Genomic DNA, 57671 nt, shown 5'->3' on the forward strand with positions numbered 1-57671 from the left:
ACTAAAGGCAAGGAAAAATTTCTTTTTCATCACAATACGAAAGATGCATAAAAACCGATTTCTCATATCAATATCGTTAATTTACGATTATTTAACATAACCAAAGTGTTTAAAATCAAACAATTTGCACACTTTTATGTATACCTTAGGATAGTAAACGCCAGCAGTTAAAATGCGGCCCAAAAAAAGAGTCTTCCCATATTAATTAAATAAGCGAAACAGGAATCAAAAAATAAATGGCTACAGAAAAAGAGTTAAATGCCGACCCGAATGAACTGAAACCTGTTGGACGGCTTGCGGCCTGGTTTATTTCCCTTTACGAGGTTTTTAGGTTCATCGGGAGATTTTTCAGGGAGGCCTTTCTCCCACCCTATGAGCTTAAAGAACTGGTGCGGCAATGTTACGAAATCGGTTATCGCTCTGCTTTACTGATTTCTACAACCGGCTTTATTACCGGGCTGGTATTTACCAAACAGTCGCGGCCATCGCTTTCCGAATTCGGTGCAACTTCATGGCTTCCATCATTGGTGGGGATCGCCCTGCTCAGAACACTTGCCCCCCTGCTTACCGGACTTATTGCCGCGGGGAAAGTGGGTTCGAGCATAGGTGCCGAACTGGGTTCGATGAAGGTAAGCGAACAGATTGATGCGATGGAGGTTTCGGCAACCAACCCCTTTAAATTTCTGGTGAGTACCCGTGTTTTGGCGGCTACGATCACCATGCCCATTCTTACCTTCTACACCGCTATGGTGGGGATGTTGGGTGCACTGCTCAATGTGTCGGTAAATGAAGGTACGAGCGCGACTACGTTTTTCCAAAGTTCACTAGAAAGCATCACGTATTTAGATATTATTGCTTCTACAGTTAAAGCGATACTGTTTGGTTTCACCATTGCCATAGTTGGTTGTTACCAAGGCTACCATTCTTCTAAGGGTACAGAAGGTGTGGGTAAAGCGGCCAATTCTTCTGTGGTTATCGCCATGTTCCTCATTTTTGTGGAGGAAGTAGTATGTGTACAGATATTTAGTTTGTTTAATACTTAAAGCCCGCCAGTGATGAAAGAAAAACCATTTACAGATCAACAAGCGGAAAAAGTGATTGAAATCAAAGGGCTGAACAAATCCTTTGGAAACTATAGCGTACTTGAAAATGCATCGCTTGATTTATATAAAGGCGAAAACCTGGTGGTTTTGGGTAAATCCGGAACAGGTAAGTCCGTATTGATCAAAATTATCATCGGCCTCCTTAAACCCGATTCGGGACTGGTAAGCGTGCTGAACCAGGTGGTGGATGAAATTTCCTATGCCGAACTTCTTGCACTCCGCTTAAGGGTTGGTTTTTCGTTCCAGAACAGTGCGCTATACGATAGTATGACCGTTAGAGAAAACCTCGAGTTTCCTCTGGTGCGTAACCGGAAGGATCTGAGCAAACAGGAAGTAAAAGATTCGGTTGAAGAAATGCTGGATGCTGTGGGCCTGTCGCAAACCATTAACCAAATGCCCTCCGAACTTTCGGGCGGACAACGAAAACGCATCGGTATCGCAAGAACCTTAATTTTAAGACCGGAGATTATGCTGTATGATGAGCCTACCGCCGGATTGGATCCCATTACCTCCCGCGAAATCAACAAACTCATCAATGATGTGCAGGAACGTTACCACACGAGTGCCATTGTTATTACCCACGATTTAACCTGCGCCAAGGAAGTAGGCAACAGGGTAGCCATGCTTATTGAACGGAGTTTTGAGAGACAAGGCTCTTTCGACCAGGTGTTCAATTCGGGCGATCAACAGGCACAACCCTTTTTCGATTACAACTTTATACAATAACCATGAACGAAAACAGAAAAAAAATAACAGTAGGTATTTTCATCGCCATAGGTATCCTGATTTTTGTATTGGGGATATTTACCCTGGGCAGCCAGAAGAAAACTTTTGTAAAGAGTTTTACCCTTAGCGTGGTATTTAACGACATTCAAGGACTGAAAAAAGGAAATAATGTATGGTTTTCGGGGGTAAAGATCGGTACGATCAAGAAAATAGAATTTTTTGGCACTTCCCAGGTAAAGGTATACCTGAGTATAGAGGAAGATGTGCACAAATATATCCATAAAGATGCAGGCGCGAGCATTGGTGCAGACGGACTGATCGGAAACAAAATTGTGGTACTAACGGGTGGCAATCCGAAATTCCCTTTTGTAGAAGATGGCGATCAGCTGAAAGTGAATACTTCGCTTTCTACGGATGACATCATGAAAACCTTGCAGGTAAACAATAAAAACCTGGTAGATGTGACCGGCGACTTTAAGATACTGGCCAGAAATCTGATTGATGGAAAAGGTGCCGCCGGTGCCCTGTTATCTGATCAGGAGCTGGCTACGAATTTTAAATCGATGGTGGCAAACCTGAACCGTACCTCCATTGCCACAGCGCAAAGTGCCGAGCTCCTTGGCCGCTTTGGAAAAACGCTGAATACAAAAGACGGCCTCATGGATAAAATGCTAACCGATACAGCAATATTTAAAAAGCTGGAACGCTCTGCTGCCACTTTACAAAAATCTGTAGAGTCGGCTTCAAGTTTAGCGGCCAACCTGGATGCCGCATCGGCAAAACTAAAAACTTCAGACAATGCCGCCGGATTGTTGTTAAACGATCAGAAAACAGCCGAACAGGTAAAGGCAATTATGTTGAATCTGGAAAAAAGCAGTAAAAAACTGGATGAAGACCTGGAAGCCGTACAGAGCAATTTTCTGCTCCGTGGTTTTTTCAAGAAAAGGGCTAAAGATTCGTTAAAAAGACAGCAGCAATAATTACTAATTGCGGTCTGCCGTCTGTCATCATTTGTAGGATTGTTTCGCAGTAGAAGACTACCCTGATTAGTGGAATTAAGGGTTGAAGAAAATGTTGCTTTTTTCTTTATCAGACTCGATTTAGGTAAAGCTTTCATTACCCATTCTCCTCTTAGTTGATAGCCGATTACGCTACCTGTTTACCGGTGATCCCCGTTAATTCCTTGTTTAATTGTGGCTATAATTTAAATTAATATCGCAACCATTACTTCAAGTTTAACAGGGGCTTGGCACGCCTTTTATCAGGATTGAATTGTCAAAATATCGAAAGCAAGCCCGTTCCAACCTCTTCCAATTGCATTTCAACTCATGGAAAAATACAATAAATTATACTGTTTATTTACTAAGGTTTAATGGCTCTCATTGCAAAAACCCAGGCAAAAAAAACAACAACTTAACAAACAGACAATAAGCGCCTAACCTTAAGGAAACACTGAATGCTTAATTTAGAAATACGTTTGTTTGCCAGAACCACAGATGGGTAACAACGAAGTTTTAAATAAAACAGCAACCTATGAAACAGCAGGCCAGAACGATCCCGGGAAGACTTGTGGATTTTGATTATAACAGGTACAGGCTACCTGCATTTGTGATGCAATTTAAACCTTCCATCTACCAGGATGGCGATTGCTACTATGCCGTACTGTCATTCGAAGAGGAACACGATGTTTCAGGCCTCGGAACTTCACCCGAGGATGCGCTTATTGACTGGAATGATAAAGTATGTGAAATGCTTTCCCTATCCGATCCATTAAAGGAATCGCTAAAAGCCAAAAATAAATAAGCTGGCCTAAAAGCAAACCGTATCTGTCTTCACCTAAACCTATCCCAATGAACCACCATATCGCTACCGGACTGGTATTTTATCAGGACCACTATCATGAGCCGAATTTTCTCGGTAACTGTTATTTTGAGATCAAAAGGCCTGCCGATTGCTCCATTACCCAGCTCCACCACTTTTATATGTTATTAAGAAAAGGAAACAAGGTTTCGCCTGTTGACCTGCCACTCAAGATTTTCAGTGCCGCATTTCTCGCGTTCTGTTACAATGGCAAAAGACTGGTGGGCATTTCAGCCATCAAAAGGCCCAGCCTGGCCTATCTGGAAGATGTACATCAAAAAGCCGGAATTGACGTTGGCATCGATCAACCTTTTATGGAAATCGGTTATTCTTTCACCCGCGAATCTGTCCGCAGAAGGGGGATCAGCAGTACCTTGAAACGGATGTTACTTAAAAAAATCAGCGATCACCAGGGCATCCTGTTTTCCACTACGGCCACCCCCAGCAGTCAGCGTTTTCTGATGTCTAATGGTTTTAGGCCAAAAGGAAATCCTTATCAGGGCAAATTTGATCAAAATATTATCTATTTTGAGCGGGATATGCCATAAATAATCAGCCCAAATGGGCTCAACAGCAGGAAGGATATCGGGCCCGGCACAATATGACTTGAAACAAATAAGCCACAACATCCGTTGCAGCTTATTTTGCCTAACCAAAACCTAATAGATATAACCAATCTATGTTACAAACCTAAAAACTAAACATGAATAAAAAATGAAGTTCAGATCCAGACCAGATCTGTGTGAATATACTGATGGCAAGGATTTAATAGCGTTGTAGAGGAAGGAATCGAACCTTCGGCATGCTACCGGCCAGCGCTCTACATGATCATTTCTTTTTGACCGCCGCAAAAGTAATCAGTCAGCTTGCATTTAAAAGTGTAAAGCAAAAGCTTAACAGTTTAATAACATAACACTACGCCTTCGCCTTTTCTAACGTGTTTAACTTAAACAAACGGTAAATGGCATACATTCCAGGTATCATCGGCAATATAGCCGTCCACATGCCGGGAAAATAATACCTTCCGGTTGTCCCAAGGTAATAGTTACGCATATTAACAATCATTTTTCCATGGATAGAAGCAGTAAGTGGTTCCAAGGTTCTGGCATCCAGTTGTGGCTTGATTAGCGGAAAGATAAAATGTGTAAACTCAGCTACACCTGGGCCTATAAAAATAAACCAGGCAACAAAACCAGCAATAGGGACTTTATAATACAGGCCGAGGGCTGTAAGGGTGTAAATTGTGGGGCCAACCAATGCAAAAACCATCAAAAAACTTTTTTCACTCCAAGGAATGCCAAAGAGCCTGCTCATGGCAGGAGCAAAACCCGTAAGGTATTCTTCTATAATGTGGATCTGCAGACCAGCAACAGTTAACAGAAAAAGCGGCAAAATAATTTTTGGGTCTACCGGGTTTTTAAGATAAGTAATATACCAGCATACCAGGCCAATTAAAGCAGACCCGCCTACAATAATAACAGGCGGCAATCCGATAGCTAAATAACCCGTTATCGGTGCAACCAAGGTAAACACCATTGCAATAACCAGGCTCAGCTTTTGCGGGATAGAGAATTTTGTTTTCATAACCTTTACATTAGTATATCAAACTTAGCCTATCTATGTCAACGAAAATTTATCAAATGATAAAAACTATATTCCGGCCCTGATCCTGCTTAAAGAAACCTGAGTGATGCCGAGATAACTCGCCAGATCGCCGAGACTGATCCGCTGTACGAGATCCGGGTTCTCCTTTAAAAAATTCTCGTAACGCGCCGTGGCTTGCTCTTCTAATATTTCACCAATCCTCGACATCATGTTAACCGAAGCCATAGAAACCAGTTTTCTAAAAAAAGTTTCCATCGCATGAAAACGCGCACAAAGTTTATCCATTTCTGTTCGCGATATACGCGTAACCACTGTATTTTCTAAAGCCTCTACCTTATAAGCTGAGGGCTTCTGAGTAAGGTAACTATCGAGAACAGTAAACATCGTGCCTTCAGCAAAGAAACGCATGATAAAAGTCCTTTCCTTACTTTCAAAACAAGTTTTTACTAGTCCGCTGTTAATAAAGTATACATATCTACATAAATTTCCCTGCGCTAATACGGTTTCTCCTTTTTTAAATTGGACGGTTTCTAATTGTTTAGACAATATGGTGGCGGCATCATTTTCTAACGCACAAAGATTGTTCACAAAGCCAATAAAATCTTGACTGGATTCATATTGTTCTATCTTCATATTAACCTGTTTAACCTGCAACGCATCTTTTTGCGTTTGGGATTAACCTATGAGATAAACTACAGATAATTTGGCCTGAATGTTTTAATTAATAAATTAAGCTCTTCACTACCAATAAGGTTAGGGTCGTCAAATTGTCTTTTTAAAACATTAACAGACACTTTAACCGTTCCGTTAGTGGTGCGGATGATACAGATTTCCTGATCGGCAGTAGAGGATACATAATGACCGATTTCGGATTCAATTTCAGATAAACGGATGAGCAGTTCGTAATAGATGTAGAGCGGAAAATTCACATCGCAAAGTTAACACAATAAAAAGCAAAGATTCGATTATTAAGCCACCGTTAAGCTTATCTGAACAACAGGTTTGTTACGCCTGATGAAGAATAGTGCTCTATGTTACCTCATGTCGTTCTTCCTTAGGGGTATAAAACCTGCTGATCAGACTTGGTAAGGCAATCAATAAAAGTGGTAATGCCACTATAAAACCACCAATAACCGCAATGGCCAGTGGCTGGTGCAGCTGTGCTCCAGCGCCTATACCCAAAGCCAAAGGCAGTAAGGCAATGATTGCCCCTAAAGCCGTCATGAGTTTCGGCCTCAACCTGGTCGAGATGGCAAAAGTGATGGCATCTTCTACATTTTTTTCGATCAGCGATTCTTTAAACTGCAAAAAGGTAAATACAGCGTTCTCTCCGATGATACCCACAATCATGATTAAACCGGTATAACTGCCCACATTTAAAGGTGTACCGATAAGTAACAGGGCAAGATAACTTCCTGAAATGCCCAATACTGAAATCAAAAGAATTAAAAAGGCAATTTTAAAGTCCCTGAAAAGGAAAAGAATGACACTGAATACCAATAAACTGGAAGCAATTAAAATGGTTAACAGCTCAGAAAAAGACTGCTGCTGTTCTTTATACGCCCCACCATATTCGATATGGTAGCCTGATGGCAGGTTTACTTTTGAACCTACCACCGACTGGATATCTTTCATCACACTTCCAAGATCCCGGTTATCGAGCCTTGCCGTGATGGCACCTATGGTTTGCAGGTTTTCGCGTTCCACTTCCGCGTTGCCCGATTGAAGATCAACTTTGGCCAGGCTCTGAATGGGCACTGCTGCTCCGTTAGGGAGAAAGATTTTAAGTGCTGAAATATCTGATACGCCAAAAGTCCGGCTTCCCGGATACACCATCCGGATGGGCGAAAGTTGTTGTTTATCACACAGATCGCCAATAACGTTGCCCTGCATGGCGGTTTGCACTTGTGCCTGAAAAGAAAGCGGGGTAATGCCGTATTGGGCGAGCATCGAGAAGTTAGGCTGAATATTAACCGTTGGACCCGAGAGGATAATCCCATCGAATACATCGGCGGTTCCATTTACTTTTGAAACCAGACCGGCAACCTGTTTCGACAATTGTTGTAGTTTCTGCTGGTCGTTACCAAAAATCTTCACTTCAATGGGCTGTGTTGAGCTCATTAAATCGCCCAGCATATCGCCGATCACCTGGCCAAAATCGACAACCAGTGCGGGCTGCGTGTGTTCAATATGTGCCCTGATCTCCGAAATTACCTCATCAGTACTGTTTTTACGGTTTGGCTTCAGCTGGATCAGATAATCTCCGGTATTGGGTTCGGTGATAAAAAAGCCCATCTGTGTGCCCGTTCTCCTCGAATAGGCCTGTACATCAGGAATTTTAACGATTTCTTTTTCTACTTCTTTCAGCATCCTGTCGGTTTCCTCCAGCGAGGTGCCCGGAGGGGATGCATAATCGAGTACAATACTGCCTTCATCCATTTCGGGTAAAAATCCGGTTTGAAGTCTTGGAAATACCAAAACAATTGATGCGATCAGTACGAGGATAAACATATAGGAAATATATGGCCGTTTGATAAAAAAACGTACCCAGTTCTGTGCTTTAACCTCATGTACAGCAACGTCTCTCCCAGAGGCATTGCTATGCGCGTTTTTGGTTAGCAACAGGTAGATTACGGGCAGTCCGATCCAGGTGACAAAAAATGAACATACCAGCGTAATGATCATGGTATTGGTCATCACCTGAAAATAGGATCCGGCCACCCCTGTCATGAGCACAAAGGGAACAAAAATAACGATGGTACTAATGGATGAGCCGAGCATGGCTGGAAAAAGGTAAGTGATGGCCTTGCTGATTAGGGGGGCTGTCGGTGCGTTAGGATGCTCTTCGTGTGTACGGTGAATCTGCTCTACCACCACAATCGCATCATCTATGATGAGTCCGATGGCTGCTGCAATGGCACCAAGCGTCATGATATTCAAGGAGTAACCAATAAAGTAAAGCACAATCACGGTAAGACAAAGGGTTACCGGAATGGTAATGAGTATGGTGGCGCTGGCCTTTAAAGAGCGTAAAAAAATAATGGCTACAATAATGGCCAGGGCCAGTCCGATCCATAAACTGTCGCGCACACTTTTAACCGATTCGTTCACAAAATCAGCCTGTACATAATAGGGTTTAATGCTTACCCCTGCCGGAAGAATATTTTTAAGCTGCTCAACCTTAGCGGCCATTTCGGCAGAAAGGTCAACCAGGTTTGCATTGGGCTGTTTAATTACCGCGATCAGTATCCCGTCTTTTCCATTGGCATTGATGCGGGTATATTCTACGCTCTGCTGGATATTTACTTTTGCCACGTCTACTATCCGTACCGAACGGTTCCCCTTTCGGGCAAGTACCAGTTCTTCCAGGTCGTTCCTGGTTTTTACCGTGGCATCTGTTACCGAGAGGTAAAGGAAATTATTATCGGACAGATAACCGTTGGATTTGATAAAATTGGTTTGCGAAAGGGCTGCAGAAATCTGGTCTGGAGAAATGCCCAGCGACTGCATTTTCTGCACATCAAGCTCCAGCCAATATTCTTTTGTTTTGCCACCTATCACACGGATTTCGGAAACGCCGTCAACCTGTGATAGAAAAGGTTTTACCGTGTAAGTTGCTATTTTTTTGAGTTCGGCTGGCGAATAATTGTGACTTTCCAAGCTATATCCACTCACAGGGAGTATAGAAGGGTTCATTTTTTCGACCGAGATATTTACCCCTACAGGAAGCGCCGCTGAAATCTTCGCAATCTGCGATTCGATGCGTTGCTGGCTCAGATCGATATCAGCACCAGGGTTCATAAAAGCAGAAAGTTCACAACTCCCCCGGCTCGTGGTGCTCCGTACCAGCTGCAGATCAGGCACCTGTTTTACCGCGTTTTCCAGCGGACGGGTAACGGTAACCACCATTTTATCAACCGGCTGAAGTTCTGCATCGGCAATGATTTTGATCTTTGGAAAGGTAATCTCCGGAAAAAGGCCAGTTTTAAGCTGCTGAAAAGAGTAAATGCCGCCAATGAGGATGATAACCAGTACCGCCAGAATGGGATTTTTGTGGGAAATAAAGAATCTGTTCATGGCTATTTCTGTATGTTAACCCTGGCGGTATCGGCAATGCCATAATTTCCGGTTTTGATGATGCGGTCGGTTTTTGTAAATCTGGGCTCCAATACCTCAATTAACGAGTTGCTTTCGATCCCCTTTTTCACATTTACTTTTACCGCCGTCGAATCATTGATCATTTTCATTACCCAAAATTCATCTTCAGTCTCATTTGATAATACCGCCGATTTAGGCAATACCTGTGCCTTTGCATGGCTCAGTTTGCTTAATCTTACTTTGGCAATAAGCCCCTGTGGAATATCTTTGCTGGTGGGTATCTTGATGATATAACGTTGGGTTTGGGCAAGCGAATCAACCGAGGGCATGATTCCTGAAACTGATCCTGCCAGTTTAGTTCCATCGGGTAAAAGCACATCAATGGTTTTATTCTGGCTAATAATTTTGTTGAGTTCGTAAGGCAGATCAAGTAAAAACACCAAACTGTTGCGGTTACTGATGGTGGCCAGGGCTTCTCCATCCTGCACATAATCGCCATTCTGGTGGTTCACCTGAACAATGGTGCCGGCCTGACCCGAACGGATATTGGAAACGCCCGAAAACTTAAAACCGGGGTCGAGTTTGTTTACCGTATTGCCAATAGAACGGGCTTCTTTGGTAATCAGCGTAAAAAGCAAGGTTCCAGTGCCTACTTGTTGGCCTGTTTTAGCACCCGTTCGCTCCACATAACCATTGATATTGGCCTTTACAAAACTTTTTTCGAGATAAGCCGATACAGCAGAAAGTTCTACATATTCGGAAAGCGAACTGTCTTTAGGGCTGGTTACCTGTACAGGCGTAACCGGAGCCGGCGCATCGGTTTCTGCTACCGGATCTGCGCTGTAGCATGCTGAGAGGCAGGATATTAGTGCGATAACACCGAAGGTTAATTTGAAATATTTTTGCATGATTATCTGTTCCAGTAATTAAATTGGTTGATCAGTTTCAGTCGGTTGATATTGGTCTGCCGCAATAAATTTTGGGCAGAAAGGTAATTGTTGATGGCGATGATAAAATCAGACACCTTTAAATCGCCGGTATGGAGCAATTTACTATCCACATCGATCAATCCTTTGCTAAAACGGATCTGCACGTTAATCTGACCAAAAAGGGCATCGGTCTGCGCAAGCTGTTGTCGAATCAGGTTAATCTGCTGCATCTGCTGTCGGGTGAAAAAATCACGGTAACTCACAACGGTATTTGTCGAAAGCGCCAGTTTATCGTACTGCATCTTCCGTTGATGGCCATCGTATATCGGAATCGAAAAGGTAAAACCTACACTGGCACCAAAATTTTTATAGGGCTGGAACACCAGCGAGGAGCTGTAACCCCCATTGGCATAAACACCCAGTTTTGGTTGATAGTTCAGATCGATTCCGTTCTTGAGGTTGATATTTTTCAGGCTGTCCAATTCGAAACGTTTGATAAAGAAACTTTTGTCGCCTGCAAAGGCCTGGCTTTCCAGTTTGGGCTCTGCAAGGCTGGCCTGAATGGTATCGGCTATGCCCGCCAGATAATTAAGCGTTGCATAATCATTTTTAAACTGTATTTCAGCCTGTTTTAAGCTAAGTTGCTGTTGCTGAAGCGTAACCAGAAAGGCGAGGTATTCTGATTGTTTATAGATATTGCTGCGTGTAAGCGTTTTTAATAGTTTCTCTTCACGATCCAAAAGCGTGACTACTTCACGGTTAAAATCAACCTGTTGCTGACTGGCAAAAGCGGTAATGTATTGGTCAATAATCGACCGGTTCAGGTTGAATAATGAAAGCTGGCTGGCATACTTAACCGAGTCGCTCTGAATTTTGATGCCTTCGAGCTGGTTATTGATCCTTTTTTTATTTAACAGATCATAATTTACATTCAGCAGGGCTTCCAGCGCCTGTCCGTTGGTAATTACTTCATCATAACCATAACCCCGTATAATTGGCGCATATAAACCATTACCCGTGCCTGTTATTTGCGGTTTTGTACTTGCACGGGCAATCAGACTATCAATCCCGGCCGTTTTACGCTGGTTTTCAAAATCCTTAAGCACCGGACTAAAAGACTTCGCCTGCGCGAGATAGTAATCCAGGTTTTTTACCGGCCCTTGTGCCTTAACCAGAGTTACTGAAACAATCAGTAAAACGGTCGCGAGCTGTTTATAGATGAGGTTCATTTTATTGTTTTAATCTTTTCAGATTTGAATTTCAATAGTTGTACAACTAAATTAAGACCTAATTATGAAGGAATTCTGTAGTTAGGTTTTTGGGAAGTTGTATTTGAAGAAATAAGTGGATTTTTTGCTTAGGTTGAAACCCTTAATAGCTCAATCCTTATACTAGACACAGTGTGTTGGATGACTTGTGCTTTTCGAAATACAGCTAAAATAAGTTTTACTTAGTAGAATCTTATTTTAAGTACAGGTTAGGCCATGGCAAAGGCAATAAGCGCTCAAACTTGCGCTTAGTGAGAGCTGTATTTGAGAAATAAGTGCATTAACATAAAACGCGGATATCATAATATAAAAAGTACAGGCAATATTATAAAACCAGAACGCATTAAAATAAAACAGGAATGCATTAAAATAAAACACGAATGCATAAAAATAAAACCAGAAGGCATTAAAATAGAATCAGAACGCGATAATATAAAACCAGAACGCATTAAAATAAAACAAGAATGCATCAAAATAAAACACGAATGCATAAAAATAAAACCAGAAGGCATTAAAATAAAACCAGAAGGCATTAAAATAGAATCGGAACGCGATAATATACCACCCGCTGTCCTTTTTTATCGTTTTAAAGCAATTAGAACCTTCCCGAAAGCATCAATCCGGTGCTGCCGGGCTGGTGGAAAGGCATCAATGTAAAATTGCCTTCTTTCTTTGCGGTGAACAGGCTTTTCATGTAGGGGTAAATCAGGTAGGCGATCTTTGTAGAGGCAATCCCAAAACCGGCACCGGCCACTACATCACTAAACCAATGTTTGTTGTTATACATCCTGAGTGTTCCGGTGGCTGTGGCTACAAAATATCCCGCATAGCCGATCCATGGATTTACATCTTTATATTCCTGGTGCAGAAATTCTGCCGCCATAAAAGCCGAGGCCGTATGCCCGGATGGAAAAGAATTGGTACCTGATGCATCAGGCCGCATCCTGCCTACCCCCTGTTTTACAAAATGGGTAGAAACGCCCATAATGGCTGCAGAGGTTACATATAACATGGAGGCATCAAACAGATTGTGTTTACCCTTAATACCCGAAAGATTTAATGCATACACCGCAGCAGCGGGTGCCAGCTGTAAATAATCGTCGACATGGGCGGCGAATAACGGATGATCTTCCTGCAATTCGGCCTTGGTACTCACATCAAGCTGTTTCAGTGCCCCATGATCGTAAACCGCCGCAAAACCATAACCGATCAATACCGCAGGTGCAATAAAGGTAAGTGGCCTGAATTTCATTTTGGGCACCGGGTTTCCCGCGTACCATCTCCCTGCTGTATCAGCCCGAAGATTTGCCGTAGAATCGATTACCTGTGCCGAACAGATTGTTATCGAATTGATAAAAAGCAGGATAAAAAGGGATATTCGGCGCATGATCTAATTTTTAACGGTATTCCCGTTTGCATCAAACAATAGATCTTTACCTTTTACCTCAGCTTCATACCATATTGTGCCATCGGCTTTTGTAATTTTTGCGGCTTCGGCAATCTTCTTCCCTTTTAGCCTGGCAAGTACCGCTGCAGGCAGTTCTGAAGATTTAATCGAACTTTCTGTTTCGAGTAAAGCACCGCCTGGCGTATATACTTCAGAAGTCTCCTTTCCGTTAAGGGAAAAACCAGCCTCATAATTGGCCTGCTCCATTTCCCATGTTACCTTCACAGCCGGATGCGCTTTTTGAAACGCAGCTTTAACGGGAGCGGGTACTTTGGCTCCATTAATTTTCTGGGCTTGAGACGAGATCGCCAATCCGCCCATCAGCAATAAAATTCCTAATAACCTTTTCATAGTTTTATTTTTAATCAAAACTATCAGTCAATTATGTAGGAATTCTGTAGTTATCAGCCTTAGCCTAAATTAATTGAAAAAAAATGCAGGTTTTCAACAGGACTGTATTCGATATCAAACCCATAGAGGTTACAGATCTGTTTACTGATGGCCAATCCCAGTCCCATGCCTTCAGATGCTGTCGATTTTGAAAAGCGGTCGAACATCCTGTTTTGGATATGTACTGTTTTTCCGGTGTTGGAAATGGTCAGTTTTTCCGGGGTTAATGTTATCAGTATCCTCCCCCCGTTTATATTGTGCCTTACCGCATTACTGAAAAGATTGTTTAACAGGATATCGGCCAGATAACGGCTCATGGTAACTTTCCGCGCCGATAATTTCAGCTCTACATGTAAACCATCGCGTTCAAAAAGTTCCTGAAACTGACGGACTTTTGCTTCGATCATTTCTTTTAAATCTATTTCCTCGGTATCCGAAATCAGGTTATTTTCGATCTTGGCCAACAGTAAAAGCGACTGGTGCAAGCGCGATAGCCTGCCCGTGGCCTGATAGATATCTTCCAGTAAGGCGCCCTGCTGTTCGGTAAAAGACTCTGTTTGCAGGAGCGAATCCAGTTTAGAATTGATCACGGCCAATGGCGTCATCATTTCGTGCGAGGCGTTATCGGTAAAACTTTTCAGTTCTTTATAATCCTGTTTCACCTTCTCGGCCATCGCATTTACCGATTTATTGAGTTCGTTAAATTCATCAATCCGCGTGGGTTCTTCCCTGATGTTATCCATACGGGTTACCTCAAAGGCCTTCATCCGGTTTAGTACGGCATAAAAGGGTTTCCAAAGCCTGTTCAGTACAAAACGGTTGATCAGCAACAGCGAAAAGAGCAATAACATGGTGATGCCCAGGGTGATCAGCAGGATGATCCGCACCAGGTCTTCTGATTCGACACGCGATTTGGTGATGGTCACAATTACCGTTTTGCCATTCAGGTTAACCGTAGTAATGAGACTTCTTCCAGGCTCCTGTTCCTGCTCTTTGGGGTTAAAGTATGTGGTGTAGCTAAATTCGCGTACATCGGTAGTATCGCCCTTAGGCATACGGTAAGCAACCTGCTGATCGAGATAGGTTGCAGGCAATGGAAGTTTATTATAGGTATGGGTGTATTGCCTGATCTCATTTTCTTCAACAGCAAGGTCTTTATCAAGCTTGTTCGTTAAAATGAGGTGGATTACCAGGTAATAGATGATCCCGGTGATAATCAACACGATAATGGAGGTGATGATATTTACCCTATTGTAACGGCTGGAGAGTTTCATTGGCTGCTGAATTTATAGCCGATACCATAAACAGAGCGCAGATAGTCTTTTGCACCAGCCTCGCTAAGTTTCTTTTTTAAGTTTTTAACGTGGGTGTAAATGAAATCAAAATCATCCGACAGGTCCATTTCATCACCCCAGAGATGTTCGGCCATGGCATTTTTGGTAACCACTTTGTTTTTATTGGAAAGGAAATATACCAACAGGTCGAACTCTTTTTTGGTCAGTACAACAGGCTGCTCGTTTACGACGGTTTTCATCGCGGCCACATCCACCTTAATCTCGTTAAAAGTAATCAGGTTGTTGCCGTCGAAGTTCTTTCGTCTTACAATGGCACTTACCCTGGCCTTTAGCTCCGAAAGATGGAATGGTTTTACCAGGTAATCATCGGCGCCGAGATCCAGGCCAGCCAAACGGTCATCTAGCGAGTGCCGTGCCGAAATGATCAGCACCCCATCTTTCTTATTAGTATTTTTCAGCTGGGTTAATAGCTCCAGCCCTTCTCCATCCGGCAGGCCAAGGTCCAGCAAAATGCAATCGTAATGATACAGGGCTATTTTTTCGGATGCCGAAGCAAAGTTGGTGGCAAGTTCACAGATATTGCCCTCACCCGTAAAATAGGCAAGAATACTCTCATAGAGTGCCTGTTCATCTTCAACGACCAAAATTTTCATGGTGTAAATTATTAAATTATGCCCGGATTTAAAAGTAAAGCTTAGCCGATACGGTTGATCAGCTTTTGAATGTTCAGCAGTTTCTTTTCCTGTAATGTCTTTTTGCCATAAGCCGTAAAATATTCGTGCCGGGTGAGCATTTCCAGATTCAGCGCATCCCAGGCCATCTCGGTATAAACCAGTCCCAGGTTTTCTTCCCACTCGGCTTTCAATTTATTGGCATAGCGCTGGTAGTCGTTCAAAGAGAAATGATAGAAATCTGCATCGCAGATGACCATTTGGAGTTCGTTTTTAGGGAATTGCGGAAAACGAGTAGCCATAATGCATTCGCGAACCAACTCTACTCTATCGGGCTCAAAGCCGTTTCCTAAAAGAAATACCGCGGCAATATCCGCACTGGCTTCTTCATGTCCGATATACTTTTCAGTATAACCCAGATCGTGTAAATACGCAGCAAGGATCACCACCAAATGATCTTCCGCCGAAAGTCCCATGTTTCCGCCAATTAACTTTACGCCCTCCACTACAAGTAAGGTATGCTCCAGATTATGAAAATACATTTTTTGCGACAGCCTGTTCTTCAAACGCTCTTCCACAAATGATGCTACCTTAATTAATAACTGATCGACGATGCTATCCATTTAGATTAAATTAATCCAACGCAATGATATAAATGAATTCTGAAGAAAATCTGTAGTCAGGATAATTATACTTTACACAAACAAAAGTTCTCCCGCTTGTGATCAGTATGATCAGAAATTAGCCGATATAGATAAAACTGGCCAATATTTTTATCGCTTTATTTGTCCATAAATGGTTTCGGCTAAATCAAACGCAGATTTGGATAAATCCTGGCGGTTAACGCTGCTGATATTTGTATCAATAAAAGAAAATCAATTATGCGTGTATTTGTTACAGGAGCCACAGGCTTCGTTGGTACTGCCATTGTGCAGGAATTAATCAATAACGGTCATCAGGTATTGGGTTTGGCCCGTTCGGAGACCTCAGCCCAAAAGTTACTTACTGCCGGTGCGGAAGTTCACCGCGGCGACCTGGAGGATCTCGAAAGTTTGAGAAGCGGTGCAGCAGCTGCAGATGGCGTCATCCACGCGGGCTTTATCCACGATTTTACCCGCTTTGCAGAAGTTTGCAAGGTTGATGAAAAAGCCATTGAAACGATTGGCGAGGTACTGGCAGGCACTAACCGCCCTTTTATTGTTACCTCTGGTACAGCTTTGGTAAGTCCTGGAAAGCTGGCTACAGAAGATATTACCCCTCCTGTTAATCCTGCATGGCCAAGGGCTTCAGAACAAGCTGCTGATGCGGTAGCCGAACTGGGTGTACGCACAGCTGCGATCCGCTTATCTCCATCGGTACATGGCCAGGATGATTTACATGGATTTATTCCCATATTGGTCAACATCGCCAGAGAAAAAGGAGTTTCTGCTTATATCGGAGAAGGATTAAACCGCTGGAATGCGGTACACCGTCTGGATGCGGCCCGTTTATTCCGTTTAGCTTTGGAAAACACTATTCCCGGAACCCGCTTTCATGCTGCTGCAGAAGAAGCCATTACCGTTAAAGCAATTGCCGAGGCCATTGGTAAACAACTCAATCTACCAACCGTGTCAATAGATACTGAAACAGCTGCCGAACACTTTGGTTGGTTCGCGCACATGGCCGCAATTGATTGTCCGGCATCCAGCCAATGGACGCAGGATCAGTTAAACTGGCATCCTTCGCAGACCACATTGCTTACCGACATTGAAAACGGCATTTATACACAATCATAACCAGGATGAAAATTGTAGTAACAGGTTCTTTAGGGAACATCAGTAAGCCCTTAACCGAGATGTTAATTGCTCAGGGACATGCTGTAACCGTGGTCAGCAGTGATGCAAAAAAAATGGCGGCTATTGAAAAATTAGGGGCTACGGTCGCGATAGGCTCAATCGCCGACGTGGCCTTTTTAACCCAAACTTTTAATGGAGCAGATGCTGTTTATGCCATGATTCCCCTGAGTTTTACCGAACCCGATTTGGGCGATTATATGCACCGCATGGCACTTAATTATAAGCAGGCGCTCAATGAAGCCAATACCAAACGGATTGTACTGTTGAGTGGCTGGGCGGCAGACCAGGTTAAAGCCGAAAACCTGGAGTATTTGTTTGATGGGCTGCAAGGCGCCATGACAATTATGCGCCCGGCTGTTTTTTATACCAACTTCTACCAGTCGATGGATCTCATCAAAGGCAAAGGTTTCATTGGAAAATTCCTTACCCTGCGCTATTCGGGGCTTTGGGCACTGCTTACAGGCAAAACAGGCCTTTTGATGGGGAACTATGGTGGAGAAGACCGGATTGTTTTTGTATCGCCAAGGGATATTGCTGATGCTGTTGCAGAGGAACTGTTATTACAATCACCTGAGCAAAGAAGCATCCGTTATGTAGGCAGCGAAGAAATGACCTGCAATGAAGCCGCACAGATTATCGGTACTGCCGTGGGCAAACCCTGGTTAAAATGGGTATTGTTATCCGATAAGGAAATGTTGCAGGGCTTGAAGATGGCTAAATTACCCGAAAAGCTGGCAGAAACCCTGGTGGAAATGCAGGCAGCGATGCACAGTGGCAAAACACTGGAAAACTTCCATCAAAACAATCCCAAAATGGGTAGGGTTAAGCTGGCTGATTTTGCAAAGGAGTTTGCCGAAGCATATCATAAAAAATAACGAACTTTAGTAGAGTTATGAACAATCAACAGCTTTTTCGTTTCAGTAGTATCACCGAATATCACCGTGCAGCGGGCCTGCCTAAACCGGCACACCCGCTGATCAGTGTGGTACATATGAACGATCTGACCAGGCCGTTGGCCGAAGGTTCGTTCAGTTTGATCTATGATTTTTATTCGATTTCGATGAAAAGGGTGAAAAACGCAAAGTTTAAATACGGCCAGCAGGCCAGCGATTTCGATGAGGGCGTATTGTTCTTTATGTCTCCAGGCCAGGTGTTTGGGATGGAATTTGAAAAAGGTGTTGAAGTACACCGGCCTGAAGGATGGATGATCCTGATCCACCCTGATTTTTTATGGAATACTCCCCTGGCTAAAAGCATCAAACAATACGAATTCTTTAATTATTCCGTTCATGAAGCACTCTACTTATCGGATAAGGAAGAAACCATACTCAATGCGCTTGCCGCCAATATTGAGCATGAGTACCATGCCAATATCGACCGCTTTAGTCAGAACGTAATCATTGCCCAGTTGGAGCTAATGCTCACCTATTCGGAAAGGTATTACCAGCGCCAGTTTATTACCCGTAAAATCGCCAGCCATGAAATCCTGATCAAACTGGAAGATTTGCTCTCTAATTATTTCAGCAGTGGTTTGCTGGCCCAAAAAGGGCTGCCCACCGTGACTTATATTGCCGAAAACCTCCATATTTCGCCGGGCTATCTGAGTGGCCTGCTCAAATCGCTTACCGGACAAAATACGCAGCAGCATCTCCACAATAAACTGATCGAGCTGGCGAAAGAAAAGCTTTCCACTACCAGCCTATCCGTGAGCGAGATCGCCTACGAATTAGGCTTCGAACACCTTCAGTCATTCAGTAAACTGTTCAAAACCAAAACCAATCTTTCGCCTATAGAGTTCCGCCATTCATTTAATTGAAACCTTTTGTCAAAGGCCTAAGCTTATAACCTAATGTCATTAAGTTAAGCACATATTCACATAACTGCGCCCTACTGGTCAGATGGGAATAAACACGGTTTTCATACCCCTACTCAATCAGCTATGCCTATCCTTAGACGCATCTCTTTGATCTTGCCTCTTAGACTTTCGCTAGCTTGCTTTAATCAACTACAGGCCTTGCCGAAGACGCTGTCAATCCCAAGTGGCTGGAGAATCAAAAAAACAGATGTAGAAAAGAGCATTTAGTACTGCCAAACCTGAAACGCAGTGGTTTTGTGTTCATAAAGAAGATTTAAAGTCTTCATGAGTATTAGAACACAAAACGAAGTGCCGCTGTTTTTTTGATGAGGGTAGGCTGTGAGGAGCCACCTTGCTGGATTGACAAAGCATTTTTGCATACTTTTGATGCCTCAAAAGTTTGATGCCCTGCGGCATAGGAGCAGAAAATGGATATATTAGTTTTTCAGTACTAAGCTCCTTTAATAGAAGGAAAAATGCTGTCCCAAAGCTACGGGACAGCATAACGATATCCTTATGTAAAAGAGCAAAAAAGCGAATGCAAGTTAAAAAGATCATCCTAATTCGAGTCAGCTGGAAGCAGACCTTCCATCACCCGAAAAACTAGAAAGATAGTATCTAATCATCTCTGTTTAAACCTAACGACATTAGGTGTAATCTCAATTAAATCAGGAATGAATTTTTTCCAGCCTTTAATTTATAAGTTTTTCCTTTCCAGATAAACTCACCGTTTATGGCCTCTGGCAGGTTGATATCAACTTTCCATTTATTGTTTTCCAATTTATAAGCCACAGCTATTTTTCCATGCGGATGAGGCATTTCACCGCTAATGTCGGTCATACTGCCTAAATGTGGCGTGATTTTAACCCGGTTAAAACCTGGCGAATCGCTATCAATACCCAATACCATTCTGAAAAATTCGATATTCGGGCTGCTTCCCCAGGCATGGCACTCCGAACGAACGGTTGATAAACTCGAATCTTCTGCCCAGGTGGTCATCCCCATTTTGATATTTTCTCTCCAGATATCCAGCCAGTTCATAAAATCGTTACCCATCCCACCCTTTAGCAAAGCCTGGTGCAGGTAATATTTGAAATAAACTGTACACTGTGTTAAGGATTTATCGCTCAGCATAAGGTTGCATAATGATGCAATATCCCCTTCTTTTACAATACCGCTCAGGATGGCAAGCGAATTGGTATGCTGCGAAAATTCGTTTTTATCCCTGGTGTCGGCATACATTTTTTTAGCCGGATCCCAGTATTTACGTTGAATGGTTTCTGCCAGTTGCTTCGCTTTCTGGTTATATAGCGTCGCATAAACAGGCAAACCCATCTTGGCTTCCATTTTCGCCGCCCACTGATAAGCCAGAAGCAACTGCAGATCATAAATCGCTGCACTGCCGTCTGATCCTTTTGGCCCCCAGCCCATATTACCTGCCCAGTCTACGAAAGTCCAGTATGGCACATCTTTCAGCGAACCATCGGCCTGCTGATACTGACTAAAAAAATCGAGGATCGCCCGCTCACCTGTTAATTTGCTTTTGATGAAATCACTATCATCGCGGTACATCCAATAATCGTGGAGCATACCGATATACCATAAAGAGAAGGTAGAAATAATCTGGTTACTGTGTGTGGGGTACCGGCTAAAAGTAACGCCTTCTGCCAGGCGGGAATGGTCCATTAGGTTAATGGCATTACGCGCCAACCGGTCGTCACCACTGTAATAATAGGAAACCATTGCCTGGATACGTGTATCGCCTATGTATTGTAACTGCTCGTAGTAAGGGCAATCGGTATAGGTTTCCCATGCATTTAACCTCGCGGTACGCCAGCCAATATCGAGGATCTGTTTAATTTCCGGATTGCTGGTATTCAATACCGCCGTTTGTTTAAAAGGATAACCTGTAAAAGTACCGTACAGATCTTCGATCACCAATGGCTCAGCTTTGGTACGCATCACCAATTTGATGTAGCGGTATGTTCTGAAGTTAAGGGTGGTAAAAACCTGATCATCACTGCCATCGGTGAGTATGCTATCTTTCCGGCCGATAAATTCTTTTCCCGCTACATCATTCCGGTTGCTTTTACGGTAACCATCGCTCACTTTATCGTAAAGTGTTTCTGCATAACTTAAAGATAGGCCTGCGCCTTTTCCTTTTGACAGTGCAAGTGTAATGTAGGCATTGGTGAGGAAAGTTTGATCGAGCAATAAACTCACCGTAGTATTGGCCGGAATGGTTAATGGCGACTTTTGGGCAGGAAATAATTTTGGGATGCTCATGCCTGTAGCGCTTCTTACCGTTGAAATGCGCTGATTGGTCATTTCCATCTGCGGTATAAATGAAGGTACCAGCGACCAGCCGAAACCATCGCCACTGCCTTTAAGTTTTCCGTCGAACATTTCGTTGACGCCGGGCCAGGTACTGTCGTCAAAATCAATGCTTGTCCAATCTCCTTTGATGCTTTCGTTCATGTCGACTATTTCGCCTTTAGTTGCCGCGAAAAAGAATCCCGGGATCGGGTTACGTCCGCGGTTTTTGATACATTTCCAGCTTTTATTGGTATTCAGGATTTCTTCATCGGCAGAATTTCCCTGCAGGATAAATGCGGTACGGACGGTAATCTGCGCCTCCGGACGGTATTCGGCTTCATTAAAAACCAGTGCTGAAACTAAGTTCTTACCTGTTTTTAAGTAGGGCGCAAGATCAACGGTTTCGAAATTCCAGAAATAGGTATCGCCACGGGCGGGGCCCAATGAGACCAATGTGCCATTCACATAAAGTTTATAGCGGTTATCGGCCGATACATGGATTTTAAATGTAGCTGGTTTCGAATTCAGGCTAAAATTTTTACGGAAGTGGTAAACGCCGTATGCCCGTCCTTCGTCGCCTCTGGCAGCGATCCATTTGGCATTCCAGGGTTTTAAAGTTGCAGATGGAGTAATCACCTGGGCCATTGAAGGCAGTACAGCGGTGATTAAATACAAGGATAACAGAAATATATAGCGTTTTCTCATCAATGGTTTATATTTTGGTTAGTAACGTAATGTCTATTTTATGAAGGTAATCAGATCAGCTTTTTCATTTTAAAGCTTTTGCGATTTCTTTGTCGGCAAGGGGTTCCATCACCTTATATCCCGCCAGATTGGGATGAACACCGTCGGTTCCCAGTTCATTTTTAAGTCCCCGATCAGCATTTACCATTGCGGTAAAATAATCGATATAACCCAGGTGATGTTTCATAGCGTAATCTTTAAGCATTTTATTCAATTTAGCAATAGACTCTTTTGGATCGAGGCCTGGTTTCCATGGAATAGCATAAGCTGGTAAAACCGATGACAGGATCACTTTAATGTGTGCGTTTTTTGCCAGTTCGGCCATCGAGAAGAGGTTCCCTGCAACATTTTCAATTTTCGATGGGCCGGTATTTTCGGCAATATCATTTATTCCGGCTAAAATAACCACCGCTGTTGGTTTGAGGTTGATTACATCTTCCCTAAACCTCACCAGCATCTGTGGAGTAGTTTGTCCGCCTATGCCCCTGTTAATGTACGCGTGTTTTTTAAAATAATCAGCATCCGTATTGATCCAGCCTTCGGTAATCGAATTGCCCATAAATACCACCCGTTTTTCACCTTTGGCTGGTGGCGGTAATTTTTCGTTATCACCTTCGTAACGTTTTAACCAGGGCCAGTCTTCATGGTAGCGTTTTTCTACCATTTTCTGGAAATTGGCCCAGTCTTCTGCTTTTTTCTGTTCGTCGGTTTGTTGTGCATTTACCATTGAACAGGCGGCCAACAATATTCCGCAGATCTTAAATCTTAAATATCCCATCAGAATTAAATTTAATTATAAAAACTGGCACCAGCACCTAAAATAGCTGCTTCCTCGCCTAAAAGCGAAGTGCGTACCGGAAAGCTGTAGCCCATAATTTCAGTAAGGTATTTCCTTGTGTTATCTAGAAAATAGTGTTCTGCTTTGGCAATATTGCCACCAATTACAGCCGCCAATGGCCTTTTCTTTTTGATAAAGAGGTATAAAAAGGAAGCCAGGTTTTTACTGAACTCATCGAACACCAGCTGGAAACTGGGTGAAAGATGATGATTCTCTACCAGATCCTTTACATCTTCTACTTTGATCCCACTCAATTCGGCAAACCTTGAAATGAACCACCTGGTTGAGATATAATCTTCAGCGATTCCTTTCAAAAAAGGCGTTTTCCAAAGGTTAGAATCCTGGGCAGCCCCTTTAACGGTATGTGAAGTGCCCAGGCCCGTACCAAGGGTAAGGCCAATGGCTTCGTCGAACTCGCTGATGCTGCCCGAAAACAATTCACCCTGAAGAAAAGAAGCCGCATCATTAATAAAATGAAGCACTCCCTCCTCATAGCCCAGTCTTTGCGCCAATAAAACCTTTACGTTCTGGCCGTAAAGATTTTCGTATTTATTCTGGTCTTTTATTTTACAGATACCGGTTTTGTAATCCATCGGACCTGGCATGGCAATGCTGATACGCTGAGGTTTTATTGCACTACTACCGATCGACTTTTCGATATTATCTGCCCAGGCATCGATAATCTCCTCTACAGACCCGTTTGTATTGATCTTGTTCCGGTACCAGCTTGATTTGATGCCCTCTTTTTTTTCGAGATCAACCAGTTCTGATGTAATGTGCGAGCCGCCAATATCGACTCCTAATACTATTTTAACCATTTTTAGACTTATTTTAGCTAAATCGTTTTAGCATTTCCCTAATATTTTTCCTCGTTTACTGTTTTATTATGCCCGTGATGATGATCCTCTGATAATCATCTCGGCATTGAGTATGATGGTTTGTATCTTTTTTGTTTTAACAGGGCTATTCAGTTTATTGAGCAGCACGGATATAATCTGGTTAGCAATTTCTTCAATGGGTTGGGCTATTGCGGTAATCTGTGGTTTATACAGTTCGAAAAGGTCCTGGTCATCAAATACAACTATGCCAAGATCTTTTGGAATCGTTAACCCTAGTTTTTCAATTGCTTTTAAACCATATACACATAAATAGTTGGTTGCAAATACTACGGCATCTATCTCTCCCCTGCGTTGTAAAAATGCTTCAATATGTGCGGTCACTTTTTCCGGCGGAAAATCGTATGATATTTCTTTCAGGTATTGAGGCAGTTTGTGTTTCTTAAGGGTTTCTTCATAACCTAAAAGCCTGTCGTTCATTTGCGATTGCAACGAATCCAAAGTGATAAACGCGATGTTCTTGAAACCTGATTGAATCAGCTCTTCCACGGCTTTCGCCGTACTCTGGTAATTATCGACCAGGATCGTATCCGTTTTCAGGCCTTTCAGGTACCTATCAAAAAGAAGCACTGGTTTTCCGGAATCGATGATGGCCTGGAGTTCCCCTTCAATTCCCTCCGGAGCGGCGATGATATAGGCATCAACATGCCTTTCTTCATACATTTTCAGAAATTCTTTTGTCTTTTCTGTATTGTTCCCGGTACTGCTATACAGGATTTTATAACCACTTTTATAGGCCTTTTCTTCAATGTTTCGTGCGATATGTCCAAAAAACGGATCTGAAATACTTTCTACCATCAACGCGATGGTATTGGTTTTTCCTGTACGCAAACTTCTGGCGAGCGAATTGGGTTTGTAACCGATTTCTTCTACAAATTTTAATACTTTATCCCTGATCTCGTCGCTAATGCGTTTTTCTTTCGACCGTCCGTTTAAAATAAACGACACGGTAGTTGGCGATACATCCAGGCGTTTTGCAACTTCAATTATTGATATTTTCTTTTCCACGGGCAGGTTTTTGATGGGGCTAATTTAGCGTTTTATGGGCGAACTAAACTTTGCGGCAAACAAGAAAATAACAATATAACATACAATTGGAAGATAATAGGCTGTGGCCACATCATGTACAGCAACCAATCCCATTAAAAACGGCAATACCGCCCCGCCAACTACCCCCATTGAGATATAGGAGGAAGCCTGTTGCGTATGTTTACCCAAATTTTTGATCCCGAGGGTAAATATGGTCGGAAACATGATGCTAAAGAAGAAGTTGATCATCAACAGGGCAATGAAAGAAACAAGGCCAAAGCTTTGGGCAACGATGAGGCACATTACAATATTACCCACGGCAAAAGTAGCGAGCAATTTATTGGGCGCGATAAATGTCATTAAATAGGTACCTAAAAAGCGTCCGGCAAGCATCATGGCCATAAATATGACCATAAAATACCCTGCTTTTTCGTTGCTAAAACCCATTTTTTCGTGGGCATAGTTGATGAAAAAGGCCCATGTTCCACCTTGTGCAGCCACATTAAAAAACTGCGCTGCAACCGCCCATTTAAAATGGGTATGGGCAAATAAAGATTTCTGCGGTGTAGGATCTACATTTACAGCATCATCGGGTAAACTGGCCACAACGTGGGGATCGGTGGTATCGGGCACTTTAACGAATGAAAATGAAATGGCTATTATGGTAATCACGATGGCAATGGCTACATAAAGTACCTTTACAGACCCTAGTCCGCCTCCGGCATGTTCGTTTCCGAATAAAAAATATGAACCTAATGCCGGACCGATTAATGTACCCACGGCATTAAACGACTGCGCAAAATTTACACGCTGATCGCTGGTGCGCTGATCGCCAAGTGAGGCCATAAAAGGATGCGCTACCGTTTCCAGTGTCGACATGCCGCAACCCAATATAAAAAGTGCGAACCTGAAAAATCCAAACGATTCGGCATTTGCCGCAGGATAAAACAAAAACGAACCTATTGCGTATAAGGAAAGGCCCAAAAGCACACCTTTTTTGTAGCCAAACTTTTTCATGAAAAGGCCGGCGGGTATGCCCATTACAAAATAGGCACCAAATATCGAAAACTGCACCAATCCCGACTGGGCTTTGGATACGTTTAACACTTCCTGAAAATGTTTGTTCAGTACATCGCCCATCGTCATCGATATGCCCCATAGGGTAAATAATGAAGTCACAAAAATTAGTGTGGTCAGAAATTTCTTGTCGGTAAAAGGAACCTTTTGCATGTGGTCGTTTTTTGGTCTTTGCCGAAAACAAGATATTTTACGGCCATTTTATATTTGGTTAACTGTTGCTTTTGTTAAAAAGACATTCTAATATCTATATATTAAATCGATTTAGCAAGTGTTTATTCAATAATTTATAAATGTTACACAATCAGGGTTATTTCCAGTTGTACAGTCTCACTACGTGCGGGCGGTAATTATCAGCTGTACCGGGACCGTTAAAGTTATTGCCAAAACCTACCGGATTGATGTTATAGGTGATCACCAATTCGCCGTCTTTCGATAAACTGGGGTGAACAAATGAATTATAAGTTAAGAATTCAGGGTTCTGGCCAGATGCACCCGAATAGCGATCGGGTATTTTATAAATGGTTCTTTTGTTTATGAACGGTCCCAGCGGACTGGTACCTTCCCAGATGTCGATAGTTAAACCTAAACAGGTCCCCTGCGAGACCATATAAGTTTTACCATTTTCTTCGAATACAGTCGGCATCGATGCATTATTCTCGGCAATCGTCACAAAATCATCTTCGTTTGTTGGTGCGGTAGTTACCCAACCGGTTTTGGTATAATATTGCCATGGCGAGGTAAGGTCGTGATTGGCCACCCGTGCCACAAATATTTTTGCTCCGCAGATGCCGGTGCTTTTGCTGTTATAAATATAACTGTAGCCATCGGAGCAATTGAACAGACTGGAATCGAAACTGAAAGCACCGATATAAGCATTCTGGTAAATGCGTTTCAATTTCATATCCGGAAGTGAAAATACTCCGATTTCGGTTGCATAATGGTAGAGGTTTCCACTGCCATCGAGCTTTAAACGATCTAATAACATTTGCGCTTCGCCATTCACAATCTGTGCCGGGCCCGGCCAATATAAATCTTTGTCGCCATCTGGTGCTCCGGGCACGATAATCCATGTTTTACCCTTTCCTGCCCCATCCAATGGGTTTAATTGCAGTTTTGCGGCGGTAGGTGAACTGCCCTCCTGCATAAAAGCGGCATTACGAACAAAGGTATTTTTGGCAGGATCTCTGTTGCGGTTGGCCTCAACAATGCCATAAAAACTATCCTGGAAGGACCAGAAAATATTTCCATCCGGCATTTTCAAACTAAAACACCCATCTCCTCCATTCCAGCCGGTATAACAGGTTAAAAAATTATCGTAAGCCAAATCCTGGTAGGCCTTAACCTTTGCATCCCAGTTTCCGGTATTGGGGATCAGTTTTAGGCCAGCATCAATATCAGGATTGGAGAAAAACTTAAACTCTACGTACCAGTTCATGCTTTGCCCTGAAAGTGCAGTTACCTTATACACTACCTTATTGTTGCTCAGGGTGGGATTGATTTTTGAGCCACTTGCCGGACTGATTGTGGCGCCGTCTGAGATGGTAATTTGAGGTACAATGGCAGATATATCAGTGCCTCTTTGTACAGTGACCAGGACTTTCGACGAATCGTTGGTAAAGGTAATGGCTTCATTCCCGATCTGGGCACTGCCTATTTTAAAGGATTTAATTACCCTTCCCGGACTTGGCGGGTTATCAACATCGGTTTTACGGCATGCCATGCAGCAAAAAACCACAAGTGTAGCGAATAGAATTTTTTTCATGGATTTTGGTTTGGATTGGAAATTATCCCGTATACGGTTAGCTAAATTTTGACATGTTTGATGGCTTTCTATAAATCGCAATCAATCCCAAAACCCCTCCCACAAACATCAGCAATGAGATTAACTGTGCCTGGGTAAGGTTAAAACCCAGGATCTGGTAAAAATGGTTCACCCTTATTTGTTCGATAAAAAATCTTTCTAAACCATTGATGAGGAGAAACAGGCAGAAAACCACACCCGATCTTTTTATCTTTTTTCTGAGCAGCCAAAGAATTAAAAAAGCTGTGGAAATGATCACGATTTCGTAAAATGATGTCGGGTAAACGCCCTCTACCAGTACCCTGCAGTGATTACCCCTACAGTTTGGAATTAAAACCCCGCTGTTTAATACGTTGTGCGGAAAATTAAAAGACCACATCCAATCGGGCAATGCCGATAACCAACCGGGTTTGGGCCGGGCATTAACAATTCCCCAGTCGCCATCTCCTGATAGCTGGCAACCCATTCTTCCAACAGCATAAGCCACGAGCATGCCGGGCGAGCCAATATCGGCCAGAACGATCAGTTTCATTCCGTATTTATGCCCGATGTACAGATAAATCAGGGCCCCAAATACAAGGCCGCCTAAAAAAGTCCAGCCGTTTGCCGATAACAACTGCGGCATCGGGTCGGCAATAAATAGTGTTATATTTTCGAAGAAACTGAACAACCTTGCGCCTACAAATCCGCATATGGCGCACCAAAAAATCAGGGTATCCATTAACTGGTAAGGATGTGTGAGTACCCCCTTTCCCATAAAAGGTTTGATATAACCTTCTTTTTCTTTCCGTTTAAATTCCGACTTAAAAACAAAATAAGAAAGTACAAAAGCCAACGCTACAAAAAGACCGAAAGTTTGAATGGGAAGCGGAATCCCAAAACCAAATACATATTCAAACAGGTCGGAAAGCGTCGGGAACATTTTGTACTTTCTTAAATTATCTTTTCAATTTTATATTTAAAAACCGATCTGTACACCAAGATTAATAACCCTTTGGTTCAGATACGAATCTCCCTGCGAACCACTTGCTACCTCAGGATCCTGCTGATAGAGCGAATAATTGGTCCAGGTGGCCAGGTTATACGAACTCACATAAGCATTGAGCTTATTGATTCCGAAGGGAAGCCATTTGCTTGGCAGCTGGTAATGCAGCTCTACCGTTTTTAACCTGATGTATTTTGCATCAATGAGGTAAAAATCGGAAGGGAACGCACTCGGACTGTTTACCGAATTATTCAGGGTAGACAATCTTGGGAATTTAGCCGTTTCGGCAGTCGCTGGTGTCCATCTTTGCAGGTGGATATCCTGTAACTGTGTTTGAAAAGGCTCTATCGCATTGCTGCCCAAAATTAAACTGTAACCCAATTGGCCTTGAAACAGTATGTTCACCGAGAAGTTTTTGTAGGTAAAGTTGATCGGCAAACCTAAGGTTAGGTTCGGCGGAAAGTTTGGTTTACCAATGGCCGATTTATCTTTATCATTAATTACACCATCATTATTTAAATCGGCATATTTTAAGTCTCCAGGCTGTATCGGCACCGTACCGAGCGGTTTAGCACTATTTGCAATATCGGCCTGATCTTTATAATAGCCGATCCAGGTATAACCAAATGGCTGGCCAATCGGTTTACCGGTTTCTAACAGGTAAGGATAATCAGGAAAAGGTTCATCTTTAAACAACACCTTATTTTTGTTATAGGTAAATACCAAACCAAAATCCATTAAAAGGTTGCCAATTTTCGGACGGTAATTGAAGGTACCCTCAACCCCCTGGTTAAGTACACTGCCCAGGTTATCTTTTGGTAAACCAACGCCTAAAATGGCTGACACGGAGTTTCTGTTGATCAATTGATCATCCCTGATGTTGCGGTAATACTCCACCGTTAAAGCAAATTTACCTTTCAGGAAGTTAGATTCGAGACCAATATTCAGCTCTTTGTATTTTTCCCAGGTTACATCGGGATTGCCCAAAGTTCCCTCTGAAAAGCCCGGATATTTTACCGGACTCACCCCAAAGTTATAGCTGCTAGACTGATCGTACTGCTGGATATAAAGGTATTTGTTACCATCTACCACATCCGAGCCTACCAGTCCGTAAGAAGCTCTCAACTTGATAAAATCGATAAATTTCGCTTTATCCTTGATAAAATTCTCTTCGGAGATATTCCATGCAGCGGAAACGGCAGGGAAATATCCATAATGTTTTAAAAACCTATCGGTACCATTGTAGGCACTGTTAAAATCGATCAGGTATTTGCGTTTATAGCCATAACCTACCCTAAAGCTATAACCACGGTAATTGGCAGGCAAGATAGAAAGATCGCTGGTGGTATTTTGATTGAATACGGCTAATCCGTTGATATTATGGTTACCGAAATCCCTGTTGTAGTTTAAAATTCCCTGTATAGTTACCGATTTATAGGTAGAACCCGGTCTGCTGATCAAACTCAGTGGCGAAAGTACGTATCTCGGCGTACCCGGGCGCATGGCATAGGTATCTGTTGTTGGGTTATAACGGTAAACCGGAGGGTCATCAAACCTTTGCAAGCCACGTTCTAATTTTGTGGTGCTGGCATAGGCTACCTTTCCGTTAAATGATAGTCCTTGGGTAAGGAAATCGAGTTTTTGTGTACCCTGTACCAAAATATTAAAATCAGTGCTTCTTTCTCTGTTGTAGCCCTGTGTGGCCAACCTTGAGTTAATAGTAGGCAGGTTATCGGCCCCTAAAGATTTAGGGTTGTAAGAATAGCTTCCATTTGGATTGAGTACCGGAGCAGCATACGGTGAAATCCGGTTGTACTGATAAATTTCGCCAAGCAAGCCACTATTTGCCTTTGGTGCATTAATATCGCCAAATCTTCCGGTTAAATCGATCCTTAAATCGAGGGTTTTGGTTGCTTTTAAGTCTAAGTTTGTTCTGAAATTATATTTATGGTAAAAGAAATTGCTGTTTACTTCACTTTGCGGACCGGAGAAATCGCGTACAGAACCATTTTGGGTTAATGCACCTGCGGAGATAAAATACTTTACATTGGGTGTACCGCCCGAAATATCGATATTGGTATTGGCCTGCAGCGATGCGGGTTTAAAAACAACATCGTACCAATTTACATCCGGATGCCCGTATGGATCACTTCCATTTTGGAACAGATCGAGATCTGCCTGGGTAAAATCAGGCTGCAGGCCATCATTTTTTAACGCTTCGTTTCTTAAAAGAGCGGTTTGATAGGCATTTAAAAATTTTGGTGTTTTAACCGGATTCTGTACCCCACCTTCGATCCTGAAATTAACGGTCGGTTTACCCACTTCTCCCCTTCTGGTTTGCACAACCAAAACACCATTGGCACCTTTGATACCATAAATAGCTGTGGTTGCTGCATCCTTTAACAGGGAAATACTTTCAATTTCATTTACGTTGATCTGCGATAATTGCTCGTATGTATATTCGATATCATCCACAATGATCAAAGGTTTGTTGCCATTGCTGTTTAACGAGCTGATCCCCCGGATCTGGAAATCGGAAGCATCTTTACCCGGCTGACCTGATCTTTGCTGAGAGGTAAAACCCGGTAAACGTCCCTGCAAGGTGTTCTGCACACTTGAGGTTGGAATGTTCCTGATTTTTTCAGCAGAGATGGTACTTACAGAACCTGTGCTGGTAATTTTGGTCTTGTTTGAAAATCCCTGCACCACTACCTCATCAAGCCCTTTGCTTTCTGATTGCAGATAAGTATCAGATAAAACATCGCCAGTAACCCTTATTTCCTGAGTTCTATAACCAATGCTTTTGATCACCAGCACGTTGGTTTTCCCCCTGAGCACAATGGTAAATTTTCCATCGGAGTTTGTACCTGTTGCGTTATTGGGCACATTTTTTTCGGTAACTGTGGCACCTGGTATTGGTCCCTGGCTATCCCTTATCGTTCCGGTAACTCTTTGCTGTGCAAATAACAGGAAGGGTACTGCAACGGATAATATAAAGAGTAGAATAATTCTTTTCATCAGTGTTATATTTTGTTGATGGTTTTATTTTTTTGAGATCGGCAAAACTTACCAGCCAGGGTTTTGTACCAGGTTTCCGTTTCTGATCATTTCGCTGTTGGGTATCGGGAACAGGTAGCGGTTTGCATTGCCAAAGCTTACCTGTTGCACATCCTTGGTTTCGTAACTCACCAGCCCAGAATTGGCACGTAAGATTTTTTTGCCATGTAGTGTTCCGGTAAGCACCTGTTTTGCAGTTAACCAGCGTCTGATATCCCAAAAATGATGTTCTTCAAATGCCAGTTCTATTCTTCTTTCGTTTCTGATCACCGTACGCATTTCATCCTTGGTCATGTTATCCTTTAAACCATAACCATAAGTTGTTGCGGGTGTACTGTTCTGGATAATTTCTGCCCGTTTCCTGATCTGCACAATGGCATTATATACGTCAGCAGAAGGCGCATCCAAATATTCATTTTCTGCTTCGGCGAAGTTTAACAGCACCTCAGCATACCTGAAATAATTAAAATTGTGGTAGGTACTGCCATAGTTGCCTGCAGTTTCGTAATCGCCCATGAATTTCCTTAAATAATAACCTGTTTTGGTCTGCTGTACGCCTGTTCCGGGTTTGCTTACCCCACCCTCAAAAGTCTGCACCTGCGTATTTAACCACTGTTTGCCGTTATAGAAAACTGAAGCATCAAACCTTTTATCGCGGTTGAGGTATGGGTTGTTCACATCGTATCCTGTTGGGTTGCTAATGGAAATCGGATCTTCGCTGATCGGTTTTCCGTTAATGGTTAAAAAAGCATCCACAAATTCCTGTGTCGGACTGGTACGCCCATTCCCGGTGGGATTACCCAAGCCAATGGGACCATTGGTAACTTCTATAGATGAGCCTGCACCGCCATTACGGGAAAGAATAACTTCGGGACTGTTCTGTTTAATAAAGGCATCCTTAAATTTTGCTTCTAAAGAAAACCGGCCGTAGGTAACCAGTGCTTTCGCAGCATCAGATGCTCTTTTCCACCGGTCTTTTGAATAATCGGTATAACCAGACAAACCTTTTTGTGCCGCGGCACCACCAGGCAGGCCAACATCTCCGTTATGATTGTACAAAGGGCTTGCCGCGTAAAGTAATACCCTCGCTTTTAGCGCCAATGCAGCACCTTTGGTTATTCTGCCGAAATTGCCATCATCAACCGGATCTGTCCGTAAACTATCGGTCGCTTTATCGCATTCGCCCACAATATATTCTACGCAATCGCTAAAGGTATTGCGGGGAATGAGTACATCTTCGCTGGTAATATCTTTAACCGAATTGCCTACCAGTGGAACCCCAGCATATCTTTTTACGAGTTCGAAATAGAAAAAAGCGCGTAAAAAACGGGCTTCGGCCCTCCAGGCCTTTCTGAGTGGCACCCCGGTTGGAATGGTTCCCTTAACCGGAACCTTTTCGATGTTGTTTAAAAAAACATTTGCCGCGCGGATCGCCTTATAGTTTGCAGCCCATGTATCATCGAAATTAGTGAAAATATCGTAACCACCGCCCATTTGCACGTTGGTAACCGGAACCAGGTTGATGGCCGATGATACCGCATCATCGGTTGCCGCATCCAGATAATCACTCGAAATACGGTTAAACCCGTTGGGCAGGTTACTATAAATATTGACCAGGAATTTCTCCGCATTTGTTCCCAAAGAATCTTTTGTATCCCATACATAATCCTCTGATAAGCGCTCGAGTGGCTCTAATTCATAAGATCTCTTGCAACCATTAAGAACAACTAATGCCGTTACTGTGAAAAACAATAGTTTACCAATATATCTTTTCATGTTCTTTAATTCTAATTCTACAACTTTAAACTAACGCCTGCATTATACACCCTTTGGATCGGGTAACTTGTTATCCCGATTTCAGGATCTGCATCTTTATATTGCGAGATGGTAAACAAATTTAAACCGCTAACAAATACCCTTAAACCAGATACATGGATTTTAGCCAGCAGGTTACGCGGAATGCTGTAACCCAACTCAACATTTTTTATCCTGATGTAATTATTGTCTTTTAGCCAATAGGTAGACATCACGTAAGGAGAACCGTCAATGGTGTTCTGGCCATCTATCCTTAACCTTGGCAAGGTGGCATTTGCACCGTTTTCTGGCGTCCATCTGCCCAGTAAGCGTTCATAACCCTGCCCGTTGTTGGCCAGAAAGGCGGTATAATCATTTGTAGTGATCTGGTTATTGAGTACGCCCTGAACCATTACGCTGAAATCAAGTCCTTTGTAATTGAAACCTAAAGTGGTTCCGTAATAAACCTTCGGTTTAATATTGCCGATCAATACCTGGTCGTAGTCACTGATGATGCCATCGCCATTTTGGTCGATATATTTAATATCTCCGGCAATCGGACGGACACCCTGAAAAGTTGGTGCCGCCGCAGCCTGTGCATTGGTTTGTAAAAGGCCATCGGCAACAAAACCGAATACGGCATCGGCAGGATATCCTGTGGTAACATTGTAAGCATATTTCTGGATGACTTCATCTTTAAAAATAACCTTCGACTGTTCTAAAGAGGCATTGGCCGTTATAAAATAATTGAAACTGTTTTTGTTGTTTTGATAAGTAAGCTGGAAATCGGCCCCCGTGTAACGCGTAATGCCGATATTCTCATTCGGATAGGTATTACCAATCAGACTACTGGTTTGTCCTCTCTGCATGCTGAGATCGTAAAAACGGTCTCTGTAATAATCAGCTGTAAAATTTAATGCGTTTTTAAGAATATTAAAATCTAAACCCAAATTCAGTTTATGGGCTTTTTCCCAGGTAGCATTAACCGTAGTGAGATTAGGCTGCTCCGTTAAGCCTGGGATATTCACTACCCCTGTTCCAAAATTGTACGAACCTGCACCGGTTTGGGTATAAAAACCCCTGTAGCCAAAATAACCAATGTTATCGTTCCCACCGGTTTTACCATAATTAAGCCTAACCTTTAAGAGGTCGATCCATTTTGCATTATCCTTGATGAAACTTTCTTCTGAAATTTTATAACCTAAGCTTCCTGCATAGAAAAACCCGAACTGGGAACCTTTCTGGATCCGGTCGTAACCACTGTAGGTTAAAGCCGCTTCTGCAAAATATTTTCCTTTGTAGTTGTAAGAACTTTTGGCGGCAATGTTGGTATGTTTAAAAGGCAAATCAAAATTGGTAATTACATTTTTTTGATCGGCCAGTATGAGGTTTTTAAGCGAATGGTCGCCAAAAGTTTTGTCTAAACCAATTGCTGCCTGTGCATATGTAGTTTGGTAGTTACTGGATAAGTTAAAATCATTCGACTGTGCTGTAGAACCGCCAAAAGGATTATAAGCTGTAGTTCCGTTAGCGCCAACTACACGTTCATAAACGATCGAATTTTCGGTACGGATAATGGTTGATGTGGTACCTGCCGTCGTATTTCCCTGAATCCGTGCGTATAAACCCTTTATAAAATTATCGAATTTATATACCATGTTGAGGTTGGCCAAAACATCGCGGGCATTGTCTAAAGTATAACCTGAGGCAAAGGTTTGGGCATAAAGATTTGAGGTGAAGTTTTTGTTTCCACCATAACTGCCATTCGGGTTGTTAATCGGATAAGCATTTGAAGGCGTGGTAATCATTGAGCTGTATAAACTGGAGTAACCCGAGCCTGGCTGGTTCCCATCTTGTATACGTCCGAACAATTGCAGCGCAACGTTAAAATTCTTGTTTACATTCACATCGATACTCGAATTTACCGTATAACGTTTCGAGGTAAGTGAGGTAGAATAATCTTTTACCGATGATTCCTTAAATAAGCCATCCTGGCTAAGGTAACCTAACGAAACCACATACCTCGCGATATTGTTCCCACCGTTCACATTAAAACTGTAACGCGAAATCGGTGCTGTTTTTTTAAGCAGGATATCCTTCCAGTTGTTATCAGGATGCCCTATCGGATCACTGTTGTTCCGGTAGGCATCAAAATCGGACTGTTTGTAAATTGTTGCATTTCCGCTGCCCAATAAAGCCTCGTTATATAAATAGGCATATTCATAGGCACTTAATGGCTTTGGATCGCTCAATGATTCTTGCACACCATATTGTGCAGAAAAACTGATTCTAGGCGCACCTTTACTCGGCTGAGTGGTGGTGATCAGCAATACCGGACTTGAACTTCTTTGGCCCAGCATGATGGTAGACATCGCATCTTTTAAAATGCTGATAGATTCGATATTATCAAAATCAATCGAGGTAAAATCGCGTTGCACCCCATCGATGATAGCTATCGGTGTGCGGGAATGAGAGGTTAAGCTAAAATCAGAACTTTCGGTACTGGTAAAATTGCTTCCAAATTTGCCATCTGGCGATACAATGCCTATAAACTGATCGACAATTCTGGTTAAACCACCAATATAAGGGTTCCGGTAGCCTGTATTTTGTTTTACATGTAGTCCAGCCAATCGCCCGGCCAATGCTGCCGAATAACTGCTCGCAGGCGTACCCAAAAGCTGTTTGGTATGGATGGTTGATATCGAGGCCAGATTATCTTCGGTTTTTACCGCACCGTAAAGTACCTTGGTGGTATCAGTAACGGTAAGATAACGTTCATCGAGCCGAACTATTAGTTTAACATCAGCGGCACCAATGCGTTTCTGGTAGGGATAATAACCCAAATAATTCACGATCAGTTGATCGCCTTCTTCAACCGAGATGGTGAACACCCCTTCCTGATCAGAAACCCCGGTGAGGCCTGATTTTCCGGCAACGGTAATTTGAGCATTCGCCAAGCCCCTGCCAAAAGGATCAACTACGGTACCTGTAACGGATATCGCTTTCCGGCCAAATGATTTGTCATCAACCTGCTTTGCTTTTACCTGCGCCACTAAGGTTAAGGGCGCCAGACAAAAGAGGAGAATGAATGCTGAAATGCTTTTCTTAAAGTAATTATAAAACATAAACTCAGATTTAGTAATAGTTTGTTGGTTTGTTTTGCAACCCATTCCTTTATTCAAATGGCAGTATTTAGCGCAAAAAATGTCCCGATAGGAAATAATTTTTATTTGCCTTACACCATTTCAAGAAAGTTTTTTTTCTAGGTTACGGTTAGTTAAATGGTTTTATAAACATTTAAATGGATGTTTGAAGGGAACGTTTGACAATCCGCCGAAACCGACTTTATTACCCGCCGCATCCGTAAAATAATATTCCATTTTGGCCAGCACCTGCCCATCTTTTAAATTGAAAAACTGTCGTGGCCAGATCATCTTGCTAAATTTTTTCTGATCAAGCGGACGCATTTTCGATATTTCATCTGGCGTACAATGGGTAACTATTTCACCTGTGGTGGTGGTACCCGTTCCGCAGATATAGATATCGCTAGCGTTGCTAATGGCCGTAGTATACAGATCATTGTCGAAATCTATCTTATAGATATCGTTATCAACTCCCGCTAACGGCAGCATTGAAGCCAATGGTTTGTTGCAGAAATCGATTCCATCTCCGGTTCCATCGGTTACACTTAAACAGCTCGAAAACAGCGAGACATAATTTTCTGCCGCATTGTTCCAGCTTCCATCAGGATAACCACCAATATAATAGCCCAGTTTTACCAGCATATTTTCGGGACCAACTTTTGTTTTGATGTTCACATCAAAAGTGACATCCTGATTGGCATTGTAGTTTTTAGAGTCAGACCAGAAAACAACCCATTCATTATCGTCAATCAGGTTAGGATCAACACTTTTAAGCAATCCTTTTAATGCTGTTGGATAATCCAGTTGAGAGCCATCTGGCTTTGTTCCTGCAGGGACAAGGGTTAAGCTGCCGCTTCCCACCTGTGGCGAAGTATAAGTCATGGTAGTATTGCCTGCCTGATCTGCGCTCCAGCCTTTCGGAACCAAAAACCCGATCACCAAACGATAAGGTTTGTCATACCTTAGCGTGGCATGTCCACCAGCAATTTTAATGTTCATCACCTCTCCGGCTTTTATGGTACTGGGCTGGATGATTCCTCCTGTAGGCTGGTACATACATACGTTGTATACAAATAGAAAACACAACGGCAAACTATATAAAACGCATTTTTTGAAATTCACTTTTATTTTGTAATTCTTTTTCATATCCTGCGTTTAAAATTTGGCCAAAGTGTATTGATAAATATTTTTCTCGCATCCGGCGTTGAAGGTGATGGTCAGCTGTCTGCTATCGCCCACAATCGGGAAAAAGAGATCGGATTTTACCGCAGCTGAACTTCCATCCTGGTTAAAACTTACCGTAAAGGGATAACTGGGATCGTTAAATGCCCATTTGCCGTTTTTTGCAACGATAAAAGGGACCTGTTGATTTTCGAGCACATAGCTATCGGCGGTAAACTTTACCGTAAATTTGCTGATGTCTAACTGGGTGGTGATATCGGTACTGTTCTGTAAAACCCTGATGATTTTCCAGTTGCCCACCAAACTTTTATTGCTTTCTAAAGCAATGGGCACGCTTGTTTTTTTGCAGGTTGAAAACACCAGTATCACCAGGCACAGCTGAAATGTTTTTACCAGTACTTTTGTAAAATTCTTCATAACGTTAACAATCAATATTTTATAAAAAACTCAATAACCAGGATTTTGAACCAATCCCCCGGGTTTAGAAACTTCGTTTAACGGAAATGGCCAGAAATATTCGGCATTTATAAATTTGTGCGTTCGCACAGGAACTTTTTTGTAGGTGTAGGTACCGGAAGGGGTTTTGGTTATCTCCATCCCATTGAGTGTCCGGTTTTCCACCTCGGGCGCAATCATCCACCTTCGCACATCCCAAAACCGCTGTTCCTCAAAAGCAAATTCAACCCTTCTTTCGTGCTGAATGGCTTTGCGCATTTCTTCTTTGGTCATGTTCGGTTTTAAGCCATAAAGATTGTTCGAACCCGCAGTAATTCCCGCACGCTTGCGGATACTGGTCAGCACGGCATACACATCGGCCGCCGGACCCGAAAATTCGTTGGTGGCCTCGGCATAATTTAAAATTACCTCAGCATAGCGCATTAAGGGATAAAAGCGATCGGTTCCCAGACCGATTCTGTTGGCGGCCGAGTCGCGCAACATTTTATTTGCATAATAGCCAGTTGGCGTACCCACATAAATACCATCATATTGCGCACCAACATGGGTGTATACCGGCAATAACTGGTTGCTGTTATTAAAATCGGCCTTTAATGTAAGATTGTGTAAAATGGTGTAATGAAACCTCGGATCGCGGTTGGCATAAGGATTATTCGGATCGTAAGGGAAGGCAGCAGTAGGATCAGTGATCGATTTACCATCAATCATATCGAAATCATCGGCAAGTTCCTGATAAGGATAGGTGCCATTCATATTGGTCTGGCCACCACGGGTTGGTGGCGAAAAATCCTGATCGAGCCACAGTTCGGCAAAATCACCCGATACCGAGCCCCTGAAAATAAATTCGTTATTTACACCTTTTGAAGCATAAAAAACACGCATAAAACCTAAACCAGTTCTGGTTTCCGGAGCTACCGTAGGTTCATCATACAGTACATAACCCAAATTCATCACTGCTTTGGCTGCATCAGCAGCCAGTTTCCAGCGGTTGGCGTCGAAGGCATCATAAGAAACCATTTTTTTAGCCGGACTTCCCGCAAACGGACTGGAACCATTAAATAACGGACTTGCGGCATACAGCAATACCCGCGATTTTAAAGCCATACAGGCTCCGGTGGTTGCCCTTCCATAGTCTCTCGCTTCGTACTCACGGGACAGATATTTAGCAGCAGAATCGCATTGCGCCACCACATAATTTACCGTGCCTTCGTATGATCCCCTTATTGCGGGGATATCATCATTCCTGCCGTAAATCACGTCGCCAACAATGGGTACGCCTCCATAATGTTTTAACAACATGGCATAATACCAGGCCCTTAAAAACAGTGCCTCTCCTTTCACGCGTTGTTTCTGAGGGGCATTAAAAGTTGATTTCGGCAAATTGATCAGCAGTTTATTTACCGCACGGATATTCTCGTAACAAACACTGTACGGACCGGCCGAAACATTGCTTGGGTTGATCGCACCAGAAATAAATTGTTTGTAAACGTTGGATGATGAGTTTACCGGACCTTCGGCCTCATCGGTGGCCACACTTAAGCCAGCCGAGCCGAAGCGCCTGTTGGCAAAGCTGAAGTTCACATCAGCATAGATATTGGTCAGGAAACCCATCGTACGGGTACTGTCGGTAAAGACATCCTCTTCTCCAATACCTTGCAGTTGGGGATCTAAAAAACTTTGCTTTTTGCATGAAGCAGCAAGCAGCATAATAATCCCGAAAATAAGGGTTTGTAAAAATCTGTTCATATAGAACTAAGTATTTAAATGTATTTGGTTAGACACTTATATACTAAAGACTTTAAATAACAACAGACCGGATAATCTACAACAGAAAATATTGCATTGATAAAGCAGGCCTGAGCTAAGTAAAATTATTCGTATACGGTTTATATTTGGTTGTGTAAGGGTGATTACAAGTACTAATCTAGTCAATAAAAACGTTTTAGCAAATTATTTTAAAATATTTTTTCACATTTATTTTATTTTATTCTTATACAGCGTTTAAACAAGGTTTTAAGCACAAAAAACTTTACCTACGCCATTTAAAGTTAGATTAAACGTTTTAGCAAAAATCTCCAATCTCCAATCTCCAATCTCCCATTACCTACTTCTGCTCCTGCCAATTATCGGATCTGAACGGGATGGCTGGTAATGCATCATTATTCTGAAGATTGGTTACCGGGTAATTGGTAAACGCATATCTTACCGCCACCGGTTTTTTAATATCGGTGCTCCATACTTCGATGTGCTGATCTACAATTTTAGCTTCTGCGGGATAAAAGATACCATCTGCTCCTGCAAGGGTAAAATACTTAGGTGCATCCTGGTCATTAGTGCCCAAACCTGATTTTACAGATGCTTTTTTAAAGAAGACGGATACACGATCACCTTTCACGACCATTTTTTCAAATTTTGGGCCTAAATAGGAAATGTTTTGCCCATAGGTTAAATTGAGTGCGGTTTTAGCCAGGCGGATACCCAGAGGCATTTTCTTTTTCGGATGAAGATCTTTGGCCTCCCCCACATCCATGCTCACCACCATTGCGGTATTTTTTACACTCGATATTTTTTCCTGTGCTTCCCTGAAAAAAGCATAATCGGCCAGTTTCGGATCTTCTTTATCATAAAAAAATGGCGCTACCTGCACATAATAAAAAGGCAGTTCACCCTGATAGAATTTTTTCCGCCATTCCTTGATTAAAGTTTGGGTGGCCAAAGTATACGAATCGCGCTCCATACGGTTTCCTTCACCCTGGTACCAGCAAAATCCTTTGATCGATAAATTGGTAAAGGGATTGATCAATGCATTGTACAACAGGAAGGGCCTGGTTACCTTTTCGAAACTAAAGCCTCCATTGATTACCTCTTTTGATTTTTCACTTCTTAAATATGGTTCCAGGTAAACAGTGTCTAACATTGGGTTAGCTTTAAGGGCTTCCTGAGGAACAAAAGCTTCTACTTTTGATGCACCAATACCCGAAAAGATCAAACCAACAGGAATATTGATTTCTTTCTGGAGATATTCTCCAAAGTAATAACCAACCGCACTAAAATCTTTTACCGTTTCGGGCGTACAGGCCTGCCATTTGCCTTTCACATTTAAAATTGGCGTGGCACTAAAATTCAACTCTGTGTTAAACAAACGGATATTAGGATGCCTGGCGGCCGGAAGACTTGTAGCGGCATCCTTATCTTCCTGCAGTTTAAACTGCATGTTCGATTGGCCACTGCAAAACCAGACATCACCGATCAATAAATTATCGAGTATTACCTGATCCGAAGCTGAGGCTACGGTGAGTTGATGTGTATCAAAATTGCCCTTTTTGGCTTTGGGAACATCGATTGCCCCAATAAAATTGCCCTGATCATCCGCATTAACCGCTACCTCCTTTTTAAGCCAATCGGCAGTGATCGTAATTTTGGTTAAGGGTGTGGCCTGCCCCCAAACTTTAAAGCTTTTGCCCTGCTGGATAACCATGTTACTTTGCAGTACATTGCTCAGTTTTAATGCTGTTTTTTGCTGTGCAAATAGATTTAAGCCCGATAAAAGGCTCAATACCATAAAGGTGATTTTATAAATTGTTTTCATCATGCTGAATTTATTTGTTATTGTATGCTTCAACCAAAATTTTGTATTTGCCATCTTGCAACAGGTTTTCATCAAAATCGATCTGCAGATCTTTCGTTTCACCCTTCATCAGGGTAAAATAATCGTCGGTCATGATGGCGGGTAAAATCTGCTCCCCATTTTTGGCATTCACAGCTTTTACCCTTATCGCAAAGGCCGGAGTTGCTGAACTGTTGCTTACTTTAACATTGATCAAGTATCTCCCATCCTTTTTAACAGCTTTGCTTAGCGTTTTCAATTTTGGTTCCGGCAAGCTGTTAAGTGCGGTATAATCCGAATTTTTATCGCTTCTCCAATAAAAATTATCAGATAAAAGTCTGCCATTTTTGTTTTTCAACTGGAGTTTAATAAAATTAAGCTTTGGCGCAACTGGATTTTGATTTTCGTACACCTCAAAATCCCAAAGCGAATAACCATATTCTATGGCCCTTTTAATACCTAAAATGCGCACATAGCGTGCTTTCACCTGATCAATTTTCAGAAATTCATAACCGCCCTTGCTATCGCTGGCTTCATAAACCGTTTGCCAATGCGCGGCATCATTTGATAATTGAAGCTGGTATTTTTTAGCATAAGCCGCTTCCCAGTTCAATGCAATGGCACCTATAGTTTTAACGGTTCCTAAATCTACATAAATCCATTCGCCATCTGCATTTTTGCTGCTCCACCGGGTATAGCCATTGCCATCTGTGACCGCAATGTTTGCCGCAGATCCTTTTTCGGTAGAAGAACTGTATACAGGTTTTAGATAAGCCAGATTACTTTTATCGGCTTCAAAAGCAAGTGTGAAGCAGTCAGAAAGGCTATTGGTTTTGCTATTAACAACTGTCATTTTCGACAGGTTTTTAATTTCGTTGCCATTGATATCATAGATCATGGCCGAGGCCTTTAAATCAGCCAGGTCTCCACCGCTGGTATTCACCACTTTTACCGTATTATCTGCGCTGTTCCATTGGATATGAACCGGCTCGCAGGCCTTTTTCACACCCCAATAGGCACCGTTCAGATCGTAATAATAATCATAAGTTTGCCATACTAAAGACGGATATGCCGACTGGCTCATCCAGGTCATCACACCAGAAGCATCATTCCACATATTGTGCTGCCAGCCTTCGTACAGGGCCTTGTTGGTTTCTATATTCACCAGTTGTGCCTTGCGGCAAAAATCTTCAATTCCGGTAGACCTGCCATAACTTTGGCTGATGGTTTTCTCATAATGGTCCGGGCCGGCATTCGCAGCGGATGGACCAAAAAAATGTTTGTCCCACATTTCATTCCTGGGCCACCAGGTGTTTTCGGGCATAAATTTTTTAAAGCTGTCGAAAGTGGTAAATACCGCCGTTCCGATTTCTGTTCTGAAGCCCCAGCCCTTATCGCCGCCAAAACCATTTGGATATTTGGTAAAATACCAAGAGGGCTGGGAATTAGTCCACGGACCGCTACCCGTTAAGGCATCAGCATGCGAATTGGCTTGGTACAAGCGGTCGGCCGCATCAAAAACGGCTACATCTTCTTTTAACCAGTTATTTAAAGGTGGTAAGGGATAGCCCTCATTATCGCCACACCAAACTGCAATGCTGGCGTGGTTCCTTAAGCGTTTTATTTTTTCAACAGCATTGGCATTAAAGGCCAGTACATCAGTGGGTAGGTTTGGATGGGAGTTTAGCCAGAAATCATCCCACACCATCATTCCGTATTTATCGCATGCCGCATAAAATTCTTCATCCGTTACCGATCCGATCCAATTTCTGATCATGTTAAAATTCATCTCCTTGTGTAATTTCACCTTCAGATCGTATTCTTCGCCACGGCAACGAAGCATATATTCCGACATGCCCCAATTGCCGCCCTTTACAAAAATCCTCTTTCCGTTGATGGCGATATGGAGTACGTTGTCAAGCGTATCATAGGTGTATTTTCTTATACCAAAAGTGATTTTGGTTTCATCTGAAAGCTGATCATTTACTGTAAATTTAAGATCGGCCACATAAAGATTTGGTGTTCCATAACCGTTTGGCCACCATAACTTTGGATTTTTAATAGACAGTGCTTTTGTACTACGGCTATCGAGCTTTAGAATTTGTTGCTGATGGGCTCCGATATTCACTTTTTTGCTAAAGCTGATGTTACCCGGCTGCATGATTCCGGACAATAGGCCCTCTTTTTTTTCGTCACTATGATTCTTCAGCAATACACTTAAACTCAGCTCGGCCTCGCCATCAGCGAGTTTATCCGTCCTGATCCACGGATCGTTAAGTGTAACCATTCCGCTTGAAGTGATGTACACATCATCGGTAATTCCGCTGTTTAAGCCTGGTACGTAGGGCATCCAGTCCCAGCTCGAACTTGAGGTATAGGTTGGGCTCGCATAATTTGTAACCGGCGTTTGCGGACAATACACCAAAACCGCCAGGGTATTCGGTTTATCTTTTTCGATGAGCTCGGTAATATCGAATTTCCCTCGCTGCATAAAACCATCTAAACGGCCAATAAACTGGTTATTAAAATAGATATCCCCTTTCCTGTTGATCCCCTCGAAGTTTAGCCAGATTTTCTCTGACTGATGGTTTTTAGGCAAATTAAATTGAGTCCTATACCAAAAACCGCGATCGTACTTCTTTTTGTCTACCTGATAAATGTTGTCGGCATAATTTGGGTCTTTTTCCAGTCCGGCTGCAACATAGGCGCTGAATACCGTTCCAGGTACAATTCCCTGAACCCAATTTTCTGTATTAAGCTCTGGTTGATAGGGCTTTACCTTATTACCTTTAAGATCTAAATCAGCTTTAATCAACCACTTAACCGTTTTATCTGAATTTAAATAAAATTTATCCTGCGCCTGCAATTGCACAAAAGAAGCCATTAACGACAATAAAATTACCGCTGCTATAGTCAATATTTTCATGTTCCCTTTCTAAAGGTTTTCTTCTCGGAATTCGCTGATTTAAATGGGGAACTATTTTTTTGCCGGGTTATAAATGGCCACGGCAACCCTCGAGTCGGCACAGCCATAGTATAAAAACCATTTGCTTTTAAAATAAACCAAACCTTCTATAAACACAGTTCCCGCCGGGTATTGACCACTTTTCTCAAAAGACTCAGAAGGGATGAGGAAAGGTTTGTCCAGTCTGGAGATCACCTGCTCCGGGTTTTTAGCACTAAAAAGGGCCTGTCCGGCGCAATAGGCATTTGCAGTATAATTTACATCACCGTCTTTTCCGGGCAGGTTTTTACCATTGTACATCAATACAATGCCTTTTGAGGTTAATACTGCAGGCGGGCCACATTCTGTCAACTGACTATCGAAATAACCCTTACGCGGTGAAAAGAGAATTTTCAGTTCGCCATTGGCTTCTACAACAGGCGTCCAGTTAACCAGATCGGTAGAAGTGGCCGCATATACATGGGCTTCGCCCCAATACATCCAATATTTCCCTTTTACTTTGGTAATGGTTAACTTATTATTGACCAGGGAGGTTAAAACAGAAGCCGATTTGGTGGCCATATTAAAGAACTTTCCACCGTAAGCCTGGCGAAAAACCGGACCGTTCTTTTTCCAGTGCAATAAATCTTTCGATGTTGCCGCAGCCAACCTGGGTACTTTATTGTTCCATTGGGTGTAAAGCATCAAGTAGGTTCCGTCGGCGGTAACCGATACCCTGGGGTCTTCGCAGCCGCCAGACCATTCGAATTCTTTCTGGTTATCGTTACCAGGATAAAGTACAGGCGTTTTTGATCTTTTCATGGTCAATCCATCGGTACTTTCGGCCAAACCGATCCTCGAGGTGCGCTGCCCTATCCCTTTACCCGATTTATCTTCGGCACGGTATAACACATAAATTTTTCCGTTTTTTAATGTTGCTGCCGGATTAAAGGTGTCGTTACTTTCCCAGTCTATTTGTTGTTGTTTGATCGGATCAAAGAATTTACTGGCTGCGTCGGGCGAAATAACCGGATTGATGCCCGTAGGACGGATGAAGGGCCCCAGCGACCAATTGGTCGTTTTGGTTTGCGCACCAACCTGTACGAAAACAAACAATAAACATAGGGTGAGTAATTTTTTCATTTTTGTAATTTGCTGGTTCATGCTGATTATTTTTTTGGTTGAAATGAAGGCGGAACGGTAGATAACCCCCAATTTTTATTCGGTTTTGATGATAAAGTATAATTTAATTTTCCGCCCTGTGCAAGCTTTGTCCAAGGTATCCAGGTGCTGTTAATAACCTGCCCGTTAAAAGTTAATTTATCGATATAGGTTAGATTGTTGTCACCGCCAGTTATTTCCAATAATTTTTTATTGGGTAGACTGACCGTGATTTTACTAAAAGATGGTGAATTTAAAGATACCCCACCGATACCCGGGATTACAGGGAACATGCCCATGTTCGCGAAAACGTAAAACGCACCTATGGCACCTAAATCATCGTTGCCGGGCAAGCCGCTGGCAGTATTTGTATATTGTTCTTTAATAATGCGTTTCACCAGGTTCTGGGTTTTGTAAGGTGCACCAATCCAGTTGTAAATCCATGGTACCTGAAAATCGGGTTCATTTCCGGCAGCAAACCAATCTTGCGAATAATTTGCATTCAGTTTCCTAAAGAAATCATCTAAACGGGCTTCCGCGGGCTTGTTTCCACCAATACCATCAGCCAATCCTTTAATGTTATAAGGCACCATCCAGTAATAACTTTTGTAATTGGCTTCCCGCATACCATCATTCTGGCCGCGCCATTTGCCATCGCTTTCTTTAGACCTGATCCATTTTGTTTCCGCATCAAACTGGTTTTTCCATTGGTTTGATCTTTTTAAATAAGTTTGATAAATATCTTTCTGATTTAATGCCTGTAGCGCAAACTGTCCGATGGCAAAATCGGCAGAAGTATATTCTAAATTCATTGATGCATCGTTTACGTAGCCCTTGCTCAGGTATTGCGCCAGGTAAGGCCTGGTTTCGATCTGTTGTGATTTAGCCTCTGGTATTTCAGCGCCTTTGCGCATTACTTTTAAGGCCAGTTTATGGTCAAAATCTTTTGCACCAAAGGCATAGGCATTGGCTATAACGATGGATGTGGGATCGCCCTGCATAATACCCGTTTCGGTATTGGCCATTACCCACCGAGGTAAACTTCCGCCAGACTGGGCCGCAAAATCGATTGTTGACTGAATGATCTGACTGGTTTCCTTGGGTGCGAGAATGCTGATGAGCTGGATCTGCGTACGGTAAGTATCCCAGTTGCTAAAAGAGGTATAATTGTTTTTGCCTGCAATAACCTGATGAACCTGGTTATCAGCCCCCATATAAGCCCCGTTTACATCGTTACTGATGTTGGGATGGGCTAATGCATGGTACAAATGGGTATAAAACTGTATGGTTTGATCGTTGTTTCCTCCCGAAACCTTGATTTTTCCCAGATAGTTATTCCAGGCAGTCTGTGCTTTGTTTTTGATTAAATTGAAATCCCAGGTTGTATTTTCGGCAGCCAGATTTTGTTTGGCATTGGCTAACGATACATAAGATACCGCGAATTTATATTTAACCGTTTTGTTTTTCGAAAGATCAAATGTGAAGTATATACCTGAATTTTCGCCTTCCACTTCCTTTTTACCGGCGTTCAGTTCCTGCTCTTTCCACGCACCTGAAACGATTGGCTCGGTATCAAATTTTGCCACAAAATAAATTTTATAGGGCGTAGCCGAACCACAGAACGAACCGCCATCTGCATAAGCCTCTATCGTATGATCAGCCAATATTCTGGCATTTGCCAGACTGATTTTTGTGCCGTTGATTCCCGTTCCGATTACAATCGTTCCTTTGTCTCTAGCAGCCTTAAAGGTAAAGGTGGCCATTCCTGTACGGGGTGTAACCGTTAAAGTAGCATTGATGTTGTCTTTCTTTAAATTTACATCATAAAAACCAGCTGAGGCTTTATTGATCTGATATTGCGGATCAAATCCTTTCATATCGGCAGGAGATTTTGTTAAAGCACCTGCCAAAGGCATTACCGGGAAATTGCCCATATGGTCGCATCCTGCACCGCTCAACTGGTTCACCACAAAGCCCTTATTTTCGACAAAGAAGGTCGGTGTAAACTGCACCATCCCCATTGGGTACATCGCCCCTGGGAAGGTATAACCTGCTTCTAAATATTGTTCGTGCACCCCATGCCCCTTTCCCTTCGAACCAATGGTGGTATTCACCATACCGGCATAGTTAGGGGCTTTGTTTTGTGCAAAGGTAAAGTGAGTACCAAGCGCTAAAAGCAAGATTAAGCTTAAATTCCTGGTCTTATATTTTTTTAGGTTTCTAAAATCCACCATGTGTATATTTTTATCGTTAACTAATATTTTATGCCTATTTGGCTTTGGTTAGCGAAAAGGGTTTATCATCAACAGCTAAACCACGGCTCGTTTGTGGCTGGCTCCCCATCTCAAACCTGAGTACACCACCATTCATAATATCGGCATGTTTGATGAAGTTTTTGCTGTAAGGTTTGCCGTTTAAAGTTGCCGATTGGATATACACATTTTCCTTGCTGTTGTTCACCGCCTCTACCGTAAACTTGTTTTTGTTTTCTAAAGTGATGGTGGCTTTTTTAAATACAGGACTACCGATCGCATATTCATCTGTACCCGGACAAACGCTGTAAATACCCAATGCGCTTAACACATACCAGGACGACATCTGGCCCTGATCTTCATCTCCAGGATAACCGTTTTCAGTAGCATTGTATAACCTGTTCATCACCTCACGCGACCATTTTTGTGCCTTCCAGGGCTGTCCTGCGTAATTGTATAGGTAAATCATATGCTGAATGGGCTGGTTTCCATGTGCATATTGTCCCATATTGGCATTCACCATTTCTGTCATTTCGTGGATGGTTTGTCCATAGGCACCCACATTAACTTTGTTGGGTAGTGAAAATACCGAATCGAGCTTGGCCGTAAAGTTTTCATTGCCACCCATGAGGTTGATTAAACCCTGGGTATCGTGAAAAACCGACCACTGCCAATGCCATGCATTTCCTTCGGTATAAGGGCCACCCCAGGAGTATGGATCGAAGTTGGGTACCCATTCGCCATTGGCCTGGCGCCCGCGCATAAAACGTGTAGCCGGATCGTACAGGTTTTTATAGTTGTACATCTGCTTGGCAAAACGGCCCGCAAAATAGTCCTGTCCGGTCATACTGGCCAATTGGTAACCACAAAAATCATCATAAGCATATTCGAGTGTTTGCGATACGGCACCTTCCGAACCCGGATAAGCCACATAACCCAACTGGTAATAATCTTTCCATCCTGCCCTTCCGTTTGCACCGCCCCATGGCCCTTTGTTGGTTGCTTCGTGGAAATAAGCCTTAACGGCCCTTTTCGGATCAAAGGTGCGGATGCCCTTTACCCAGGCATCGGTTAGTAAAGAAATGGCGTGATTGCCCAACATTCCACCTGTTTCACTTGGAAACGACCATGCGGGAAGCCATCCACACTGATCCTGAGCATCGAGCAGTGCGTTCATATAACGCCCCTCATAAGTGGGATTAATTATGGTATTTAAAGGAAATTGTGCCCTGAAAGTATCCCATAAACCGTTATCGGTATACATGTATCCATCATGAAGCTGGCTGTCGTAAGGACTGAAATAATAAGGTGATCCATCTTTTTTATATTCAAAAAACTGTCGTGAGAATAGATTTGCCCTGAATAGGCAAGAATAAAAAGTCCCCATTTCATCTTCGGTACCGCCTTCAACCAAAACCCGGTTAAACAGCGCATTCCAGACCTTGCCCGCAGCAGCCCTGGTATCTTCCAGTTGCTTGTATTTACCCAGTTCGCGGTCTAAATTCAGCTGCGCCTGTTCAGCACTGATATAAGATGAAGCCACCTTAACCTGTACTTTTGCCCCGTTTTTAAACTTGATATAAGCGCCAATGCCTTTCCCTTCATCTTTGGCATTGTTTTCTTTGATCTGGTTTTTAATGTTTTCCCAGGTGCCATATGCTTCAAAAGGCTGATCGAACTCGATCACAAAGTAGTTCATGAAATTTTTAGGGATAAAGCGGCCATTGTTTACATAGCCGATTATTTTTCTTTGTTTAGGCAAAATCTCTACCCTGCTTTGTTTGTTGTAGCCATCTAAAACCAGGTAAGCGGCTTCGTTTTTGTTCGGAAAGCTGAAACGTAAATGTGCTCCCCGCTCGGTTGGCGCAATTTCTGCCGAAATCTTATTATCGAAAGTCACTTTGTAATAATTGGGCTTCCCGGTTTCGTTTGCATGGCTAAAAGGCAAGGCCCTTTCATCTTCATTTACGGTGAGTTTCCCCATCACCGGCATCAGTGAAAAAACGGCATAATCACTCACCCAGGGGCTACATTGATGTGCCTGCTGAAAGCCACGGATGGTTTTATCTTTGTAAAGGTATTTCCAGCCTTCGCCGTTTTTCCCTGTCTGGGCACCCCAGGTATGCATACCAAAAGGTAGCGCCGTGGTGGCATAGGTATTGCCATGGCTCAACGCATATTCGGAATTGGTTCCCTGCAGCGTATTGGCGTAATGCACCAGATCTTTATTTTGTGCCAGTACAGCGGTGGCCAAACAAGTGATTAACAATGTAAATCCTAATTTCATATTGTGTGTGTGCTATTGTTGTTTTTACTAAAGGTTGGTGCCCCAGTTTTTATTCGGTTCGCTGCCCATTTTCAGAACCAATAACCCGCCCTTTGCAACGTCCTGGTGATCGATATAACATTTACCGTAAGTTTTTCCGTTTAAGGTGGCGCTTTGGATGTAGATGTTCTTTGGGGAGTTATTTTCCGCCTGGATGGTGAATGTTTTTCCGCTCGCGTATTGTCCATCCAATTTGATATCGACCTTATTAAACACCGGACTGGTAATTTCGTACCTGGTTTCGCCAGGACAAACCGGATGTAAGCCACTTGCGGCCAAAACGTACCAGGCCGACATCTGTCCAACATCTTCATTTCCTACCAAACCCTCTACCGTATTGTGATACGCCCTGCTACAGATCTCGCGGGTTGTTTTTTGGGTTAACCAGGGGCTTCCCAAACGGTTAAAAAGGAAGGGCACATGATGAACAGGTTCGTTGGGATGGTTGTAATAATCGTTCCACATCATGTTTTCAGGTGCCTTGGCAAAAAAACTGGTGAGATCTTTTAATACTTTTTCGCGCCCACCCATTAAAGCCACCATACCGGGTACATCATGTGGCACAAACCAGCCCTGCTGGTAAGGATTACTTTCAATACAGCCGTACCATTGGGTTAATCGCCCGGAATCAGGCCAGGCGAGCCATTTCCCGTCTTTATCTTTCGGCCTGAACCAGTCTTTCTCCTGATCAAAAATATTATGGTAAGACTGCCCCCGCCGCTGGTATTTTTTGGCGTCAGCGGCTTTCCCCAACGATTTCGCCAGTGTGCTTACGCACCATTCGAAATAACCATATTCGAGTGTATTGGCAATGCTCAACGGCTCCGGGGTGTAGCCTCTATCACCGTTACCAAATTTCTCTACACTGTTTACCGAAAGCTGATAAGCTTTCTGCACATCAAAATTCCTGATATTTTTCTGATAGGCATCGGTAATCACCGATACAGCAGGATTACCGATCATGCAACCGCTATAGGCATTCAACATTTCCCAGCGCTCGAGGTAATCTTTATTTTTTTCATCAGCTAACGTGACCAAAGAGTTCACCATATCGTTAACCACAACCGGATTGATGATGGTTTGCAAAGGCATCTGGCTTCTGAACACGTCCCAACCGCTAAAAATGGTGCGTTTGGTAAATGTTGTGGATCGGTGTGCTTTTCCATCTCCCCCGGGGTAATTGCCATCTACATCCTGAAAAATACGCGGATCTAACATGGTATGGTACAATGCGGTGTAAAAAGAAGTTTTTTCATCTTCCGTACCGCCGGAAATATTAATTTTCGACAAAGCCGCGTTCCATTTGGCAATAGCCTGATTGTGGATCTGATCAAAATTCCAATCCGTAATTTCCTTTTCGAGGTTATTTTTTGCCCCAGCAATGCTATTGTAAGAAATTCCTGTTTTTAAAATAACCTGTTCATCTTTTTTGGTTTCAAATTCGGTAAAAAAGCCCAGGTGTTTCCCTTCTTTTTGAGGGATATTTTTTAATATTTCAGCTTTTTCAACCAGATCCTGATATTTATCGCTGATCACATCATCGCGTTTGCGGCCCCAGCTGTCGGGAATATCGGCCGACCACACACCATAATTTTTTAAAGGTTTGCTAAACTGCGCATAAAAGTAAACGGTATAATCGGCATGGCCATCACCATTTCCCCAACCACCGCCTTCAGGCGTACATTTCATCCAGCCTTCAATGGTATGGTCGTTCACCACTTTAACCGACTGCAAAGTAGACGTTCCACCCACACGGCGCGCAAGATCAATCTGTATACGCGACTGTTTATTTTCGGGAAAGGTAAAACGCATCATCCCGCTGTGTGTTGCGGCCGTTAATTCGGCCTTGATATTACTTCCGCTAAGTTGAACCGAATAATAGCCCGCTCCCGCTTTTTCGGATTGTTTATCATAAAAAGAACGATACCCTTTCCTTCCATTCTCTTTTCCAGAAACTGTTTTTAAAGCACCAGCTGTTGGCATTACCAGGAAATTCCCCATATCGCCGTACCAGCCAATGCCCCCCATTTGTGTGAGTGCAAAACCTTCGATGGTTTTATGTTCGTAGCTGTAACCCGAGCCGTTATCGCCACCCGTAATGGTATTCGGACTCACCTGAACCATGCCGAAAGGCGTGGCTGCACCAGGATAAGTTTTACCCAAACCGTGATAGATCCCCGCATCGCCCACATTTGTGGTCGCACCGATAAAGGGGTTTACATAATCTGCAGGCGTTTTCTCTTTCTTATCTACACCTTTCACCAGCGTAAGCAAGCTAAACGTAGCCCCTAGTAATAAATTAAGTTTCATTATAAAATTTCTGCTAATTCGATATGACGGACTACTGGTTTGTTGATGCTGTAAATCTGGTTGATCAGCCCATCCATCTTTGCCCGTACTTCTGGTTCTTTATCTACAATTTCATCGTAATCGCCTTTTTTAGCATTAAGCCAGCCGTTTTTCTTCAGATTGTTCTGGATGGTATCACGTGCTTCCTTCGAATTGTTAAAAAGGAAGCCTTTATCCTTTAAAAAATCGTACTGCACCCAGTAATAGTTTCGGTATTTACTTTCCACTCCCCTACGGTCGTTATTTAGGGCCAATATTTTAAGCGCCTGCTGATATTGAGGTGTATTTTTTAAGGTGGCCAGGTTTACGCCTGTAGCCAGTTCGGAAGCCGAAAACTTTTTGATGATATGCCCGTCAATTTTCAGGTTGTAATTTTGCCCTGTTAAGCCTGTTACAGTGAGCAGTTCCTGATCAAATTCTTTTACAAATGGAATTACTGCCAAGGCTTCGGTTTGTACCTGGAAATTTTGCCAAACGCGTGCAGCGGTATCGATCGGATAAGGTAACGATTTTGCCAGATAATCGAAACTGATATTACCCTTGCCCGATTTTACATTCGATATTTTAGCATTTACAGTAGCCGTTACCTTTTTATTGGCGGCATTAATTTTTACATCGGCAATTGGGGTATTGGTTAAACCTTGCGACTTTAGAAAAATATAAGCCATAATAAAGTGGCCTGCACTGCCCGGGTGGATGCGATCGGTTCCGGTATTGGTATAACCTGGATTATTTTTTTGCTCCCTGATGTTAATTTCGGTCATGGGATGGAAGAAATCTACAAAACCCCAGTTGTTCTTTTTGGCCGAGCTCAGCTGGAAATCGATAATGCCCTGCATGGTTTTTGCTTTACCCAAAAACAGGTTACCCTCCATTTTCGCCGTCTCGTCATAAGGTGATGAAGCCATTAAAATGGTTTTGATAGCCGGCAGTTTTTTAAGCTTATCTTCAATTTTTACATAACTATCATAGGATTCTTTGATGATCGCCTGTCTTTTTTGCTCATCTACAGGATTTTTCTTGTCGAGGTACTCGAAATACTTGCTATCGTTCATTCCGAAGGTAAGCGCGAGCACCGTAGGTTTTTTTGGCAGGATATCGCCATCTAACCTATCGTAAATCTGCCGGGCTACATCGCCACCAACGCCTCCGTTAATCACTTCCAATTTTCTTTCAGGGAAATGGGTCATATAATATAACCAGATGTACGATCCGTAAAGGCCAGCTTCGGTAATGCTGTTTCCGGCAAAAACCACCCGGTCGCCAGCTTTAAACGGTTCAACTTTCTTCTGTGCAAAGCCATTGGCGGCAAACAGTGATACGAGTGCCAGTAGAAAAACGTTTTTTTTCATTATCATCAGAATTAGTTCAATAAAGTCGGGAGCATCCGATTGTTTGGGGGGATATGGCTCATGACTTGATCAAGTTTATATTTGGTATGTTGTATTTTTAAAATTAGCAATATAAAACGATTTAGCAAGTATTAAAATGTAACAAAAACAGAGAAACTTATGGCAAATAAACTTTAACGGTCCTCAGCCCGAATTGTTGAATGGGCAGATTAACCACGGTGCTACCATTCTGCTTTTTAAACAGTTTTAAAGTTTGTGATTTTGTGTGGTTAAGTTCAACCAGATCCGCTTTTTTAATGGCCGTCTTAAAATTTAAATTTACATTGCTGTGTACACCGCTGGCATTAAATACCCTAAACAATAAAGCTCCATCTTCCATCGTCACAGATGAAATTTCATAACCAGGTTCATTGATCTGGAGCAAAGAAACTGAAGGATTTTGCCCCAGGTGATCTATAACAACCTGCAAGGGCTCATTCCAGGTAATACTTTGGTTCCAAAGCTGGGCTTTGTCCCATTTATTTAAGTGTGGCAAAAGGGCGTAGTGGTATTGTGAAGCCCCTTTGATGGTATAATTCCTGCCCCACAAACCCATTCCCGAATATTGAAGCGTTAAGCCTAAAACGCCGGCTTCGTTATGCACATAACTTGTGGTGTGAGCATTTAATAAAGCCATTCCATACTGGTTATCATGATCGTTTACGTCTACCCAGTTTACGATGATGTTGTTTTTGATACTGTCCCAGGTATTGAAATAAGTGTTTTTTAACCTGCTTTCCATAACATCAAAGGCCGCGTTTTTATAAACTTTTTGTGCGGCAATATTCAATGGAAAAACAGCCTGTAATTTTAAGCTATCGTTATAAAATGCCTTTTTAAGATCGTTTGCTTTCCAGCCCTTTTTTTGTGCATAGTTTTGCCCTATCCCAGCATTATTTTGCCAATCAACAGCAGTTTGTATATCGATCTTGCTATCGTTTTTTTTAAAGGTGATATATTGCGTAAAAGGGTGCAGACTTATTTTCCCTTCGATTCTTAACCTGCACATCAATGGGCCATCCTCCACAACAGTTATTTTTGCTGACTGGTCTTTTGAAGAATAAAATGTGCTGTCCTGATAGAAATAACCCCTCATTTCATTAAACGACCGCATACTTTTCTGATCTGCAAATTGTTTATTGTCTAATTTTTTGGCGATCAGACTTTCCATAATCCCACCTTTGGCAGCATTAAATACAATTTCGTAATCCTCGTTTTTAAAAGTGTACAGCGTTCCTTTGATTGAAACATGATTGGTTGCCTGGGCAATTTTAACCCTGGAAGATTTTATGCGATAATGGGCATAACCCAATGCCGGGGCAAATGCTTCGAACAATAAAAATTTGCCGCCATTTTCTGTAATGATTTGCGTGTGAACTGTTTTATGATCGGGCCCGGTCACTATTGGGTTTGTAAATCTTTCATCCAGCCGGATTTTCGCAATTTCCTGGCGCGGGTAGGCTTGCGAATTGTAAACCTTTACGTTAAATCCACCTGGATTTTCAGATTCATTGTTACCCGTAGGATTCAAAATACTGTCGCAAAGGCGGTTCGATTGATCCGTCCAGTATTTAACCTGATCGGCCCAGTTCCATCTCTTTTCCCGGTTAACGATGTTGTATGGTACAATCCATGAGTCGTGGTGCTGAGCCAATAAAAGATTTCGCCAGGCGGCATCAAATTTCCCAGCAATTGGTTTGGCTTTATTGGCCACAGCATTTATCGCATCTATTTTTTCGGCAATGGTGATTTTATTTTCAGCAATCCTGGTGTTTTGGGCCATTTTCTGCAGGATCTGCGCGCCCCATACCAAACTCACCTGAACATCTTCCTGGTTAAAATTCCAGGTTTTTATATCCGACTTATTTGCGGTATTCTGAATATAATCGCGCCAGGTTGTATAGGTAAAATCTTTTGGTTTACCCAGCCAGGGACCATTTTTCCAGCCCGCATCCTGTATACACATCCCAACGGGGTTTTGGATCCCATAACGGTAAGCGGCAGAAATATATGCCGGCGAATTGTTCCAGGCCTGGGTTTGCCAGGTCGAATTTTGGAGCAATGCTTCTGTTTCGTAACGCGGAACGGTAAGCAATACCGAACCATCAGACCCTTTCCAGTTGATCAGTTCGCCTCCAAAAGCACGCGTATAACCGCCCCAACAGGTATTCGGATTTTTTAATGCGGCGTAACGATAACCAAATGATTTTAAAATCTGCGGCAACGCACTGGTAAAACAGGGCTCTTCAGAAGAATAGGTTTGAAATTTGGCTTCAGGGAAATGTGCCTGTATGGTCTTGATCCCGATTTCAAACTGTCTGATTACAGATTCGCCCTGGATGTTAAAAAGATAACTCTGTCCGTATGACGGATTAACAAACTCTACCCTACCCTTTGCCGATTGATCTTTGGCATAAGTTTTAAACCGGTTATAATTTACCAGATCGTTTTTCTGTGCCACATCCCAGGTTACAGGTTCAATTTCCAGGTTGATCTTCCAAAAACTATTTTGATCCAGTTTATCGGCAATAAAGCCAGTATAACCTGCCGGATAATGCCCCCAGAAACCGCCATGATAACCATCAATAAAAAACTTGTTTTGCGCATCAGCATGTTGCAGCAAAAGTGCTAACAGTGTGAGGAGAAATATTGGCTTTATGGTACGCATTTTTTGTTGAAGGGAGACAATAGAATTGGTTAGAAAAATATTAAAAAATTAGCTAAATCAATTTAGCAACCGGTCAAAAAAAATCAGACCTCTATTTAATGGATCAGAATTTTATTGATTTCATTAGCGGCACTGCAAGCGCCGATTAAAGCCGCGTGGTCCCATAATTCGGTTACTTTAATCTGTACCTGAGGGAATTTCTCCGCAAGCTTACATTTAACAGTTGTCAAGAAACGGTCAGCCGCCTGCGCAATATTGCCTCCAATCACCACCACATCAGGAAGTTCATCTGAAATGAAGACCGAAAGAAAATCACTCAGGTTTTGGGTAAATTCATTAAAAATCTGGTCCACAACAGCCTCTTCATCTGTCAGGTTGCACAATGTTTTCACATCCGCTACGCTATTGCCCGTTAATTCCTGATAACGTTTGGTAAACCACCTGGTAGACAGGTAATCCTCTACAATACCCTCTAAAAAAGCACTCGAACCACGGTTTACGTCCTCAGCAACCAGATTAACGCAACGGGCAGAGCCCAATCCGGTACCAATGGTGATGCCGATGATTTTA

Annotated in this window: 41 protein-coding genes (1 of these 41 running past the window's edge); 8 read left to right on the top strand and 33 right to left on the bottom strand. The window is 42.7% G+C overall.

Annotation, left to right across the window (positions count from 1 at the left end):
• Positions 1–236: 236 nt before the first annotated feature.
• The 5 genes from AC04Q1_RS06185 (at position 237) to AC04Q1_RS06205 (ending at position 4237) form a co-directional block, all read left to right on the top strand.
• Positions 237–1043, top strand: coding sequence for an MlaE family ABC transporter permease (locus AC04Q1_RS06185; protein ID WP_478362845.1), 807 nt, complete (start codon positions 237–239; stop codon positions 1041–1043).
• Between the two features lie 12 nt (positions 1044–1055).
• Positions 1056–1829 (top strand): ABC transporter ATP-binding protein, encoded by a 774-nt coding sequence (locus AC04Q1_RS06190; protein WP_478362847.1) that lies wholly within the window; start codon positions 1056–1058, stop codon positions 1827–1829.
• Positions 1830–1831: 2 nt separating this feature from the next.
• Positions 1832–2809 (top strand): MlaD family protein, encoded by a 978-nt coding sequence (locus tag AC04Q1_RS06195; protein ID WP_478362850.1) that lies wholly within the window; start codon positions 1832–1834, stop codon positions 2807–2809.
• A gap of 553 nt (positions 2810–3362) precedes the next feature.
• A complete protein-coding gene (locus tag AC04Q1_RS06200) occupies positions 3363–3632 on the top strand; it encodes a hypothetical protein (protein ID WP_478362852.1) in 270 nt (89 codons plus the stop codon).
• Positions 3633–3679: 47 nt separating this feature from the next.
• On the top strand, positions 3680–4237 hold the full coding sequence (locus AC04Q1_RS06205) for a hypothetical protein (protein ID WP_478362855.1): 558 nt from the start codon (positions 3680–3682) through the stop codon (positions 4235–4237).
• A gap of 367 nt (positions 4238–4604) precedes the next feature.
• Here AC04Q1_RS06205 and AC04Q1_RS06210 read toward each other — a convergent pair whose 3' ends face one another.
• The 11 genes from AC04Q1_RS06210 to AC04Q1_RS06260 form a co-directional block, all read right to left on the bottom strand.
• Entirely contained in the window at positions 4605–5273 is a 669-nt protein-coding gene (locus AC04Q1_RS06210) for a hypothetical protein (RefSeq protein WP_478362857.1), read from the bottom strand.
• Between the two features lie 66 nt (positions 5274–5339).
• Positions 5340–5927 (bottom strand): Crp/Fnr family transcriptional regulator, encoded by a 588-nt coding sequence (locus AC04Q1_RS06215; protein ID WP_478362858.1) that lies wholly within the window; start codon positions 5925–5927, stop codon positions 5340–5342.
• A gap of 59 nt (positions 5928–5986) precedes the next feature.
• Positions 5987–6223 (bottom strand): hypothetical protein, encoded by a 237-nt coding sequence (locus tag AC04Q1_RS06220; RefSeq protein ID WP_478362860.1) that lies wholly within the window; start codon positions 6221–6223, stop codon positions 5987–5989.
• 100 nt (positions 6224–6323) lie between these two features.
• Positions 6324–9371 (bottom strand): efflux RND transporter permease subunit, encoded by a 3048-nt coding sequence (locus AC04Q1_RS06225; RefSeq protein WP_478362862.1) that lies wholly within the window; start codon positions 9369–9371, stop codon positions 6324–6326.
• Positions 9372–9373: 2 nt separating this feature from the next.
• On the bottom strand, positions 9374–10300 hold the full coding sequence (locus tag AC04Q1_RS06230) for a hypothetical protein (RefSeq protein WP_478362865.1): 927 nt from the start codon (positions 10298–10300) through the stop codon (positions 9374–9376).
• 2 nt (positions 10301–10302) lie between these two features.
• Entirely contained in the window at positions 10303–11550 is a 1248-nt protein-coding gene (locus AC04Q1_RS06235; RefSeq protein ID WP_478362867.1) for a TolC family protein, read from the bottom strand.
• Between the two features lie 634 nt (positions 11551–12184).
• On the bottom strand, positions 12185–12976 hold the full coding sequence (locus AC04Q1_RS06240; protein ID WP_478362869.1) for a phosphatase PAP2 family protein: 792 nt from the start codon (positions 12974–12976) through the stop codon (positions 12185–12187).
• Positions 12977–12979: 3 nt separating this feature from the next.
• Positions 12980–13387 carry a hypothetical protein gene (locus AC04Q1_RS06245; protein ID WP_478362871.1) on the bottom strand — a complete coding sequence of 136 codons (408 nt, stop codon included), beginning with the start codon at positions 13385–13387 and terminating at the stop codon, positions 12980–12982.
• Positions 13388–13446: 59 nt separating this feature from the next.
• Positions 13447–14700 (bottom strand): sensor histidine kinase, encoded by a 1254-nt coding sequence (locus AC04Q1_RS06250; protein ID WP_478362873.1) that lies wholly within the window; start codon positions 14698–14700, stop codon positions 13447–13449.
• Complete coding sequence (locus AC04Q1_RS06255; protein WP_478362875.1) at positions 14697–15374, bottom strand: response regulator transcription factor; 678 nt, start codon at positions 15372–15374, stop codon at positions 14697–14699. Before AC04Q1_RS06255 ends, AC04Q1_RS06250 begins: the two co-directional genes overlap by 4 nt.
• Positions 15375–15415: 41 nt before the next feature.
• Positions 15416–16015, bottom strand: coding sequence for an HD domain-containing protein (locus AC04Q1_RS06260; RefSeq protein WP_478362877.1), 600 nt, complete (start codon positions 16013–16015; stop codon positions 15416–15418).
• A 258-nt stretch (positions 16016–16273) separates the two neighbouring features.
• Between AC04Q1_RS06260 and AC04Q1_RS06265 the strand changes: the two genes are divergently transcribed.
• From AC04Q1_RS06265 to AC04Q1_RS06275, 3 genes are read left to right on the top strand one after another with little or no spacing between them, the layout of a single operon-like run.
• A complete protein-coding gene (locus tag AC04Q1_RS06265) occupies positions 16274–17167 on the top strand; it encodes an SDR family oxidoreductase (RefSeq protein WP_478362879.1) in 894 nt (297 codons plus the stop codon).
• Between the two features lie 5 nt (positions 17168–17172).
• Positions 17173–18102: an SDR family oxidoreductase gene (locus AC04Q1_RS06270; protein WP_478362881.1), complete on the top strand. Its 930-nt coding sequence runs from the start codon at positions 17173–17175 to the stop codon at positions 18100–18102.
• A 17-nt stretch (positions 18103–18119) separates the two neighbouring features.
• Positions 18120–19043, top strand: coding sequence for a helix-turn-helix domain-containing protein (locus AC04Q1_RS06275; RefSeq protein WP_478362883.1), 924 nt, complete (start codon positions 18120–18122; stop codon positions 19041–19043).
• A gap of 702 nt (positions 19044–19745) precedes the next feature.
• Here the strand turns inward: AC04Q1_RS06275 and AC04Q1_RS06280 are convergent.
• From AC04Q1_RS06280 to AC04Q1_RS06385, 22 genes are all read right to left on the bottom strand, one after another.
• Positions 19746–22103 (bottom strand): alpha-L-rhamnosidase-related protein, encoded by a 2358-nt coding sequence (locus AC04Q1_RS06280; protein ID WP_478362885.1) that lies wholly within the window; start codon positions 22101–22103, stop codon positions 19746–19748.
• Between the two features lie 64 nt (positions 22104–22167).
• A complete protein-coding gene (locus AC04Q1_RS06285; RefSeq protein WP_478362887.1) occupies positions 22168–22920 on the bottom strand; it encodes an SGNH/GDSL hydrolase family protein in 753 nt (250 codons plus the stop codon).
• Positions 22921–22931: 11 nt separating this feature from the next.
• A complete protein-coding gene (locus AC04Q1_RS06290) occupies positions 22932–23798 on the bottom strand; it encodes an ROK family protein (protein ID WP_478362890.1) in 867 nt (288 codons plus the stop codon).
• 66 nt (positions 23799–23864) lie between these two features.
• Positions 23865–24884 (bottom strand): LacI family DNA-binding transcriptional regulator, encoded by a 1020-nt coding sequence (locus AC04Q1_RS06295; RefSeq protein ID WP_478362892.1) that lies wholly within the window; start codon positions 24882–24884, stop codon positions 23865–23867.
• 24 nt (positions 24885–24908) lie between these two features.
• A complete protein-coding gene (locus tag AC04Q1_RS06300) occupies positions 24909–26135 on the bottom strand; it encodes a sugar MFS transporter (protein WP_478362895.1) in 1227 nt (408 codons plus the stop codon).
• Positions 26136–26292: 157 nt separating this feature from the next.
• Positions 26293–27747, bottom strand: a complete 1455-nt coding sequence (locus AC04Q1_RS06305) for a DUF5005 domain-containing protein (protein WP_478362897.1) — start codon at positions 27745–27747, stop codon at positions 26293–26295.
• Between the two features lie 37 nt (positions 27748–27784).
• Positions 27785–28708, bottom strand: coding sequence for a prolipoprotein diacylglyceryl transferase (locus tag AC04Q1_RS06310; protein ID WP_478362899.1), 924 nt, complete (start codon positions 28706–28708; stop codon positions 27785–27787).
• Between the two features lie 36 nt (positions 28709–28744).
• Positions 28745–31789 carry a SusC/RagA family TonB-linked outer membrane protein gene (locus AC04Q1_RS06315; RefSeq protein ID WP_478362901.1) on the bottom strand — a complete coding sequence of 1015 codons (3045 nt, stop codon included), beginning with the start codon at positions 31787–31789 and terminating at the stop codon, positions 28745–28747.
• Positions 31790–31837: 48 nt separating this feature from the next.
• On the bottom strand, positions 31838–33604 hold the full coding sequence (locus AC04Q1_RS06320) for a RagB/SusD family nutrient uptake outer membrane protein (protein ID WP_478362903.1): 1767 nt from the start codon (positions 33602–33604) through the stop codon (positions 31838–31840).
• A 17-nt stretch (positions 33605–33621) separates the two neighbouring features.
• A complete protein-coding gene (locus AC04Q1_RS06325; RefSeq protein WP_478362905.1) occupies positions 33622–36747 on the bottom strand; it encodes a SusC/RagA family TonB-linked outer membrane protein in 3126 nt (1041 codons plus the stop codon).
• Between the two features lie 162 nt (positions 36748–36909).
• Entirely contained in the window at positions 36910–37911 is a 1002-nt protein-coding gene (locus AC04Q1_RS06330) for a DUF4961 domain-containing protein (RefSeq protein ID WP_478362907.1), read from the bottom strand.
• Positions 37912–37920: 9 nt separating this feature from the next.
• Positions 37921–38364 (bottom strand): DUF5004 domain-containing protein, encoded by a 444-nt coding sequence (locus tag AC04Q1_RS06335; RefSeq protein ID WP_478362909.1) that lies wholly within the window; start codon positions 38362–38364, stop codon positions 37921–37923.
• A gap of 30 nt (positions 38365–38394) precedes the next feature.
• Entirely contained in the window at positions 38395–40149 is a 1755-nt protein-coding gene (locus tag AC04Q1_RS06340) for a RagB/SusD family nutrient uptake outer membrane protein (protein WP_478362911.1), read from the bottom strand.
• Positions 40150–40507: 358 nt separating this feature from the next.
• On the bottom strand, positions 40508–41995 hold the full coding sequence (locus AC04Q1_RS06345; protein WP_478362913.1) for a sialate O-acetylesterase: 1488 nt from the start codon (positions 41993–41995) through the stop codon (positions 40508–40510).
• Between the two features lie 7 nt (positions 41996–42002).
• Complete coding sequence (locus AC04Q1_RS06350; RefSeq protein ID WP_478362916.1) at positions 42003–44936, bottom strand: galactose-binding domain-containing protein; 2934 nt, start codon at positions 44934–44936, stop codon at positions 42003–42005.
• Positions 44937–44987: 51 nt separating this feature from the next.
• Entirely contained in the window at positions 44988–46097 is a 1110-nt protein-coding gene (locus tag AC04Q1_RS06355; protein ID WP_478362918.1) for a glycoside hydrolase family 130 protein, read from the bottom strand.
• A 26-nt stretch (positions 46098–46123) separates the two neighbouring features.
• Positions 46124–48349, bottom strand: coding sequence for a GH92 family glycosyl hydrolase (locus tag AC04Q1_RS06360; protein WP_478362920.1), 2226 nt, complete (start codon positions 48347–48349; stop codon positions 46124–46126).
• Positions 48350–48383: 34 nt separating this feature from the next.
• A complete protein-coding gene (locus AC04Q1_RS06365; RefSeq protein ID WP_478362923.1) occupies positions 48384–50654 on the bottom strand; it encodes a GH92 family glycosyl hydrolase in 2271 nt (756 codons plus the stop codon).
• 27 nt (positions 50655–50681) lie between these two features.
• On the bottom strand, positions 50682–53003 hold the full coding sequence (locus AC04Q1_RS06370; protein WP_478362924.1) for a GH92 family glycosyl hydrolase: 2322 nt from the start codon (positions 53001–53003) through the stop codon (positions 50682–50684).
• The gene (locus AC04Q1_RS06375; RefSeq protein WP_478362927.1) at positions 53003–54394 is read right to left on the bottom strand and encodes an SGNH/GDSL hydrolase family protein; all 1392 of its coding nucleotides are present in this window, start codon (positions 54392–54394) and stop codon (positions 53003–53005) included. Before AC04Q1_RS06375 ends, AC04Q1_RS06370 begins: the two co-directional genes overlap by 1 nt.
• 157 nt (positions 54395–54551) lie before the next feature.
• Entirely contained in the window at positions 54552–57101 is a 2550-nt protein-coding gene (locus AC04Q1_RS06380) for a glycoside hydrolase family 38 C-terminal domain-containing protein (protein ID WP_478362929.1), read from the bottom strand.
• A 95-nt stretch (positions 57102–57196) separates the two neighbouring features.
• On the bottom strand, positions 57197–57671 hold the 3' portion of the coding sequence (locus tag AC04Q1_RS06385; protein WP_478362930.1) for an ROK family protein. It continues 419 nt past the right edge of the window; the window shows 475 of its 894 coding nt (coding positions 420–894); its start codon lies beyond the right edge, outside the window; the stop codon is at positions 57197–57199.

Source organism: Pedobacter humicola, from assembly GCF_056490705.1.

Bases quoted from the DNA above. Each gene is read 5' to 3' on its own strand.
- AC04Q1_RS06185 (WP_478362845.1), top strand. From the start codon at position 237: ATGGCTACAGAAAAAGAGTTAAATGCCGACCCGAATGAACTGAAACCT.
- AC04Q1_RS06190 (WP_478362847.1), top strand. From the start codon at position 1,056: ATGAAAGAAAAACCATTTACAGATCAACAAGCGGAAAAAGTGATTGAA.
- AC04Q1_RS06195 (WP_478362850.1), top strand. From the start codon at position 1,832: ATGAACGAAAACAGAAAAAAAATAACAGTAGGTATTTTCATCGCCATA.
- AC04Q1_RS06200 (WP_478362852.1), top strand. From the start codon at position 3,363: ATGAAACAGCAGGCCAGAACGATCCCGGGAAGACTTGTGGATTTTGAT.
- AC04Q1_RS06205 (WP_478362855.1), top strand. From the start codon at position 3,680: ATGAACCACCATATCGCTACCGGACTGGTATTTTATCAGGACCACTAT.
- AC04Q1_RS06210 (WP_478362857.1), bottom strand. From the start codon at position 5,273: ATGAAAACAAAATTCTCTATCCCGCAAAAGCTGAGCCTGGTTATTGCA.
- AC04Q1_RS06215 (WP_478362858.1), bottom strand. From the start codon at position 5,927: ATGAAGATAGAACAATATGAATCCAGTCAAGATTTTATTGGCTTTGTG.
- AC04Q1_RS06225 (WP_478362862.1), bottom strand. From the start codon at position 9,371: ATGAACAGATTCTTTATTTCCCACAAAAATCCCATTCTGGCGGTACTG.
- AC04Q1_RS06230 (WP_478362865.1), bottom strand. From the start codon at position 10,300: ATGCAAAAATATTTCAAATTAACCTTCGGTGTTATCGCACTAATATCC.
- AC04Q1_RS06235 (WP_478362867.1), bottom strand. From the start codon at position 11,550: ATGAACCTCATCTATAAACAGCTCGCGACCGTTTTACTGATTGTTTCA.
- AC04Q1_RS06240 (WP_478362869.1), bottom strand. From the start codon at position 12,976: ATGCGCCGAATATCCCTTTTTATCCTGCTTTTTATCAATTCGATAACA.
- AC04Q1_RS06245 (WP_478362871.1), bottom strand. From the start codon at position 13,387: ATGAAAAGGTTATTAGGAATTTTATTGCTGATGGGCGGATTGGCGATC.
- AC04Q1_RS06250 (WP_478362873.1), bottom strand. From the start codon at position 14,700: ATGAAACTCTCCAGCCGTTACAATAGGGTAAATATCATCACCTCCATT.
- AC04Q1_RS06255 (WP_478362875.1), bottom strand. From the start codon at position 15,374: ATGAAAATTTTGGTCGTTGAAGATGAACAGGCACTCTATGAGAGTATT.
- AC04Q1_RS06260 (WP_478362877.1), bottom strand. From the start codon at position 16,015: ATGGATAGCATCGTCGATCAGTTATTAATTAAGGTAGCATCATTTGTG.
- AC04Q1_RS06265 (WP_478362879.1), top strand. From the start codon at position 16,274: ATGCGTGTATTTGTTACAGGAGCCACAGGCTTCGTTGGTACTGCCATT.
- AC04Q1_RS06270 (WP_478362881.1), top strand. From the start codon at position 17,173: ATGAAAATTGTAGTAACAGGTTCTTTAGGGAACATCAGTAAGCCCTTA.
- AC04Q1_RS06275 (WP_478362883.1), top strand. From the start codon at position 18,120: ATGAACAATCAACAGCTTTTTCGTTTCAGTAGTATCACCGAATATCAC.
- AC04Q1_RS06280 (WP_478362885.1), bottom strand. From the start codon at position 22,103: ATGAGAAAACGCTATATATTTCTGTTATCCTTGTATTTAATCACCGCT.
- AC04Q1_RS06285 (WP_478362887.1), bottom strand. From the start codon at position 22,920: ATGGGATATTTAAGATTTAAGATCTGCGGAATATTGTTGGCCGCCTGT.
- AC04Q1_RS06290 (WP_478362890.1), bottom strand. From the start codon at position 23,798: ATGGTTAAAATAGTATTAGGAGTCGATATTGGCGGCTCGCACATTACA.
- AC04Q1_RS06300 (WP_478362895.1), bottom strand. From the start codon at position 26,135: ATGCAAAAGGTTCCTTTTACCGACAAGAAATTTCTGACCACACTAATT.
- AC04Q1_RS06305 (WP_478362897.1), bottom strand. From the start codon at position 27,747: ATGAAAAAAATTCTATTCGCTACACTTGTGGTTTTTTGCTGCATGGCA.
- AC04Q1_RS06310 (WP_478362899.1), bottom strand. From the start codon at position 28,708: ATGTTCCCGACGCTTTCCGACCTGTTTGAATATGTATTTGGTTTTGGG.
- AC04Q1_RS06315 (WP_478362901.1), bottom strand. From the start codon at position 31,789: ATGAAAAGAATTATTCTACTCTTTATATTATCCGTTGCAGTACCCTTC.
- AC04Q1_RS06320 (WP_478362903.1), bottom strand. From the start codon at position 33,604: ATGAAAAGATATATTGGTAAACTATTGTTTTTCACAGTAACGGCATTA.
- AC04Q1_RS06325 (WP_478362905.1), bottom strand. From the start codon at position 36,747: ATGTTTTATAATTACTTTAAGAAAAGCATTTCAGCATTCATTCTCCTC.
- AC04Q1_RS06330 (WP_478362907.1), bottom strand. From the start codon at position 37,911: ATGAAAAAGAATTACAAAATAAAAGTGAATTTCAAAAAATGCGTTTTA.
- AC04Q1_RS06335 (WP_478362909.1), bottom strand. From the start codon at position 38,364: ATGAAGAATTTTACAAAAGTACTGGTAAAAACATTTCAGCTGTGCCTG.
- AC04Q1_RS06340 (WP_478362911.1), bottom strand. From the start codon at position 40,149: ATGAACAGATTTTTACAAACCCTTATTTTCGGGATTATTATGCTGCTT.
- AC04Q1_RS06345 (WP_478362913.1), bottom strand. From the start codon at position 41,995: ATGATGAAAACAATTTATAAAATCACCTTTATGGTATTGAGCCTTTTA.
- AC04Q1_RS06350 (WP_478362916.1), bottom strand. From the start codon at position 44,936: ATGAAAATATTGACTATAGCAGCGGTAATTTTATTGTCGTTAATGGCT.
- AC04Q1_RS06355 (WP_478362918.1), bottom strand. From the start codon at position 46,097: ATGAAAAAATTACTCACCCTATGTTTATTGTTTGTTTTCGTACAGGTT.
- AC04Q1_RS06360 (WP_478362920.1), bottom strand. From the start codon at position 48,349: ATGGTGGATTTTAGAAACCTAAAAAAATATAAGACCAGGAATTTAAGC.
- AC04Q1_RS06365 (WP_478362923.1), bottom strand. From the start codon at position 50,654: ATGAAATTAGGATTTACATTGTTAATCACTTGTTTGGCCACCGCTGTA.
- AC04Q1_RS06370 (WP_478362924.1), bottom strand. From the start codon at position 53,003: ATGAAACTTAATTTATTACTAGGGGCTACGTTTAGCTTGCTTACGCTG.
- AC04Q1_RS06375 (WP_478362927.1), bottom strand. From the start codon at position 54,394: ATGAAAAAAAACGTTTTTCTACTGGCACTCGTATCACTGTTTGCCGCC.
- AC04Q1_RS06380 (WP_478362929.1), bottom strand. From the start codon at position 57,101: ATGCGTACCATAAAGCCAATATTTCTCCTCACACTGTTAGCACTTTTG.